This is a genomic window from Mycetocola zhujimingii, assembly GCF_003065425.1.
Lineage (GTDB): Bacteria > Actinomycetota > Actinomycetes > Actinomycetales > Microbacteriaceae > Mycetocola_A > Mycetocola_A zhujimingii.
Map to the genome: position 1 here is coordinate 2,340,570 of NZ_CP026949.1, position 56,780 is coordinate 2,397,349.

A 56,780-nucleotide genomic window follows, 5' to 3' on the forward strand; every position below is an offset into this window, starting at 1 on the left:
CCGCTCAGCACGACGAGGTCCGGGTTCCACACCCGGATCTGTTCGAGGAGGGCCACGCCCCATTCCTCGCGGCTGGCGAAGGAACTGAACGGAACGGTGAAGGTGGGGATCCCGAACTCTTCCGCGTGAGCGAGCCCATCTGCCTCGCGGTCTGCGCCAACGGCGACCACACGGGCGGGGAACTCAGCGTCGGCCGACGCCTCGAGAAGCGCGCGGAGATTGGATCCCGTACCCGAGATCAGCACGACGATATTCAGCACGGGCCAATCCTACAGTTGAGTCGCTTCCCGGCGGAGGAGTCGCTCAGCGCGAGGCGGTGCCTGTTCGTCTGGCGGGAACGTCGAGCTGCCCGGGATCGCTCTTGCCTGATGCCATACCGATGAGGGCGGCGATGGTGACCTCTGCAAACGCGAAAACACCGACCAGCCACGGGTTCGGGCCGACGGTCTCGAACCGGCCTGGTCCAATCGCTCCCCCGGAGAACCAGGCCAGCAGGCCGAGCCCCAGCCCGGCGACCACTCCGATTCCGACGGCCGCGATGGCAAGCCTCACGGCGAGAGGACCGCCGCGGAGGGCCCGAATGAGCTGCGGCCGAACGAGAGCGGCCGCGACGAAGCCGATGATGAAGGGAACGAGCAGCCCGAGGAAGCCGAATGGCAGATCGCCGTTCGGGACGGCACCGAAGATGGGGAAGGCGGGGATGGGCCCGACCAGCGTGTTCACCGGCGAGATCGAGCTCCCGGCACCGAGCGCGAACCCCGGGCCGATCAGCCATGACGCGACCCAGATGACGATGTTGCCCAGGAACGCCAGCTGCGCGATCGTAGCCATGATCCCGCCGGACACCCCAAGCTGGGCGCTCTGGTACAGGCTGGTGATGAGCCCGAAGTTACCGATGACGGCCACGGCGAGCAGGATCCCCGAGGCGGCGACGACACCGAGTACGGCAGCGAACCCGCCGCGGAAGGCGGCGGAGAGCACCGCAGCAGCCGTGTCGTCGAACCTGTCTGCGATGCCGGTGACCCAGGCCTTCACCCTTCCGTTGCCCATGGCATCCGCCCGGAACAGCACGCGTCTGGCGCCGATAGCGAGTCCGAGGGCGTAGATGGCGCCTGGTACCAGGAAGCTCTGCGGGAGCGACGGGTTCACCGTGGAATCGACGGCCGTGAGCGCGAGCGCTCCGGTGATCAGGACGAAGATGACGAGCGCCGAGCCCAGGGCGATCGGCCAGTACCTGCTCGCCGCAGCGCGTGAGCCCGTACGGGCACCCATGATCACGGTGAACGCGGCGACCGCGAGAGGGACGAAGCTCACGAGGAATGGTGCGGATGCCTCGGGGATGCCGATGGCTGCGACGAGCGCGCTCGGCAGGGTCACCGTGAGGTCGACGCCGTTGCCGAGCAACCAGATGTCGACGGACGCACGCCAGAAGACCAGCCAGTCGACGGAGAATCCGTAGTCGGTGGCCCAGAGCACGCTCAGCGGAACGAGGGTGACCCCGATTCCGATGGCGACGGTGATGAGTGCCTCGAGCGCGGCGAGCATGGCAAGTGTTGTGCGGTTCATTCGACTTGGAGTTTAGCCGCCGTCAGGCGGCGGTCCGTCCTGCCACGCCAGACACGACGAAGGGCGGCAGTTTCCTGCCGCCCTTCGTGTGTGCTGGTTGTGCTGGTTTACAGTCCGGCGATGATCTCGCGCATGAGGCGTGCAGCCTCTGACGGGGTCTTGCCGACCTTGACGCCGGCGGCTTCGAGAGCCTCCTGCTTGGCCGCAGCCGTTCCGGCCGAGCCGGAGACGATGGCGCCCGCGTGGCCCATGGTCTTGCCCTCGGGAGCGGTGAACCCGGCGACGTATCCGACAACGGGCTTCGTGACGTGCGCCTTGATGTAGTCAGCGGCGCGCTCTTCAGCGTCTCCACCGATCTCACCGATCATGACGATCGCCTTGGTCTCGGGGTCGGCTTCGAACGCAGCCAGTGCATCGATGTGGGTGGTGCCGATGATGGGGTCTCCACCGATGCCGATGGCCGTCGAGAAGCCGATCTCGCGCAGCTCATACATCATCTGGTAGGTCAGGGTTCCTGACTTCGAGACGAGGCCGATCGGTCCCTTTCCGGTGATGTTCGCCGGCGTGATGCCGACGAGCGCCTCTCCAGGCGTGATGATGCCTGGGCAGTTCGGGCCGATGATCCGGGTCGTGTTGCCCTTCTTCTGCGCGTACGCCCAGAACTCGGCGGAGTCCCCGACGGGGACGCCCTCGGTGATGATGACGAGCAGCGGGATCTCGGCGTCGATGGCTTCGATGACAGCGTCCTTGGTGAACGCCGGCGGCACGAAGGCGATCGACACGTCAGCGCCGGTCTTCTCCATGGCCTCAGCGACCGTGGCGAAGACGGGCAGTTCAACGTCGCCGTGAACGACGGTGGTGCCGGCCTTGCGGGCGTTGACGCCGCCGACGACGTTGGTGCCTGCCTTGAGCATCAGTGCGGTGTGCTTGGTGCCTTCGCCGCCGGTGATGCCCTGGACGATGACCTTGGAATCCTTATTGAGGAAAATTGACATTGTTTCGTTCGTCCTTTTACTTCGAAGCCAGCTCGGCGGCCTTGTCGGCGCCTTCGTCCATGGTTGCGGCGAGGGTGACCAGCGGGTGGTTGGCCTCGTTGAGGATGCGGCGGCCTTCCTCGACGTTGTTGCCGTCGAGGCGAACGACGAGGGGCTTGTTCGCGGCGGAGCCGAGTTCGGCGAGCGCGCCGACGATACCCTTCGCGACGGCGTCACACGCGGTGATGCCACCGAAGACGTTGACGAAGACGCTCTTGACCTGCGGGTCACCGAGGATGACGTCGAGGCCTGCGGCCATGACCTCAGCGGATGCTCCGCCTCCGATGTCGAGGAAGTTGGCCGGCTTCACGCCGCCGTGGTTCTCACCGGCGTATGCGACGACGTCGAGGGTCGACATGACGAGCCCTGCACCGTTTCCGATGACTCCGACTTCGCCGTCGAGCTTGACGTAGTTGAGGCCTGCAGCCTTGGCCTTCGCTTCGAGCGGGTCAGCGGCGTCCTTGTCCTCGAGCTTCGCGTGCGACGGGTGGCGGAAGTCGGCGTTCTCGTCGAGCGTGACCTTGCCGTCGAGGGCGATGATGTCGCCCTCTTCGGTGAGCACGAGCGGGTTGACCTCGACGAGCGTGGCATCCTCACTCTTGTAGACGTTGTAGAGCTTGACGAAGACGTCGGCGACCTTGTCGACGAGCTCGGCCGGGAAGTTCGCGGCAACCGCGATCTCGCGGGCCTTGGCGGTGTCGATTCCGTCGAGCGGGTTGATCTCGATGCGGGCAAGCGCTTCGGGCTTCTCGACGGCGAGAACCTCGATCTCCACTCCACCCTCGACGCTCGTGAGCGACAGGTAGGAACGGTTGGCGCGGTCGAGCAGCACCGAGAAGTAGAACTCCTGCGCGATACGGGCGCCGCCTGCGACCATGACGCGCTTGACGACGTGGCCCTTGATGTCGAGGCCGAGGATGGACTGAGCCGCCTCGAATGCCTCATCAGGAGTCTTGGCGACCTTGACGCCGCCGGCCTTGCCTCGCCCGCCGACCTTGACCTGGGCCTTCACGACGACGACGCCTCCGAGCTTCTCGGCTGCGGCGCGTACCTCCTCGGGCGTCTCTGCGACGATGCCCGGCAGGACCGGGACGTCGTATTTTTCGAACAGGTCTCGTGCCTGGTATTCGTAAAGATCCACGTGGATTTCCGTTCTGCTTGATGCATTTCTGATGTGCGCAGTTGCTGGCCGTCCCGCGTCAAGTATCTCGACGCCGAGAGAAATGCCGTTACCACTCTACTTCGTCTCATTCGAGCGTACCGGCTCACCGTTCTCGGTGGGCGGCGGGGAGTGTGGGCTACGGTGGGCGCGTGACGACACTTGAGGACATCGGCGGGGACGCGGTGCTGGTTGCGGGCGGCGGTCGCGCGATCCTGCTCCAGATCGCCAACCCCGGTGTCGGCCTCGGAGTTGCGGCCCACAGCGACTTCGCGTCACGCCCGCTCGACCGGCTGCACGCGACGCTGACCTTCGTCTATGCCCAGGTGAACGGAACAGATGCCGACAAGCGCCGGGTGACCAGTCGAGTCAATGCGGCGCACGGGCCGGTCTCGGCAGCGCCAACACCGGAATCGCCCGGCTACTCGGCGTTCGACCCGGCTCTCCAGCTCTGGGTGGCCGCGACGCTCTATGACACCGCGATCACCGTGTGGGAACTGGTGTACGGGCCGCTCGATGACGAGTCCGCCGAGCGAATCTACCGCGAATACGCGGTGCTCGGCACCGCGCTCCAAATGACGCCGGAGCTGTGGCCACCGACCCGGGCCGACTTCGACCGCTACTTCGCCGAGGAGACCGCGAAACTCGAGGTCACCCCTGAGGCTCTCGCTGTCAGCAGGGAGCTGCTCTCCGCGAGGTCCCTGCCACTCGTGCTCCGAGCCGCGATGCCACTCGCGCGGTTGATGACGGCCGGGCTCCTCGACGAGAGGCTGCGCGCTGACTACGGATTCCGGTGGTCACCGAAGCAGCAACGGCGGTTCGACCGCCTCATCCGCGTTACGCGTTTGGTCTGGCCGAAGCTGCCGCGCGGCATCCGGTTCGCCCTGTGCTCCTTCTACCTGCGGAGACTGCGCGCTTCGTCGCGGTAGGCCTCGATCGCTGGCCGGAGTATTCGAAGCCCGGCGGTGACCTCAGCCGGTCCTCCCCAACGCAACCGATGCGCCTGCCTGTCCACAGTCGTCATGGTCCGGTTCAGGGCGACGTCCGGCGACAACACACTTCTGGGTATGACCCCGACATCACTTTGTGGAACACGTGCCACGGAGACTCCAACCCCGACCGTCCCCACACCCGGCGGCCGTCGCCGACGTGCCAGCATCATGATGCTGGTCCTCACCGTCGTGGCCGCCGTGCTCGCTCCGCTCTTCTTCGCGGCACCCCCGGCATCCGCCGTGCCGGTCACCGGTCGGGCTTTCGGCTACTACTCGTCCGAGAACGGTGGATTCTGGCTCGGGTCGTGGCGCCTCGCCGACGGAACCCTCGCCTTTTGCGTCAACACCGAACGCGGAACTCCGAACGGGGCTGAGTTCTCCTATGCCGACGGTGCTGCGCTCGGCTGGTACAGCCCCGACGACGCCGCACGGCTCGCCTACATCTCCCGGAGCTGGGCGGGGTCAACCGACCCGACGACCGCCGCTGCCGGACAGATTGCAACCTGGACTCTCACCGGGCTGGGCAGCCACACCCAGGAGGAACTCGCCGCAAAGGCAGGCGCGGACGCGGCCTCCGTTCTGGAGCTCGCCCGCCGGATGCTCGATGAGGCGGAGATGTCCGCTTCCCGCTCGGTCGGTGCGGCCCTTGAACTCAGCCGAGACGGCGATCGTTCACGGGTGACGGCGGTGCTCACGGCCGACACCGTTGCGGCCGGCCCTGTTGTGGCGCCCGCTGGCGCCCACGAGGGGACGATGACGCTCAGCGGGGCGACCTTCGCCGACGGTTCAACGACTGCCTCAGTGCACAACGGTGTTCCGATTCGGGTGCGGGTGACTGCCGGCTCTGCAGTCGCCGATGTGGCGGCCTCGGTCCACTTCGACGGGCTTCCCTACGGGAACGCACTCACGATGGCGGTGTCGTCCGGTGCGGCGCAGAACCTTCTCACGGCCGGCTCAGCTTCGGCGAGCGCCACAGCGACCGTGTCCACTCCCCTGCCGAGTGACCTGCCGTTCCAGCCGGTGGTATCCACCCGGACGAGCGCGGCCGTCGCCGACGAAGGGGCCGGGATTTCCGACACCGTGATCATCGCGGTCGAGCCGACAGCGTCGACACTCGCCGAGTGGCCGGTGGTCGGCCCGCCTGGCGGACCGTTCACGACGGTTCCGTTGACCGTTCGGAGCAGGCTGCTCGGGCCATTCGCCGAGCAGATCGTGCCGGCTGAGCATCCTCCCGCCGATGCCCCGGTTGTCTGCGAGGTCACCCGCGTCATTACGACAGGGCCGGGCGAATACGTCACCCCCTCGTGCACGCTCGCCGGGCCTGGGCACTACGTCTGGGTCGAGAGCATTTCTCCGACCGACACGGCACCCGCGGAGGGCGGCGCACGAATTCTGCCCTGGACGTCACCGTTCGGCGTGGCAACAGAGATCACGACCGTGAATGCGCCGCCGGCTCCCCCTCCGCCCGCCGGCCAGCCCGACGTTGCGCCGGTCCCGACGCCAGAAGCACCCAGGCCGGAAGCACCGACGCTGCCCGAGACAGGAAGTGGCGACCTCTCGCGCCTGCACGCCGCCGTTCTCGCGCTCGCGCTCGTTGCAACGGGAGCTGCGTGCCTGAGGCCGCGGCGTCCCCGCCCGGCCGGCCGTCACTTGTCTGTCAGCGCTGGTGCGTGAGCGGCGCTGGTGCGTGACCAGCGATCAGCGGAGCAGTGCGTGGGGCGGGGTTTCGACGTCGCCGACGATCGCCTCTGCCGGGTCGCTCCCGAGGGCGACAATGCGGTTTGCGGAGTCGACGTGCACAACGTTCGGCACAAACTGTCGCGCCTCTTCGGTCGTCATCTGCCCGTACGCGATAAGGATGACCGTGTCCCCCGGGAACACGAGGTGTGCAGCGGCACCGTTGATACCGATCACGCCGCTGCCACGCTCGCCGGCAATCGTGTACGTCTCCAACCGCGCGCCGTTGGTCACATCGACGATCGAGACAAGCTCACCCGGCAGAATGTCTGCGGCGTCGAGCAGGTCGAGGTCGACGGTCACCGAGCCAACGTAGTGCAGGTCGGCCTGGGTGACTGTCGCGCGGTGAATTTTCGCGGTGAACATGGTGCGCAGCATGGCTATTACAACTTCTCAATCGGTGCGATTTTGATCAGGAGCTTCTTGAAGCCCGCCGATTCGAACTGAACGTGTGCGATCCGCTTGGCACCTTCGCCAGTGACGGTCTGAACGCGACCCTCGCCGAAATCGCTGTGACGGATGCGGTCGCCAGCGGCGAGTTCCAGCGAGCCGTTGTCACGAACCTGGTTCGTGATGCGGTTCGGCCAGTCGCGCTTCTCGGTGAGTGGCTTGGTCGCGAGGTCTGTGCCGTTCCACTTGGTCCGGTTGGCATTGAGCGCACGGGGCTGTGTTCCACCCCGCGAGTTCGCCATCCCTGGCGACTGGCGCCACTCGATGAGCTCACCGGGGATCTCCTGCAGATAACGGCTCGGCATGGCAACGGCGGTCTCGCCGTACTGGGCACGGGTCATGGCCAGCGAGAGGAACAACCGCTTCTTCGCGCGGGTGATTCCCACGTAGAACAACCGGCGTTCCTCAGCGGGGCCGCCGGGCTCCGACGCGCTCATCCGGTGCGGCAGCAGGTCTTCCTCAATGCCGGTGAGGAAGACAGCGTCGTACTCGAGTCCCTTCGCCGTGTGCAGCGTCATGAGCGAGACGGTGCCGCTCGAGTCGTCGAGGTCATCGGCCGCGGCGACGAGCGAGACCTCGGTGAGGAAGTCGACGAGTTCTCCATCGGGGTTGTTGCGCTCGAACTCCCTGGCGACGGCGATGAGTTCTTCGATGTTCTCGGCGCGCGCTTCGTCTTGCGGGTCGTGGCTCCTGCGCAGCGACTCGATCAGCCCGCTCTTGGTCACGAGCGTCGAGAGCACATCGGCGACCTTGCCCTCTGCGACCAGCGCGGCCCCCTCGTCGAGCAGTGCCGACAGCGACAGGATCGCGTTCGTCACCTTCGGTCCGAGCCCGAGAGCCGCTGCCTCACGCATCGCCTCGCGGAAGGTCAGGTTGTTGTCTTCGGCGAACCGGAACAGCTGTGTCTCCGTGGCCGGGCCGATTCCCCGCTTCGGGGTGTTGAGGATGCGGCGGAGGGCGAGGGTGTCTTGAGGGTTCGCGACGGAAACGAGGTAGCCCATGGCATCCTTGATTTCCGCCCGCTCGTAGAACTTCGTGCCACCCATGATCCGGTACGGCAGGGCCGAACGGATGAAGATTTCTTCGAGTGCACGGGTCTGCGCGTTGGTTCGGTAGAACACGGCGATCGAGCTGTACGGCATCCCCTCGCGGTGGAGCTTCTCGATTTCATCGGCGACGAACTGTGCCTCATCGTGACCCGAGTAGCCCGTGTAACCCACGATCTTCTCGCCGTCGCCGACCGCGGTCCACAGCTTCTTGTCTTTGCGGTCGAAGTTGTTGGCGATGACCGAGTTGGCCGCGGTGAGAATGTTCTGCGTCGACCGGTAGTTCTGCTCGAGCAGGATGACCTTCGCACCCGGGAAGTCGCGCTCGAACTCGACGATGTTCCGGATGTCGGCGCCACGGAACGCATAGATCGACTGGTCGGAGTCACCGACGACGGTGAGGGATGCCCCTGGTGACGTGGTGATGAGCGCGTTGTCGTCGAGTGCCGGCGGCCGCGTCAACTCGCGGATGAGCGAGTATTGCGCGTGGTTGGTGTCCTGGTACTCGTCGACGAGCACGTGCTTGAACCGGTTCTGGTAGGTCGCGGCGACATGGGGGAACGCCCGGAACAGGTACACGGTCTGGCCGATGAGGTCGTCGAAGTCAAAGGCATTCGCCGCGGTGAGCGCCCGGGTATACGCGCGGAAGATCTGAACGAACGCGGCCTCGTTGGGGTCCTCCATGTTGGCGTTTCGCGCGTAGCTGTCGACGTCGGCGAGTTCGTTCTTGAGCTTCGAGATCTTGGCCGAGACGTTCGCGGGCGTAAACCCGAGCACGTCTGCACCCTGTTCCTTGATGATCCGCTTGATGAGCACCCGGGAGTCGGACGAGTCGTAGATGGTGAAGTTTTTGGTGAAGCCGAAGTTCTCGGCCTCGCGGCGGAGAATACGCACGCACGCAGAGTGGAAGGTTGAGATCCACATGCCCTCCGCGACCCGCCCGACGAGAGCACCGACCCGCTCCCGCATTTCGGCGGCGGCCTTGTTCGTGAACGTAATCGCGAGGATCTGGCTCGGCCAGGCCTCACGGTTCTCGAGCAGGCTCGCGATGCGCCTGGTGAGCACGCTGGTCTTTCCTGAGCCGGCACCGGCAACGATGAGCAGCGCCTGCCCGCGGTAGAGCACGGCCTCGCGCTGCTGGGGGTTGAGGCCATCGAGCAGTCGGCTCTCACCGCTCTGCCCACTCGGATCGCTCGACGGGATACTGGCCGTGTGCCAGCCGTCGACAATCACGGGAGTCGCAGACTGTGGGTTCGGTTCCGGGGTGCTCGCCATATCACTGTCAAGCTTAGGCCGGGCGTCTGACAACCGGCTCCAGTTCTCTCAGCCGTCTGCGCGCGCCGGGTCCCTCCGTCGCGCATCCCGCGCGGCCACACCGAGGTCGGGGTGGTCGCAGAACACGCCGTCGATCCCCGTTGCAAGGATCGCGTCGAACTCGGCCTCCCAGTTTCCGAATGCCGACGGCTCGCCGTTCGTCCGGAACGCCCGCGACAGGAACTTGTTCTCCGGTCGAAGAGTCCAGGTGAACACGTCGAGCCCGCGCCGGTGCGCGCGCTCGACGAGGTCATTGGTGTGCCCCGCTGGTGCACCGGCGAAGAGCATCGCCTTGTCGACGCTGATCCCGTCGACGGCAAACCCGCCAGAGCCCGCGACGAGAGTATCAAGACCGTCGTCAGTGACGACATCCGCATATGTCGGTGCCTTCGTCCCGAACAGAGCGATCTCGTCGAAGGGACTGCCCTGTTTTTCGAGCAGGTAGATGTAACGGGCCGTGAGCCCGCGAGCGTGCATCCTGGCGAGCACCGACTTCTCAAAGGCCTCGACGATGAGGCCCGGGCCCTCCGCAAACGACGTACCGGAGAGAGCGGATGTCACCAGCTCGTCAAGAGGAAGACCCACGCTGTCGAAGTAGGTCGCGTGCTTGATCTCCGCGACGAGCCCCAGCGCCCGCCCCTGCGTCTCGGAGGCCTCATCGATAATCTCGAGCAGGTCCGAGAACCGAAGGATGCCTGCCGAACCGTCAAAACTCGCACTCGCCGGCCGGAGCGCCGGAATGCGCTCGCGGCTTCGCAGGGTCGACAGGTCCGCCCAGGTGAAGTCCTCGGTGAACCAGCCCGTCAGCTTGACCCCGTCGATCTCTTTGGTGACACGGCGGTCGGCAAACTCCTGCCGGGTTGCGACATCCGTCGTTCCGGAGATCTCATTTTCGTGCCGGAGCACGAGCACGCCGTCCTTGGTCGCGACGATGTCTGGCTCCACAGCATCCGCTCCCAGAGCGAAAGCGAGCTCGTAGGAGGACCGGGTGTGCTCGGGGCGATAACCGGGAGCACCGCGGTGACCGATGATGAGCGGGGGTGCCGGATCGGACGCTGTCATGCGTCGAGCCTAAGCGAGCGGCGAGCATCACTGCCCCAGCCTTGGAATACCCGCGTAAACCTCGGTGTTTCCCAGCAAAGACCACTAGATTAGACTGACGTTCCGCTTCGCGGGGCGACCACATTCCAGCCGTTACGACTGAGAAGGAAAAACTTTAGACATGGCAACGAACAACCCGGCGTTCAAGAACCCGGCATTCACGCGGTCAAACGCAATGGCTGTGCAGACGGCGAGCGCGTCCGAACTGCAGGACATGTACAACCGTCCGACCGCAGGCAGCGTCACCGCCGACCGGATGACGGTTGAAGACACGATCACTAAGAGCGCCATCGCGTTCGGCGTGCTCCTTGTCGGCGCTGTCCTCGGCTGGGCCGCTGGCATGCCCCTCCTGACCATCGGTGCGGCCATCGTCGGCTTCGTTCTCGCCCTGGTCAACACCTTCAAGAAGGAGCCGTCCGCTCCGCTGATCCTCGCCTATGCCGGCGTTCAGGGCATCTTCGTCGGTGGCATCTCCGGCATGTTCGACGCACGCTACTCGGGAATCGTCGCCCAGGCCGTCATCGCGACGCTCGTCGTCGTCGGTGTGACCCTCGCGCTGTTCGCGAGCGGCAAGATCCGCGCGTCGAAGAAGGCGACAAAGATCTTCCTCATCGCCATGGTCGGCTACCTCGTGTTCTCGCTCGTCAACGTCGGAATGCAGATGTTCGGCCTGACCGATAACGCCTTCGGCCTCCGCGGTGCGGATATCGCCGGCATCCCCCTCGGCCTCATCCTCGGTGTGCTGTGCGTGATCATGGGTGCATACTCCCTCGTTCTCGACTTCGACTTCATCCAGAGGGGCGTGCAGAACCGCGCACCGCGCAAGTACGGCTGGTCCGGCGCGTTCGGCATCATGGTCACGGTCATCTGGCTGTACATGGAGATCCTTCGCATGCTCGCCATCACCCGCGAGTAACAGCATCGATCGAGCCCCTGGGTCGCCGCCGGATCTGCGACCCAGGGGCTTTTCATGCCCGATTCCACAGTTTCACCGTCACTCTGCGAGGCATCAATGGCACGTCGCCCATCCACTCATCCCCCACGTCTCGACACACTGCGCGTCGTGGAGCGGGCGCCAGGCGATGCCGACTCGCTCGACACCGACGACGACCGCGAACTCGAGGAGTTCAGCGGCGTCGACCTCTCCGACCGCGACCTCTCCAGCATCACGCTCCGGGAGTGTTCGCTCGACGACGTCACCCTCACCGATGCGAACCTCCGCGGGTCCCGCCTGATCGAGTCGGTGCTCACCGGCATCAACGCCCCGATTCTGCGGTCCAGCCGGTCGACCTGGCGCGACGTCACCCTCAGCCGGTCACGGATCGGCTCAGGCGAACTGTTCGACGCGACCTGGCAGTCCGTCCGCGTCTCGGGCAGCAAGCTGGGCTACCTCAACCTGCGGGGCTCGTCGCTCACCGACGTCCTGTTCGAGGACTGCACCATCGACGAGCTCGACCTCGGCGGCGCGACCGCAACGCGGGTCGCGTTCACCGGCACCCGTGTACAGACCCTCGACCTCACCCGCTCGGCGCTCACACACGTCGACCTGCGCGGCCTCGAGTTCCAGGCCATCCACGGGCTCGAGGGGTTGAAGGGTGCGACGGTCAGCGAGTACCAGCTCAGCGAGCTCGCGCCGCTCTTTGCCACCCAGCTGGGCATCCTGGTCGAGGGATAGCCCAGCCGACGGCATCCGTCTGATGTACACGGATGCCGTCAGTGACTACGCGCTTCGCCGCCTCGCGCGATAAGCGGCAACGTGTGCCCGGTTTCCGCAGTTGCCGACGTCGCAGTAGCGACGCGAGCGGTTGCGCGACAGGTCGACGACGACCGCGCTGCAGTCGTCGGCAGCGCACTCGTGGAGCCGGGAGAGCTCCTGGGCGCGAACGAGGTCGACAACCGCCATCGCAGCCTCGACCTGCGCGCGTCTGGCTACGGCAGCCGATGACTCTGTCGCATGGATGTGCCAGTCCCAGTTGTCGTGCCGAACAAGCTGCGGAAGCGCGTTCGCCTCGCGAAGCAGCTCATTGACGAGCGCGACGACACCGTCTTCGTCGCGCGTCCAGAGCTCCCGCAACCGCCCGCGGAGAGCACGCATCTCGTCGAGTTCCCCGGCGTCTCCGGCGCGGTAGCCCGTGAACTCGAACCGATCGAGGAACTCAGCGAGTTGCTCAGCGGTCGCCAGCTCGTCGTCCCCACTGTGAGAAGCGCCGGGAAGCGTGTTGATCAGCGCGGCGGTGGTCACCAGGGAAACTTCGGTGTCATGTGCAAAAAGCATGTTGACTCCTGACGGGGCACGGGGTTAGTGTCATGACCATAGCCCAGATTACTCCTGACAGAAAGCAGAGCGGCTTCAGGGTCGCGCGAACCAGATGGCAACTACGCGAACCGAAGACCCGAGGGCGGATGCCGTTCGGCCCGCGCCACACCCTCAAGCGTCAGGGATCGTCATCGCGCTCGCGAGCGCGCTGATGTTCGCACTGAGCGGCCCGGTGGCCAAGTCGCTCATGGACTCGGGGTGGTCGCCAGGTGCGGCAGTTCTCGCCAGGGTCGGTGGCGCTGCGCTCGTGTTGCTCGTACCGACACTGATTCTCATGCGAGGCCGATGGAAGACGATCCGCCGGAGCGGGACAACCATCGCCATCTACGGCATCGTGGCGATCGCGGGGGCGCAGGTCGGGTTCTTCAACGCTGTCTCGTACCTGTCGGTTGGCGTTGCGCTCCTCATCGAGTACCTCGCTCCCGTTCTCCTCGTCCTGCTCGTCTGGGCCCAGACCAGGCGCCGTCCCGGTGTCCGCACCATCGCAGGCACCGTGATCGCCATCCTCGGCATGGTGCTCGTTCTCGACCTCACCGGCGCAGAGACCGTCCATCCGATCGGTGTCGCGTGGGCGCTTCTCGCGGCGGTGTCGCTCGCCGCCTACTTCGTGCTCGGCACCAGAATCAGCGCCGACCTGCCCCCACTCGTGCTCGCCGGCGGAGGACTCGTCGTTGGAACCGTGGTTGTCGCGATCTGTGGCGTCATCGGACTGCTGCCGTTCGCGTTCTCGACGGCGAACGTGACGTTGCTCGAGCACGAGGTGCCCTGGTACGTGCCCCTCATCTCGCTCGCGCTGATTTCGACGGCGGCCGCCTACCTGACCGGCATCATTGCGACCGCTCGCCTCGGCACCCGGATCGCCTCCTTCGTTGGCCTCAGCGAGGTCGTGTTCGCTGTGCTCGTGTCGTGGCTGCTGCTCGCCGAGCTGCCCAGCCTCCTGCAGCTCCTCGGCGGGCTCGGTATCCTCGCCGGTGTCGTACTGGTGCGCATGGACACGTACACCCCGCCGTCGGCGCCGCACCGCAAACGCCAAGTCGCGCCGACATAAGGAAATAGTGGCCACACAAGGACGCCCGCCCGCCCGCCGTCCTTCCCTCGGCGCTTTTTCCCTCCCTCGGCGCGTAACCGCTGCACAGGAGATCGCACGCCAATCAGGACAAACTCGCAAATACAGTCCTGATAACCGTGCGATCGCCTGCAAATCCCGCGACCCAAGCGCCGCGACCGACCCCTGAAGCCCAACCCAGGCGGAAAGCCGATCGTTTTCGGGGTGCCTTGTGCTGAGGAGAAAATGATCAGCTTTCCGCCGTCACCCAGCCCGCGCCACGGCTCCTAAGCCGCACTCAGACGGAAAGCCGATCGTTTTCGGGGTGCCGAGTTATGGCGATTTCAGGACCGGCTCGTCTCTGGGCTGGGCGACGCGCTTAAACGACCAGGACCGGCTCAGCGAGCCGGTCCTGGAATCGTCATTGTTTGAGCTGAGGAGAAAATGATCGGCTTTCCGACGCCCCGGCGGAAAACGCAAATGGCCGGCTCAACCGAGCCGGCCATTTGCGTATTGTCTGAGCTGAGGAGAAAATGATCGGCTTTCCGCCGTCACCCCTACTCCCACTCAATAGTTCCCGGTGGCTTAGACGTGACGTCGAGAACGACGCGGTTCACGCCATCCACCTCGTTCGTGATCCGGTTCGAGATCTTCGCGAGTACGTCGTACGGCAGTCGCGTCCAGTCCGCCGTCATGGCGTCTTCGGAGCTGACCGGGCGGAGGACGATCGGATGCCCGTACGTGCGTCCGTCTCCCTGCACGCCAACCGAGCGAACGTCGGCGAGAAGCACAACAGGGCACTGCCAAATCTCGTTGTCGAGACCGGCGGCCGACAGTTCGAACCGGGCGATCGCATCCGCCTTGCGCAGCAGGTCGAGTCGCTCGGCGGTCACTTCACCGACGATGCGGATGCCGAGGCCTGGGCCGGGGAACGGCTGGCGGCCGACGATGACCTCGGGAAGTCCGAGCTCGCGGCCGATCGCACGGACCTCGTCCTTGAACAGGGTACGAAGCGGTTCGACCAGTTCGAAGGTCAGGTCGTCGGGCAGTCCGCCGACGTTGTGGTGGCTCTTGATGTTCGCGGTACCGGTTCCGCCGCCGGACTCGACGACGTCCGGGTACAGGGTGCCCTGCACGAGGAATGCGATGGGATCGCCGTCGTCCTCGAGCGACTCGGCGATGAGGTCTGCCTGTGCCTTCTCGAAGGTGCGGATGAATTCGCGGCCGATGATCTTGCGCTTCGTCTCGGGGTCACTGACTCCGGCGAGGGCGTTGAGGAACTGCTCACGCGCGTCGATGGTGATGAGCCGAACGCCGGTCGCCGCGACGTAGTCCTCTTCGACCTGCTTGCGCTCGTCCTGGCGGAGAAGCCCGTGGTCGACGAAGACGCAGACGAGCTGGTCGCCGACGGCCTTGTGCACGAGGGCAGCGGCAACGGCGGAGTCGACTCCACCGGAGAGGCCGCAGATGACCTTGCCGGTGCCGATCTGGGCGCGAATGCGCTCGACCTGCTCGGCGATGACGTTGCCAGGGTTCCAGTCGGAGGGGATGCCTGCGGCACGGTGCAGGAAGTTCTCGAGTACGTTCTGGCCGTACGCCGAGTGCTTCACCTCGGGGTGCCACTGCACACCGTAGAGCTTGCGCTCGTCGTTGCCGAACGCAGCGACAGGGGTCGAGGCCGTCGACGCGAGGACGGTGAAGCCCTCCGGCGCCTTCGCGACCGAGTCGCCGTGGCTCATCCACACGGTCTGGTCGGCGGGCTGCCCGTCGAGCAGGACGCCACCGTCGGTCGAGAGCGACGCGTCGGTCGATCCGTACTCACGCAGGCCGGTGTTCGCCACCTCGCCGCCGAGCGCACGTGCCATGACCTGGAAGCCGTAGCAAATACCGAGCGTCGGCACGTCGAGGTCGAAGATACTCGAGTCGAGGGCGGGAGCGCCGTCTTCGTACACGCTCGAGGGCCCGCCGGATAGAACGATGCCGACGGGATTTTTCTCGGCCACCTCGGCTGCGGTGATCGAGTGAGGCACGATTTCGGAATAGACCCCGGCTTCGCGCACGCGACGTGCGATGAGTTGGGCGTACTGGGCGCCGAAGTCGACGACGAGAACGGGGCGGGCGTTGGTTGCCTGCTCGCTAATGAGATGCCTCCACAGGGTTGGAAATTGGTGCAGCAGATGAAACGGATGCCGTGCGCTCGGCACGTGAGGCCAGGTACGCGCGCACCTCGCGGGCGACGCGCACTTCAAGGAAGAACGACAGGAACGGGATCACACCACCCAGCGCGAGAAGCAGCAGGCGCGGGAACGACCAGCGCATGAGGCTCCAGAGCCGGAAGTTGCTGAACAGGTACAGCACGTAGAACCAGCCGTGCGCGATCAGGATACCGGTTGAGAGGTTGATGGCCTGCGCGGATCCGCTCGGCACGAACGCGAGGAATCCGTAGGCTCCGCCGAGTTCGAGCTCGAGGCCGAATGCGTACTTCATGAGCATCTCAGCGCAGAGCGCGAGCAGCATGACACCGGTGATGATCGATGCGATCTTGTAAAATTTCAGTGCGCCGGCGATTCGCGGTAAATCGCTCTCGCGAGGTTCAAGTGGCATATCTCTAGTCTACGTGCCCGATTCTGAGCGTTCGAGCTCAGCCTCTTCCTCGCGCCGCGTCCAGGCATCCTTCACAAGGTGGTACCAGACGAACACCGCGAAACCGGCGAAGACGATCCACTCTGCGGCGTAGAAAATGTTCAGCCAGTTGAGCGTAACGCCCTCTTCGACGGGCGGCGCGTCGATAACGGTGAGCCCCTCCGGCGCCTCGTCCGCGACGACGTACCCGTTGTAGACCGGCCTGTCCCCCATGTCACTCCAGATGTTGACGAACGCGGCCATCGACATCGTCGTGAGCTCGAACGGGTCGGCGTCGTCCTCCGGTAGTTCAGGGGCCTGCGACGCGTTCAGTCGTCCGGTGACGGTGACGACGGATGCCTCGGCGTCGGAGTTGAGGGCAGCGACGGTCTCGTCCGCAACATCCCCGTCGGGTGTCCAGCCGAGCGCGACGGCGATGGAGGCCTGTGGCTCGGAATCCGTCAGGAGGTGCCCGGTGACCCAGTACCCCGTCTCGCCGAGATTCACGCGATCGCTCACGACGAGGTAATCACCGGGGACCAGAACCCCGTTGACCTCGACGAGCTGTCCGACGACACTGTCGCGGAGAGGACCGCCGGTCTCAGCGACGTCGGCGATGGGCCTGACCCGCTCGGTGGGCTGGTCGACGGTTTCGGTTGAGGTCACCGCGCGTTCGAGCTGCCACTGACCGAGCCAGGCGAACGCTCCCGACACGAGCAGTGCGAGCAGGAGCATCGCGATCCAGCGCGGCTCGAGCATCGTGCGGAAGAGAGTTTTGCGGGGCTCGGCCGGGTCGGCCGGTGCCGGGGTGTTGCTAGTAATCGTCGTCTCGCTTCGTCTTTTCGGGTGGTGTGTCACGCTGGTTCATCGCCTGCTCGACGATTCGGTCGATGGCCCGCGCCGTCGCGGTCGATTCGGGTGCGTCGTCGCCCGCCGTCGCGGCGTCGACGAGGGCGATCTCTTCGGCGAGCATCGGGTCACGGGGCCGAACTGGTGTTTTTCGCTTGGTACGGAGCACGGCCGCGCCGATGCGCTCGGAGTTGGATGCGAGGAGCGGACCCATCACGCTGACGACGAGCACGTAGAGCCCGGCGAATGGTTGCAGCCTGGGGTCGAGCCCGGCCGTGAGCGCGAGAATGGCGAGGATGAGGGCGAACTCACCACGGTTCATCAGGATGGCTGCCGCATTGATTCCGGCCTGGGCGCTGAAGCCGTAGAGCCTCGCCATGAACTGACCGGCGACGACGTTGAGCACGAGCGTGAGGACGACGGCAATGATGACGGGTCCGATGACCTGCGGGAACTCGGTCGGGTCGAGGCCGAGGCCGAAGTTGAGGAAGAAGAACGCCCCGAAGACGTCACGCAGCGGCACCGCCACGTGCTCGATCTTGGCGCTGTATCGCGTTGCGCCGAGCACGAGACCGATGAGGAACGCGCCGATGGCATCGCTGACGCCGAGCACCTCTCCGAGTCCACCGAACAACACGGCGAGCCCAAAGAACAAAATGGTGAACAGCTCATCGTCCTTCGTGCGGAACAACCGCCCGACGAACGCTCCTCCCCAGCGCGCGATGCTGAACATCACGACGAGGAAGGTGAATGCAATGGCGAGTTTCCCGACGACGAGCCATGGCTCGTTTTCACCGCTCAGCACAACAGAGACAATCGCCAGGTAGATGGCGAGGAAGATGTCCTGCACCACGGTGACGCCGAGGATCATCGGCGTTTCGCGGTTCGCCAGGCGGTTGAGCTCGATGAGCAGTTTGGTGACGATCGCGCTCGACGACGTACCGATGATCCCGGCGATGATGAGGGCTTCCTTGGTTCCCCAGCCGAGCGCGAATCCGAAGGCGAGGCCCGCACCCATCAGCAGGACCAAATAGGAGCCACCCGAGATGAGCAGCTTCCCCGCGTTGCCGAAGAATTCGTCCTGATCGAACTCGAGCCCGAGGTTGAAGAGAAGCAGAATCAGGCCGAACACGGCGATGAGTTCGATGTACGCGCTCTCGAAGTTGAGCGGGAACCATCCGTTATTCGGGCTCGCGAGAAAGCCGACGATCATGTAGATCGGGATGGCGGGAAGCCCGATGGTCTTGCCGAGCCGTCCCAGAATGTACGCGGCAACCAGCAGAGTCCCGAGAACGACGAGATCGGTCCCCAGGTGGGAGGCTTCTCCTGCTGCGGTTGCGATCATCCGCGTCACACTCCCGGCGGACCGTCTTGAGAGCCGGAGAGACGCGATGCCCCCGTGCGGAAGAACGCGAACGCCTTCGCCACTTTTTCGGGGCTTCCTGCCACGACGAGTGTGTCTCCGGGGAATACCCGGAAGTCTTCACTCGGCGCCGGGTTCGCCGACTCTCCCCGGACGACGGCGACGACGGTCAGGCCCACGATTCCGCGGTCTGCCGGGTCGCCCAGCGGTTGTCCGGCGATGTGGTCGTCGTAGTCGACGGTGAACCAGTCGATGCTGAGGCCGGGGATGCGATCGAGGGCGCTCAGCGATTCGGTGATCTGGGTTCCGCCGAGCAGCTCGGCGAGAGTGTGCGCCTCGTCTTCGCGAAGCCTCAGCGACACCTTGCTCGCGTCGGATCCGTCTTCATCGTCCGCAAAGGTGATGAGGTCGCTGTGCCCGGAACGGTGTGCGATCACGCCGACCTTGCCGCCGTCAGCGGTGATGAAGGTGTGCAACACTCCCACACCGGGAAGCTTCACCCGACGAACGTCAACCATGGCCGGACTCCTAGGGTATGTGGGAAGTCCTCCCAGTCTATCCGAGCGTTACCGGCACTTCGGGGGCAGCAACCCGACCGCCGCCCGTACCGTACCCGGGCGGCGGCGCACTGACCTGCGGGATGAGCTACGGGGCGACGATCTCGGGAGCTTCGAGCCGGATCCGGTCGGCTGATTCGTCGTCGGGCTGATCCTGCGACGCCCGCTCCGCAGCCACCCGCTCGAGGTAGACGGCAACCTCGTGGTCCGTGCGCTCCTGGTCCCAGTCGAGCACCTCGGCCATCAGTTGAGCGGCGACGGGGGCCGCAGACACACCGCGGTCCCAGGACTCGATCGAGATCCGGGTGCGGCGAGCGAGGACGTCGTCCAGGTGGAGCGCGCCCTCGTGCGATGCGGCGTAGACAACCTCGGCACCGATGTAGTCGTCAGCTCCCGGCAGTGGATCGGCGAGCTCGGGCCTCGTCCTGATCAAATCGAGCAACTCGTCGGTGAGCACACCGTACCGGTTGAGCAGGTGCTCGATCCGCGCGGTGTGGACACCGAACGCCCGCGCGATCTTGGCGCGCTTGTTCCACGCCGCCTGATAGCCCTCCGCGCCGAGAAGCGCGATGTTGTCCGTTGTGGATGCCGGGACCTTTCCGTCGAGCGCGTCAGCGGCTGCGTCGATCGCGTCCTTCGCCATGACCCGGTATGTCGTCCACTTGCCACCGGCGATCACGACGAGACCTGGCACCGAGTGGGCGACGAGGTGCTCGCGGGAGAGCTTCGATGTCTGGTCACTCTCGCCGGCGAGCAACGGCCTGAGGCCCGCGTACACACCCTCGACATCGTCACGAGTCAGGGGAACGGCAAGGATTTTGTTCACGTGCTCGAGCAGGTAATCGATGTCAGCTGCGGTGGCGGCCGGGTGCGCCTTGTCGAGGTTCCAGTCCGTGTCTGTCGTGCCGATGATCCAGTGCCTGCCCCACGGGATGACGAACAGAACGCTCTTCTCCGTGCGGAGCAGGAGGCCCATGGTCGACTGGAACCTGTCACGCGGAACGAGAAGGTGGATGCCCTTCGACGCGCGGACCTTGAACTGGCCACGCTCACCGACCATGGCCTGGGTGTCGTCGGTCCACACACCGGTGGCATTGACCACCTGTTTTGCACGAACATCGAAGCGCTCACCGGTCTGAAGGTCGTGCGCCTTCACCCCGACGACCCGCTGACCCACCTTGAGGAAACCCTCGACCCTGACCCGGCTGGCCGCGTGCGCACCGTACGAAGACGCGGTGCGAACGACCGACATGTTGTAGCGGGCGTCGTCGACCTGCGCGTCGTAGTAGGTGATCCCGCCGACGAACGCGTTGTTGCGCAGCGAAGGAATCGCTCGCTGCACCTGGCGCTTGAGGAGGTGCCGGTGGTGCGGCACGCCGGGAGGGCGGCCACCCGTGTAGCTGAACACGTCGTACAGGAGCATGCCGGCGCCGATGTACAGGCGCTCGAACAGCGGGCGGTTGAGTGGGTACAGGAACCGTACGGGCTTCACGAGGTGCGGTGCGATCCGCTGCAGCAGGAGCCCGCGCTCGATGAGCGCCTCGCGGACCAGACGGAAGTCGAGTTGCTCCAGGTAACGGATGCCTCCGTGGACAAGCTTCGATGACCTGCTTGACGTTCCGCTCGACCAGTCGCGTGCCTCCAGGATGCCGGTGGACAGGCCGCGCGTGACAGCATCGAGTGCGCTTCCTGCCCCGACGATACCGCCCCCGACGACGAGCACATCGAGTTCCTTCGATTTCAGCGCTTCAATAGCCGCGGCACGCTCGACCGGGCCGAGCTTCGTCGAGTGACTCACTGTGTTGGAATTGGCCATGACTGCCTCTCCTGGCAACCGAGCCTGCCACGGTCGCCGGACCCTCATTGGTGATGGCACCGACAGGCTACGCCACCCCTCTTTCACTCGACGCTAACGCACGCCCTTAACCCTGACAACAGGCTCAAGCAGGGAATGGCCTGTGGGCCGAGGTCTCTGCAGCCGCTCTGTGCGCTCTGGCCCTTAACAATCACGCCCGCGTGTGCTGGACTCACCTGAATGCGCCGCACCTGAACACTCCGCACGAGACCGCACTGGCCTGAGAACGAACGAGCGTGAAGAACCGAGGGATCATGGCAACGATCGCAGCGAACATCGTCGACACGCTCGTGGCGAGCGGGATAAAGCGGGTGTACGGCATCCCGGGAGACTCGGTCAACGGATTTACCGAAGCTCTCCGCGCTGACGGCTCGATCGACTGGGTGCTTGTCCGGCACGAAGAAGCCGCAGCGCTCGCCGCGTCCGCTGAGGCAGGGCTCACCGGGCAGCTGGCGGTGTGCGCCGCCAGTGCCGGCCCAGGGAACCTGCACCTCATCAACGGGCTCTTCGACGCACAACGATCGCGGGTTCCCGTGCTCGCTCTTGCCACCCACCTCCCGAGCGCCGAGATCGGCAGCTCGTACTTCCAGGAGACCCACCCGGAGGAGCTCTTCCGTGAGTGCAGCGTGTACTGCGAGCTCGTGAGTTCAGCGGCACAGATGCCCCGCATCCTCGAGATCGCGATGCGGACGGCGATCGAGAGGAGGGGTGTTGCCGTTGTCGTCATTCCCGGTGACATCCTCCAGCAGAAGGCTGAAGCGCCGAGAACCGTGTCGATCCGGCCGACCCACAGCACGGTTCTCCCTGACGCAGTCGGACTCGCTGAGGCTGTCCGACTGCTGGATGCCGCGCCAAGCGTCACCATTCTGGCCGGCGCGGGAGTGGCCGGCGCCCACGCGGAGGTCGTTGCGCTCGCCCGCGCGCTCGGAGCACCGATCGTGCATGCCCTGAGGGGCAAGGAACACATTGAGTACGACAACCCCTTCGATGTCGGCATGACCGGCCTCCTCGGGTTCAGTTCGGGATACCGCGCCATGGAGAGCTGCGACGCCCTGCTCATGCTCGGCACCGACTTTCCGTACCAGCAGTTCTACCCCGAGAAAGCCGTGAAAATTCAGGTCGACGTGCGGGGCGAGCAGCTCGGCCGAAGAACGACGCTGGATCTCGGGCTCGTCGGCACGGTTCGCGAGACGGCTCGCGCCCTGGAGAGCCTTGTCCAGCACAAGACGAACCGCGACCACCTCGAATCATCCCTCAAGCACTACCGGAAGGCGCGAAAGGGCCTCGACGACCTCGCGACAAACGACAGCAATCGCGCACCGATTCATCCGCAGTACCTCGCTCGGCTCGTCGACGAGACGGCGAGCGACGACGCTGTGTTCATCCCGGATGTCGGTTCACCGGTGGTCTGGGCATGCCGCTACCTCACCATGAACGGCAGGCGCCGCCTGATCGGGTCGTTCACCCACGGCACCATGGCCAACTCGGTATCGCAGTCGATCGGAGCGCAGGCATCCCACCCCGGTCGTCAGGTGATCGCGCTCGCCGGAGACGGCGGCCTCACGATGCTGCTTGGAGAACTCGTGAGCCTCGCGCAGAACCGGTTACCCGTCAAGATCGTCGTCTTCAACAACTCGTCGCTGAACTTCGTCGAACTCGAAATGAAAGCGGCAGGGCTCGTGAACTATGGCACAGGACTCGTGAACCCCAACTTTGCCGACGTCGCGAACGCGATGGGCATCCACGGCCAGCGCGTCGAGAGGCCGAATGACCTGGCCGCCGCGCTCAGTGCCGCGTTCGAGCACGACGGGCCGGCACTGATCGACGTGGTGACCGCGAGGCAGGAGCTCTCACTGCCGCCGTCGATCACCGCCGAGCAGGCGAAGGGCTTCACGCTCTACGCCATCCGCACTGTGCTGTCCGGACGCGGTGAGGAACTCATCGACCTCGCGAACACCAACGTGGTCCGCAGGATCCGCGGCTGATAACCCACTCAATGCGCGCGGTACGAAGCCTCAGTTCGTGCGATACGGGGCGAGAACGACCTCGACCCGCTGGAACTCCTTGAGGTCCGAGTACCCGGTCGTCGCCATCGACCGGCGAAGCGCTCCGACGAGGTTGGCCTTACCGTCAGCGACGGATGCCGGTCCGTAGAGGACCTCCTCGAGGGTGCCGATCTGGCCGACTTCGACGCGGCGACCGCGAGGCAGCTGGGAGTGGTACGCCTCTGTGCCCCAGTGGTATCCGCCACCGGGTGCATCGGTTGCCCGAGCGAGGGTTGTACCGAGCATGACGGCATCCGCACCACACGCGACGGCCTTGACGATGTCGCCTGCTGTACCGAGACCGCCGTCGGCGATGACGTGCACGTATCGGCCACCGGATTCGTCCATGTAGTCACGGCGGGCGCCGGCGATGTCGGCGACCGCTGTGGCCATGGGAGCGTGGATGCCGAGGGTCGCGCGGGTGGTCGATGCGGCTCCCCCGCCGAATCCGACGAGGACACCGGCTGCACCGGTGCGCATGAGGTGAAGCGCGGCCGTGTAGGTCGCAGCGCCACCGACGATCACGGGAACATCGAGTTCGTAGATGAACTCCTTGAGGTTGAGCGGTTCCTGGTTGCGGGAGACGTGCTCGGCAGACACGGTCGTGCCGCGGATGACGAACAGGTCGACGCCGGCAGCGACCACCGTCTGGTAGAGCTCCTGGGTGCGCTGGGGCGACAGTGCGCCGGCAACGGTCACACCCGCTGCGCGGATCTCTGCGAGCCGTGCTGTGACGAGCTCGGGCTTGATCGGCTCGGAGTAGATCTCCTGCATCCGGGCCGTGGCCTTGTCGTCGCTGAGTTCACGGATTTCAGCGAGCAGCGGGTCCGGGTTCTCGTACCGGGTCCACAGACCCTCGAGGTCGAGCACACCGAGTCCGCCGAGCTTGCCCATCATGATCGCGATTGCCGGCGAGACGACAGAGTCCATCGGTGCGGCGAGGAACGGAATGTCGAAGGAGTATGCGTCAATCGACCAGCCGACGGAGACATCTTCGGGGTCTCTCGTCCGACGCGACGGTACCACCGCGATGTCGTCGAAGGCATATGCGCGGCGTGCGCGCTTGGAAGCGCCGATCTCAGTTTCCATACTCACGTCCCCAAGCCTACCGTTCATGACTTCGAGGTCGCTCGCGGCAGCCGGGCTGGCAACTGCGGTGGGAGTCTTTGGGCCGACAGAGTATTTTCTCCTCAGCTCAGACAATGAGGGCAAGCGGGAGGGCGCCGGGTTACGCGGATCATCGGGAGTGTCTTCTTGCCCTCCCGCTTGCCCTCATAACTCGGCACCCCGAAAACACTCTGTCGACCCCCGCCGGGTTACACCGCCAGGCTCCCCGACTGTCGCTCGCTTTTAACGCAAAAACCCGCACGAGCTGTTCGCTCGTGCGGGTTTACGGAGGGTTGGTCTAGCGGCTGTAGTTCGGAGCCTCGACCACGATCTGCACGTCGTGCGGGTGCGACTCCTTGAGTCCGGCCGGGGTGATACGAACGAACTTGCCCTTCGCCTTGAGCTCTTCGATGGTGCGAGCACCGACGTAGAACATCGACTGGCGCAGCCCGCCGATGAGCTGGTAGGCGACGGACGAGAGCGGCCCGCGATACGGAACCTGACCCTCGATGCCCTCGGGAATCAGCTTGTCGTCGCTCGGAACGTCGGACTGGAAGTACCGGTCCTTGGAGTACGAGGTCTTCTCGCCACGGGTCTGGAGCGCGCCGAGCGAACCCATTCCGCGGTACATCTTGAACTGCTTGCCGTTGACGAACACGAGCTCGCCGGGGCTCTCGTCGCAACCGGCGAGAAGCGAGCCGAGCATGACCGTGTCTGCACCGGCGACGAGTGCCTTGGCGATGTCGCCCGAGTACTGCAGGCCTCCATCGGCGATGACCGGCACGTCGTATTCGCGAGCTGCGAGGGATGCCTGGTACACCGCGGTGATCTGGGGAACGCCGACACCGGCGACGACGCGAGTGGTGCAAATCGAGCCGGGTCCGACACCGACCTTCACCGCGTCGGCTCCTGCTTCGGCGATCGCCTTGGCGCCGTCGCGTGTCGCGACGTTTCCACCGATGACGTCGACGCCGTCGAATGCCTTGTCTGACTTCAGCTTGCGGATGATATCGAGAACGCCGGCGGAGTCGCCGTTGGCGGTGTCGACGACGAGAACATCGACACCGGCGTCGAGCAGTGCGCCGGCGCGCTGCCAGGCGTCACCGAAGAAACCGATGGCGGCACCAACGCGGAGCCGGCCGGAGTCGTCCTTCGTCGCGAGCGGATACTTCTCCCGCTTGTCGAAGTCCTTCACAGTGATGAGGCCCTTGAGCTTGCCTGCGGCGTCGACGAGTGGCAGCTTTTCGATACGGTGCTCGGCAAGGATCGAAATGGCATCTTCGGGGCTGACGCCGACGGGCGCGGTGATGAGGGGCATCTTCGACATGACGGCGCTGACCGGTGTCGTTGCCTTCTCCTGCGCGCCGACGAACCGCATGTCGCGGTTGGTGATGATTCCGACGAGCACTCCGTCGGTGTCGATCACGGGGAGGCCTGACACCCGGAAGTTACGGCACAGGGCGTCGACCTCGGCGACGGTCGCCGTCGGAGTCGTTGTGACCGGGTTCGTGATCATGCCGGACTCACTGCGCTTGACGAGGTCGACCTGCGCGGCCTGGTCGCCGATCGACAGGTTGCGGTGCAGGATTCCGATCCCGCCCTGCCTCGCCATCGCGACGGCCATCCTGGACTCGGTGACCGTGTCCATCGCGCTCGAGAGCAACGGCGTTGCAACAGTGATGCGTTTGGTCAGTCGAGAAAACGTCTCGGCCTCACTTGGAATGACGTCGGTGTGTCCGGGGAGAAGAAGGACATCATCATAGGTGAGACCGACGAAGCCAAATGGGTCTGAGTTTTCCATTGCATCCCTTCACAGAAGCGCTGTTTTCCCGGTGTCACGAGCTGACGGATGCCGCGCACAAGCGCACATCCCACCGGTACTTAATGCTAACCGCTGGAACGTAACGATTATGCCCGGCACTTCCGACATTGATGTGAGGAATACCCATGTACGAAACATGTAGGTCATAATCGGGTCGTATCGTCAAACGGAGCCGTTTGGCGAAGAACTACAGAGATCTGGCGGTCTCTTCACTCGAGGGACCTGGCGGTCCCGTTCTGGAGGTGCAGTGAGTCTCACTCATTCAGCCCACGCCCCGCGCCACAAGCGCACCCTGTTACTGTTCCTCGGATTTCTTTTTGCGACGCTCGCGTTTCAATCGTTTTCTGCGGCGCCGGCGCAGGCCGATGAGGTCGGAACGGAGTATGACTTTTACTTCGCGGGCAACGTCAAGTACGACAGCGAACCGCTCGAGGGTGTGACAATCACCGTCGAAGGCAATGGCTATGACGCAGAGGTTGACACCGCCGCGGACGGCAAGTGGAAGATCGGGGTGCCGGAGAAAGGCACGTACACGGTGACCCTGGTCGAGGAGACACTCCCGGAGGGCGTGATCGTCGCCGAAGGCTCCGCCGCCGTCGAAGCCGAGATCGCGCTCACAAACTCCAAGATCGTGAACTACTTCCTCGGCGAGGGAGTCCGCGTCACAGTGAGCTTCTGGGACCAGCTGGCCGAACGAATCGTCAACGGTCTCAACTTCGGGCTCCTGCTCGCGCTCGCTGCGGTCGGGGCGTCCCTGGTCTTCGGCACGACCGGACTGTCGAACTTCGCCCACGGTGAAATGGTGACGTTCGGGGCGGTAATGGCCTACGTCTTCGCGAACGTCCTGCAATGGCCCCTCTGGGGCGCGCTCGCAGCGGCTGTTCTGATGAGCGCACTCTTCGGGTTCACCCTCGATGCCGGCCTCTGGAGACCCCTGAGGCGAAAGGGCATCGGCATCGTGCAGGTGATGATCGTCTCCATCGGTCTTTCGCTGCTCATTCGATACGTCTTCCTCTACTTCATCGGCGGAAGCACCTACCAGCTGCCCGGTTCCGGTGAGGAGCGGATCACGCTGTTCGGCAGCGTCGCGCTCTCCGTCACCGACATGGTCAGCATGGCCGTCTCGGCGGTCGTCCTTCTCGCCGTGGCCTGGTGGCTGCTGCGGACCCGGACAGGCAAGGCAACCCGGGCGATCTCGGACAACCCCTCCCTCGCCGCGGCGAGCGGTATCGATGTCGACAGGGTGATCAGGATCGTCTGGATCCTCGCGGCAGCCCTCGCCGGCCTCGCGGGTATCCTCTGGGCCTACTTCCGCCCCGGCATCAAGTGGGACATGGGTACGCAGATCCTGCTGCTCGTCTTCGGCGCGATCGTCCTCGGCGGGCTCGGTACAGCGTTCGGCGCACTCATCGGTGCCATCATCGTCGGCCTCCTCGTCGAAGTCTCGACGCTGTGGATTCCGTCTGACATCAAGTACGTCGGTGCACTGGTCGTGCTCATCGCCGTCCTGCTCGTGAAACCCCAGGGACTTCTGGGCCGCAAAGAGAGAATTGGATAGGAGGACGCCATGGACTGGGGATCAATTCTTTCAAACACCGCCTCCTGGCTGATTAGCCCTGAGACGATCGCGTACGCGCTTGCCGCACTGGGCCTCGCCGTCCACTTCGGATACGGCGGACTGCTCAACTTCGGTATGGCGGCGTTCATGGCGCTTGGGGCATACGGGTATGCCATTTCCATCCTGACCTTCGGGCTGCCGTGGTGGGCCGGAATCATCGTCGGTTGTCTGGCATCCGTCGTCTTCGCGCTCATCCTCGGTATTCCTACGCTGAGGCTGCGCGCCGACTACCTGGCGATCACGACGATCGCTGCAGCGGAGATCGTTCGACTGCTGTTCACAACCCAGGTCTTCGACGATGTCACCAACTCGGCAGACGGGCTCGGCAACTACCACGCGGGTTTCCGTGCCGCGAACCCCTTCCCGGAGGGGACATACGGCTTCGGACCGTGGACCTACAACGAGAACGGCTGGTGGGTCCGTGTCTTCGGCATCTGCCTTCTGGCCGTTGCCGTGCTCCTCGTCTGGCTGCTCATGCGCAGCCCGTGGGGTCGCGTGCTCAAGGGCATCCGTGAAGACGAGGACGCCGTGCGCGCGCTCGGCAAGAACGTCTTCGCTTACAAGATGCAGGCGCTCATTGTCGGTGGTGTCTTCGGCGCACTCGGCGGGGTGGTGTTCGCACTCCCCTCTGCCGTCGTGCCAAGTGTCTATGTGACAAGCCTGACCTTCTTCATCTGGACCATCCTCCTGCTCGGCGGTGCCGCCACGGTCTTCGGCCCATTGCTCGGTGCCGTGATCTTCTGGGTGATCATGGGCTTCCTCTCCAATGTCCTTCCCGAGCTCGCGTCGAGCGGCATCCTGCCGTTCATGTCGACGACTCAGGCAGCGACGGTCCGCTACATCCTCGTCGGACTCGCCCTGATGCTGATCGTCATTTATCGACCACAGGGCATCCTCGGAAACAAGAAGGAGCTGACCTTTGTCAAGTAGCGACGCAGCATCCGTCAAACCGGTGAAATCCACCGGACTTCACATCGGCGACGCCGTTCCCGGCGTCGCGAAGGTCGACCCGATCATCATCGCCGACAACGTGACCAGGCAGTTCGGCGGGCTCAAGGCCGTCGACGTCGAACACCTCGAAATTCCCCGGAATGCCATCACGGCGCTGATCGGACCCAACGGGGCAGGAAAGACGACACTGTTCAACCTGCTCACCGGGTTCGACAAGCCGGACAGCGGGACGTGGGTGTTCGATGGAACCCAGCTCAACGGCGTCCCAGCGTTCAAGGTCGCGCGAATGGGCCAGGTCCGCACGTTCCAGCTCACCAAAGCCCTCGGCCTGCTCACCGTGCTCGAGAACATGAAACTCGGCTCACAGAAGCAAAAGGGCGAGGGCATCTTCTCAAGCCTGATCAAGCCGCTGTGGCAGAAGCAGGAGGAGGAGATCGAGGAGCGAGCGCTCGACATCCTCGCGCGGTTCAAACTCGACACCAAGAAGGACGATTTCGCCGCGAGTCTGTCCGGCGGGCAGCGAAAGCTCCTCGAGATGGCGCGCGCGCTCATGAGCGAGCCGAAGCTCGTCATGCTCGATGAGCCGATGGCCGGCGTGAACCCCGCGCTGACCCAGTCGCTGCTCGAGCACATCCTCGACCTCAAGGTCCAGGGAATGAGCGTGCTGTTCGTCGAACACGACATGCAGATGGTTCGGCACATCGCCGACTGGGTCGTCGTGATGGCTGAGGGCAGGGTCGTCGCTGAAGGACCGCCAGACCTCGTCATGCAGAACCCCGCCGTGATCGACGCATACCTCGGTTCTCACCAGGACGTCGACCTCGGTGTTGTCACCGGGCGGATCGCCGGTGAGATCACACCTGAGGTCGAAGAACTGCTCGAGGAGATCGACGCAGAAACCGGCGTCGAGCACAACATCGAACATCCGCGGGCCGCTGGGCCGACGAGAGACGAGGACACCAAGTGACAGCAACAATCGCTCCGGAGGTCGTCGTCAGCGTGGAAAACGTGACGGCGGGATACCTGCCAGGCGTCAACATTCTCAACAGCGCCAACCTCACGGCATCCAAGGGTGAACTCATCGGCATCATTGGCCCGAACGGCGCCGGAAAGTCGACCCTTCTCAAGGCCATCTTCGGCCAGGTCAAGGTCCGTGAGGGGTCCATCCGGCTCAACGGCGACGACATCACCGGGCTCAAGGCCGACAAGCTCGTTGCCCGCGGTGTCGGCTTCGTGCCGCAGACGAACAACGTGTTTCAGAGTCTCACCATCGAAGAGAACCTGCAGATGGGCCTGTTCCAGAAGCCCAAAATCTACGCAGAGCGACTCGAGTTCGTCACCGGGATTTTCGGTGAGCTCGGCAAGCGGCTCAAGCAGCGGGCGGGTTCACTGTCCGGTGGTGAGCGCCAGATGGTCGCGATGTCGCGGGCGTTGATGATGGACCCTGCCGTGCTTCTTCTCGACGAGCCGAGCGCAGGCCTCTCCCCCGTCCGGCAGGACGATGCGTTCATCCGCGTTTCCGACATCAACAAGGCCGGGGTGACCACCATCATGGTCGAGCAGAATGCGCGCCGCTGCCTGCAGATCTGTGACCGTGGTTACGTTCTCGACCAGGGAACCGATGCATACACCGGGACCGGCCGCGAACTGCTGAACGATGACAAGGTGATCGGGCTGTACCTCGGCACGCTCGGCCAGGACGACTGACCCGCACCACCCCGTACGACCGAAACGCCCCGCAGTCCTGCGGGGCGTTTCGTCGTTCCGGGTGCTGGGACGGGGGCGTGCTGGGCAGCGTCGAGGTCGAGGTAGCTGCACTTCCCCGCGGTGGTCGACGTTAACGAACTGCAGGGCCACGGTTTCCCGTGGCCCTGCAGTTTCTGTTTCGGTTACGAACTACTCGGAGATGCGCTCGTAGGTGTTGTCTTCGAGGTACTGGAAGACGCCGATGGTCGCCTCGGTCGGGTCACCGTTCTCGTCGAACGTGACCGGCCCGGAGTTTCCGTCGTAGTCGATCGTCTCGCCCTCGTTGAGCAGCTCGGCACACTCGGTGAACGACGAACACTTGGTACCTTCACCGGAACCACCAGAGACCTCCTGGAGTTCCGCTGCGATGTCCTCGCCATCGGTGGAGCCTGCCGCCATTGCGGCCAGCGCCAGAAGGACGACGGCGTCGTAGGATTCAGCTGCGTAGCTGTAGTCCTTCAGCTCCTCGTTGCCCTCGCCCTGCCAGAACTCCTGCAGGCGATCGGTGAAGTCACCGAGGGACTCGGTGTCGAGACCCGGCAGCGTGCCCTTGGCACCGGTGAGGGTGCCGGCAGGGAAGTCGGCGGAGTAGTCGGCGAGGTTACCGTCGACGAAGTACAGCTTGTCAGACGGGAACCCGGCGAGCGCCGGAACGATCGTCTTGGTCTCCTCGAACGCGATCAGGGCGATTGCGTCGGGGTTGGCAGCCTTGAGTGCGCTGACCTGAGCATCGAACGAGGTGTCGCCCGTGTTGTACGACTGCTGTTCGACGACTTCGCCACCCGCGTTCTCGAACGCCTCTGTCGTGAATTCGGCGAGGCCGGTTCCGTACGAGTCGTTGAGGTAGAGAATGCCGAGGGTTTCGTTGCCGTCTTCAGCGATCAGGTTTCCGAGAACCTCACCCTGCAGCACGTCGCTCGGGGCAGTTCGCCAGAACAGCCCGTTGTCGTCCCACGTTGTGAAGTCCGCAGAGGTGTTGGCCGGCGAGAACTGAATCACGCCTTCGCCCGTCACCTGGTCGATGAAGAGCTTGGTCACACCACTGGCAGCTGCGCCAATGATCGCCGAGACACCCTCCTGAAGAAGTCGCGGCACCTCTGTCGCGTACGCCTTGTTGTCGGTGTCGCCGGAGTCACCGTAGACGACGTCGATCTCGATCCCGAGGTCGGCGTCGTTGATTTCCTTGGCCGCGAGTCCGACTCCTGCTTCTTCGGGCGGGCCGAGGAACGCGAGGTTGCCTGTCTGCGGCAGCTGCGTTCCGATCTTGAGTGTCAGGTCGCCTGCTGGCTGGTCTGAGTCACCGTCGCCGCCACCTGGGCTGCTGCAACCGGTGAGGACCAGCGCGCTGGCTCCGAGGATTGCGAGAGAACCCAGTGTGATCGTGCGCGTGCGTGAGCGGGAGGCCGTAGCCCGGGTGAAGACGCCCATGTTGCTCCTATGCTGTGTCGTGTATCCAACCGACAGCGCTAAATACTGTCGTGGTGCCAACATATTCGAGCAATCGTCACCGAACAATACGTGGGCGTTACATACGTGTAACGGCGACGCAATCGTTACCGTTTTCGGGCATTACAGCTGCTGCGGCGCCCCGGATGCAGCTTTGTTGCGTCGGCGGAGCGATCCGCGCGCACTGATGACCGTGTCCGTCGTCAGCACAACCAGAGCGATCCAGACCAGGATGAAGCCGATCCACCGCTCCACCGGCATGGCCTCGTGGAGGATGAAGACCCCGACGAGGAACTGGATGACCGGGGCGAAGAACTGGATGAAGCCCATGTAGATGAGCGGAAGCCGACGTGACGCGGCGGCGAAGAAGAGCAGCGGCACCGCTGTGATCACGCCGGTACCCACGAGCAGCACCGTGTGGAAGACACTGACCTGCCCAATGGTCAGTCCCGCGGTGGCTCCGACGACAATGAGTTGGACAATGGCGAGCGGCGTGAGCCACGCGGTCTCAAGGGTGAGCCCGGAGACGGCGTCGACGGTCCCCCCAACCCTCTTTTTGATGTAGCCGTAGAGACCGAACGAGAAGGCGAGAATCAGGGCAATCCACGGAACCCCGTGCGCGCCGATGGCAAGCACGAGCACAGCGGCAATACTGATGCCGACCGAGACCCACTGCACGATGCGAAGTTTCTCGCGGAGGAAGAACACGCCGAGAAACACAGTGACTATGGGATTGATGAAGTAGCCAAGCGCCGTTTCGACAACCTGCCCGTTGAGCACTCCGTAAATATACGTCTGCCAGTTGACGAAGATGAGCACTCCCGCGAGACCGAGGGTGAATGACACCCGGGGGTTCCGCGCGAGCAGGAGGAATGGCGCCCAGCCCCGCGTTACCGTCAGAAGGAGCACGCAGAACACCAGCGAGAAGATCACGCGGGCCGCGACAAGCTCAAACGGTCCTGTCGGCGCGAGCAGGAGGAAGTAGAGCGGAAGAACGCCCCAGAGCGTGTATGCGCTGACGGCGAAAATGAGGCCGGGGCGGCTCAGTGGGGCATCGGGAGAGGCCGGTACACCGGTCGTCGCCGCCGCAGGGCCTGCACCGTCTGTCGAACCTGCACTGCCTGCCGGGCCTGCACTATTGGCCGGAACCGGCTCTGGGGTCGTCTGCACCCATCGATGCTACTCCGCACCTGCGGGGCAACCGCCCGTTAAGACGAAGAAGCCCGGACGGTGAGTCACCGTCCGGGCTTCAGTTCGTTTGAGTTATCGAACCACAACCGCGAGCACGTCGCGAGCCGAGAGGACCAGGTAGTCCTGGCCGTCGAACTTGACCTCGGTTCCGCCGTACTTGGAGTAGATCACCTTGTCGCCGACGGCGACGTCGAGCGGTACCCGGTTGCCGTTGTCGTCGATGCGGCCGGGGCCGACAGCCTCGACGACGCCTTCCTGCGGCTTCTCCTTGGCGGTGTCAGGGATGACGAGACCTGAAGCAGTGGTCTGCTCTGCCTCGACCTGCTTGATGACGATGCGATCCTCGAGCGGCTTGATGCTGACCGACACGGTTGACCTCTTTCTAAACTAAGACTTGAGTTAGCACCCTCACATCGAGAGTGCTAATGCCAGTGTAGGGATCCATTGGCACTCTCGCAACGTGAGTGCCAACGCAGTGCGGGCGCACAGCATCCGGCTTGATAAGTTTGCACGATGGAAAGAGCCGAACTCGTTGAACTACTGACGCCGGATGGGCTCACCCTCATCGACCAGGTCGGGGGGTCGGATGCCGACACCGACCCGGTTGGGACCGTGTCACGCCTGCGGGCTGAAGGCCACTCCCCCGCGCTCGTCTCCGCCGTGCTGACCCAGGTCAGGCTCAGGCGGAAAGCGGTCGGGAAGTTCGGCGAGTTCGCGTCGCGGATGCTCTTCACCGAAGCCGGCCTCGAACAGGCCACCCGATTGCGCGTCGCGGCACTCCACGCCGGCCGATTCAGCTCGGCAGGACTCACCCGGGTCGCCGACCTGGGCTGCGGAATCGGGGGCGACGCCATGGCGATGGCCGCGATGGACCTCGAGGTCACCGCCGTCGATGCCGACGAAGTGACCGCGACAGTCGCCAGCTACAACCTCGCCCCGTTCCCCACCGCCGACGTGAGGCACTCGAACGCCGAAGACATCGACACGAGCGAATTCGACGGGCTCTATTTCGACCCGGCCAGACGCACCGCCGGTCACTCGAACACCACTCGGCTGACCCGGCCGGAGGATTACAGCCCGTCACTCGACCTGGTTTTCGGCCGCGCCGCAACGCAGCCCGTCGGCGTCAAGCTCGGCCCGGGGTTCGACAGGTCACTCATTCCCGAGAACTGCGAAGCCCAGTGGGTCAGCGTCGATGGGCAGGTCGTCGAGCTCGGCCTGTGGTTCGGCCCCCTCGCGCGCGTCGGGGTGCGCAGGTCAGCGCTCGTGCTTGACGGGGCGGGAACCCACGAACTGACCGCACCCGCGGACAGCGAGGATGTCGCCGTGCGGGAACCTGGCGAATTTCTCTACGAACCCGACGGCGCGGTTATCCGGGCCAGGCTTATCGGTGACGTTGCACGCGAAATCGGTGCGGGGATGCTGAGCCCAGGCATTGCCTATCTCACGGGTGACGCCGAGGTTGCCACCCCATTCGCGGCGGCCTTCCGTGTGATCGAGAGGTTCCCGCTCGATGAGCGAACACTGAAGCGGGAGCTCGCCAAGCGCGATATCGGAACACTCGAGGTGAAAAAGCGAGGCGCAGATATCGATCCGGCGGTCTTCCGCAAGCGGATGGCGCTGCGCGGCAGCAAGAGCGCGACGATTGTGCTCACCCGCGTGAACGGAAAGCACGCCGCGCTCCTCTGCGAACGGATCCCCCGGAACTAACCCGCGCGAGAGTTGCTTCAGAAAAGTTGACGAAGACCCGCCCGCCCCGCAACCCCTCGACACTGTGCGGCGTCCCGTGGTTCGCTGGGATCACACAATCGATCTCACACAGAAGGAGCGCTCATGACAACTGTCAACGCCGATATCGACGTTCACGTCCCGGTGTCAACCGCATACAACCAGTGGACTCAGTTTGAATCTTTTCCGCAGTTCCTGAGCGGCGTCGACGATGTGACGCAGACGAGCGACACCCACACCCACTGGAAGGTGTCGATTGCCGGCATCAAACGCGAGTTCGACGCTGAGATCACCGAGCAGATCCCTGACACCCGCATCGCGTGGACCAGCACAGACGGCGAAGACCACGCCGGTGTTGTTTCGTTCCACCGTCTGAGCGCGGATGAGACACGAATCTCACTGCGGCTCGACTGGTCACCGCAGGGCATCATCGAGAAGGCCGGGGCGCTGCTCCAGGTCGACGACATCCAGATCGGTCACGACCTGAAGAAGTTCAAGAAGCTCATCGAGTCGAACGGATTCGAAACCGGAGCCTGGCGCGGCGAGGTCGACCGCTCCCCGGACGCAACCGGTCGCTGATCACCAGCATCCGTCAGCGGTTGACCGCGACGGACCAACGCCGCAGGCCGGCTGGGCTATCCCTGAGAAACGGGAGCGTCCCAGCCGGTCTGCGGCGTTTTGCATGTGCCGCGGAACACATACTGCGACGGCAGCTTGCGTTCGTGGCTCGTCCAGTCGATAGCGGGTCGACGCTGCTCCGTCGGCACGTAACCGAGGCGGTAGACCGCCATGAGTTCGAGCGAATCGGGCACCTCGAGCAGGTTCTCGATCCTGGCCCACATTCCCGGGACTTCCATCGGGAACGAGACGAACTGGATTCCCATGCCGAGTTCGACGGTGGTCAGCCAGACGTTTTCCATTGCAGCGCCCATGCTGAACACCGAGTAGAACGAGCTCAGCTCGCCGGGGCGGTACTCGGAGCGATCAAGCATCACACCGATGAGCAACGGTGAACCCGCGACAAGTTTGCGGTTCTCTTCGCCGAGCTTCTGCGGAACACGCATCGCGTTCATGAGCTTCTGGCCACGTTTGGTGAACACCTGGGTGGTGAACGGACGCAACGCAGCGGGTAGCTTGTCGAACAGCATCCCGTCACGCCGTTCGGCCATCTCGCTCGCGCTGAAGCGGAAGTACGGCTTGTAGCGCTCGAAGAACGTGCCGTTCGACATGGCCTCGGTCATGCTGTCGCCACTGATGGTGGCGATGGTTTCGATGGTGTTCGGGTCGTCGACAATCACGAACCGCCACGGCTGGCTGTTCAACTGCGACGGTGCCCGACCGGCCACCTCCATCAGCAGGCGCTGGTGTTCCTCACTGACCCTGTCCGGCAGGAACGGGCCGTTCGTTGTCTTCCGCCGGCGAACCACATCGAGAAACTCCACGCCTACCTCCAGGCCTTGATCAAACTCAGAATGAAAAACGGTGCCGCAGAAAGCGCGGTCTGCACGTGCCTGGGCGTCCGGGCGCTGGCTCGCGGTATCACCGTCAGTGGGATCGCCGCTGGCAGGAGAAACAGTCCGGCCCGATTGCGGCTCCACAGCAGGGAACTGGCCGCAACCACGCTCGTTGTCACGGTCGTGATGTAGAGAGCGTGGTGGATCCAGCGAAAGTTGCCCGTGTGCACGAGGCCAGTCGCGACGCCGGCGCCGAGCGCACAGTTCGCGGCGTAGCTGGACGCGGCGACGGTGAAGAGCACCGGCGGAACCTGTCGGGGCATGGAACTATGCCGCTGTCATGGCCGCGATGGTGATCACGCTGTACGCGAGCCAGCCGAGGGAAAGAAGAAGCCCGACCACGCCCGTCACTATGGCGGCGAGGGAGCGACCGGGGGTATCGACTTCCTTCTTGCGCGCGATGATGCCGAGGACGATCGCGGCGATCGACAGCGGAAGGGTCCAGCCGAAAATGATGCCGCCGAGAACGCCGATGATTCCGAGGATGAGACCGATGAGGCCCGTCCTGGGTTTGGGCGGAGCTGCGGGCTTCGGGGCCGAAGGGTACTGCGGCTGGCCGGAGTAACCGGGCGCACCCGCGTACCCCTGCTGACCGGGATACGGCGCCGTTGGCGCTGGGTATCCCTGCGGTGCCGGCGCCTGGCCCTGGGGCGGAACGAATGGGGGCGCGTACCCCGCGGGGGCGAACGCCTGCTGCGACGCACCGGGCTGAGGCGGCCACGGAGCCTGTTGCTGGCCGGGGTACTGGGCCTGACCGGGGTACTGGGCCTGGCCGGCGTTCTGGGCCTGACCGGGATACTGGGCCTGGCCGGGATACTGGGCGGATGCCGGGTACTGCTGCTGCTGCTGCTGCTGCTGCTGCTGCTGCTGCTGCTGCTGCTGCTGCTGCTGCTGCTGCTGCTGGCCAGGATACTGCTGAGGCTGAGGTTGCTGCTGCTGCTGCTGCTGGCCAGGATACTGCTGAGGCTGAGGTTGCTGCTGCTGCTGCTGCTGCTGCTGCTGCTGGCCAGGATACTGCTGAGGCTGAGGTTGCTGGCCCGGATACGGAGCGCCGTACGGCGCCGGAGCACCCGTATTCTCCGGCGCCGCAACGGGCTGCACCTGCGGGAACGGGTTGACCGGCGGCGGCCCCGCGGAGCGGAACGGCGTGGCTGGCTGGGACTGCGGCTGCGGCGGGGACTGCGGCGGGCTGTCCTGCTGCTGGCTCGGCTGGGGCTGGGTCCCACGCGCCTCCGACGCCCGCGGGCGCTCCTCCGGAGCAGCGGTAGCGAGCGGGAAGGGCGAGGACGGCACACCGGGCCCGGGCGTTTCAGGCTCGACCGGCATCGGTGGCCCTGGCTCAGCGGGTGCCGGCACCGTCGGTTCGACCGGCGTTGGCACAGCGGGTTCCGCCGGGTGGGGAGCGACCGGCTCCGCGGGGGTCGGCGCAGCCGGTTCGGTGGGCGACGGCGACGGCTCGCTCGGGGACGGAGTCGGTTGATCAGGAATCGAGGGCACGTTCGGTTCCGGAGTGGTCGGCGGCATCGGGGGTGCCGGGGGAACTCCGTCGGGGCCGTGAGGATCTGACATGGGCGTCTCCTTCGTCGCGCGGTGCTAGTGCACCTGGATATCCGTCACAGGAAGTGTTGAATCTGCCGAGAAGTCGAGTGTAGAGGGTGCGTGGCCCGCCATGATGAGCTGCGCGCCGAGTTCGGCGATCATCGCGCCGTTGTCTGTGCACAGGGACAGCGGTGGGATGCGCAAGGCCACTCCCGCCGCGGCCGACCGTTCCGCGGCGAGCGCCCGAACGCGGGCGTTCGCGACCACTCCGCCACCGAGCAGCAACCGCGGCACGCCGTGATCGGCGCAGGCAGCGAGCGCCTTGGTGATGAGCACGTCCGCGACTGCTTCCCGGAAGCCGGCGGCGACATCCGCTGTCGGGACATCGAGTCCGGCGTCCTGCTTCTGCTCCACCCAGCGCGCAACAGCGGTTTTGAGGCCGGAGAACGAGAAGTCGTACCGGTGCTTCTCCATGTCTTTCGGCCGGCTCAGTCCGCGGGGGAACCTGATGGCGTTCGGGTCTCCGTCTGCGGCGACCCTGTCGATCTGGGGTCCGCCCGGGTACGGGAGCCCGAGAATACGAGCAACCTTGTCGAAAGCTTCTCCCGCCGCATCGTCGATCGTCTCGCCGAGCAGTTCGACATCGCTCACGAGATCGCGCACGAGGAGGAGGGAGGTGTGCCCGCCGGATACCAGCAGGGCTATCGTCGGGTACTCGAACGGAGTTCCGGAATCGTCGAGGATGTCTGCGCCGACGTGCCCGACGAGGTGGTTGACCGCGTAGAGAGGTTTGTTGAGCGCGACCGCGAGCGCCTTGGCCGCGCCAACGCCGACCATGAGGGCACCCGACAGCCCTGGACCGCTCGTCACGGCGATGGCGTCGAGATCATCGAGGGAGATAGCGGCCTCGGCGACGGCGTGGCGGATGGCGGGGACGAGTTCCTCCAGGTGTGCCCGTGCGGCCACCTCAGGTACGACGCCCCCGTACCTCGCGTGTTCGTCCATCGACGACGCTATGGTGTTGCTGAGCAGCCTGGTCCCCCGAACGATGCCGATTCCGGTCTCGTCGCAGGAGGTCTCGATGCCCAGAACGAGCGGGTTGGTACGGTTCATCATCTCCTCGCTCACTGCGCGCCCACCGCCAGCCCTGGAACACGGGGCTGAAGGACGAGCTTCATCACAATGGCGTCGACATTATCCGGCTGGTAGTAGCCGGGCCGCACGGCGATCGCCTCAAAACCGAGGTCGAGGTACAGCGCCTGGGCACCCGGGTTGTCTTCCCGCACCTCGAGGAACACCTGCCGAGCGCCACGCTTTCGCGCCTCACTGAGCAGGGCGCGAACGAGGATCCGACCGAGTCCCATCCGCCGGACCTCTGCGGCAACGGCGATGGTCTGGATATCAGCGTCGTCGGCGCCCGGCGGGACCATGAGTCCCGCGTAGCCCTCGACGATCTCGGGAGCACCAACCGGTGTCGCCACGATGTAGTAGGTGTTCGCGCTCGCGAGTTCCGAGCGGAGAAGTTCGGCAGACCATGCATCGGATCCGAAGGTGGACTGCTCGATGGCCAGGATATGCGCGAGGTCCGCCACTGTGGCGCGCCGAATCTGCCAGGTCACGCCGTCACCCGCTTTCCGCCGAGCGACGGTTTCGCATCCGGCGACCGCAGGTAAAGGGCCTCGTCCGCGGCGAACGAGCCGCCCGTCGAGTAGAGCAGTTCCGCGAGCATCCCCAGGGACCCCGCAGAAACCGTCGTCGCGTCGATCCGCGTGAAATCGCTGTGGCCGAGTTCGTCGGGTTTGGCCAGCCCTGGGCCGTCAATGCGGACGGGCGCTCCGTGCTCATCGACGCCAGAGTACGCCGACCAGTACAGCTCCCGTCGCCTCGCGTCGGTGACGACGAGAAGCCCCCCTGTATTGCCAGAGCGGTACCAGTCGAACGCGATGGCGTCGTGGCTGACGAGAGGAACGAGCGGCTTCTCCGCCGCGAGCGCGAACACTCGCGCTGCCGCAATCCCGATGCGCAGCCCGGTGAATGGACCCGGGCCCATCCCGCAGACGACACCGGAGAGAGCGGATGCGTCGACACCGGCCTCCTGCATGACCTCACGGAGCAGAGAGCCCACCACTTCGGCGTGGCTCATCGTGTCGCCGGTGGTCCGCTCGGCGAGAACACCGCGGTCGCGATCGACCACAGCGACGCTGGTTCCCGTGGATGAATCTATGGCGAGGAGCACGGATCAAGCCTACGCGGTCACCGGCGGCTCAGAGATCGTGATGCGGACCCGGCGAGGCTCGTCGGTCTCGTCCACGTCGGTCTCATCCATGTAAGCCGACGCACCTTCGCCGCCAGCGGCATCCGCCTGTATTCCGTTCGAGGAATGCGGCTGCTGGCCCGCGCCCGTCGGTCGCTCAATCTCCACGTCGAGCCAGCGCGATGCGATGCCGTCGAGCATGCCGCGCCCCCACTCGACGATGACGACGCTGCCCGCGAAGTCGATGTCGAGGTCGTCGAGTTCAACGGGGCTTGACAGCCGATAGGCGTCCACGTGAACGAGCGGCGGACCATCAGAGAGACTTGGGTGGGTCCGGGCGAGCACGAACGTTGGGCTCGTCACTGGTCCTCGAACGCCGAGTCCCTCACCGATCCCCCGGGTGAGTGTCGTCTTTCCGGCGCCGAGCGGGCCGGTCAGCACGAGAAGGTCCCCCGCCTGGAGAGACCGGCCGAGGCTGACGCCCAGCTCGTGCATGTCGTCGGCCGTCGCGACGACGGAATCGAATGGCAGCTCGATCATGAACCGGCACCGTAGACACGGCGCACCCTGGCTCCGATGCGCGTGACGATTTCGTAGTTGATCGTCCCCGCCGCCGTCGCCCAGTCCGTCGCGCTCGGTGCGCCGGTGGCTGGATCGCCGAAGATCACGACGGCGTCTCCCGGCGACACTGCGGCGTCGCCAACGGCGACGACGAACTGATCCATGGCGATCCGGCCCGCGACCTGGTGCACTCCCCCGCCGATCAGAACACGACCGACGTTCGACGCCTGGCGAGGGATGCCGTCGCCGTAGCCGAACGGGACAAGGGCGAGGGTCGTCTCGGCCGGCGCACGATAGGTGTAGCTGTACGAGACGCCCTTTCCGGCCGGTACCCGCCTGACCCCAATAACGCTCGCTCGAAGGGTCATCGCCGGGATGAGTCCGAGTTCACTCGAATCGACGTCATCGAATGGTGAGAGCCCGTACAGCCCGAGACCAATGCGCACCGTGTTGAATCGCGTCTCCGGCAAGCGGATCGCCGCGGCGGTCGCTGCGAGGTGCACGAGCTCAGGACGGAGACCGTGCTGAGCGGCCAGCCGGACGCCTTCGCTGAACTCCACGACCGCCTGTCGGTCATCATCATCCGAGGCATTGGAGAGGTGCGAGAAGATGCCGCGCACGTGAATCCGTCCGCTGCGCTCGAGTTCGGCGGCGCGGGAGAACACGCGGTCCCAGTCGGAGGCATCGAGTCCGTTGCGCGACAGGCCGGTGTCCAGCTTGAGATGGATCCGGATCGGCGCGTCGCCGGCGGCATCCGCCACACTCTCCAGCTGATCACTGGAGGAGACCCCGAGATCGATGCCGCGTTGCCCTGCGGGCGTGAAGTCGGTGCCTGGGCCGTGCAGCCAGCACAGGACAGGGGCGGTGATGCCTGCGTCCCTGAGTTCGAGTGCCTCGACGAGGTCCGCAGTTCCCAGCCAGTCTGCGCCGCCGGCGAGGGCCGCGCGTGCGGCCTGCACCGCCCCGTGCCCGTAGCCGTCCGCCTTGACCACGGCGATGATGTGGTCGGTTCCGACGACACCGGCCAGGTGGCGGATGTTGTGGGTCATGGCATCCGTGTTGATCACTGCTTCACGGAACCCGATCATGACTTCTCTTCTTTCTGTGAGGCCTCAACCTCGGTACTCGAGTGCGATCGGTCCGGTTCGCTTCGCTCGGCGATGACGAACGCGATGGCGGCTCCCGCATCGTGACTCATCGAGAGGTGAAGCCGATCAATACCGCGGGCTTCGATCACCTTCGCGGTCTCACCGGAGATCTCGAAACCCGGGTCGCCTTCATCACTGTTGGATACGACGATGTCGAGCCAGTGCACCCCGTCGGAACTGCCGAGCGCTTTGATCAGCGCTTCCTTCGCGGCGAACCGGCCGGCGAGTGAACGGAGCGGTCGCGACCGTTCGCTCTCAGCGAACAGGCGCTCCCGCAGCCGAGGCGTACGGTCGACAGCACGTTCGAAGCGGGCAAGGTCGACCAGGTCGACCCCGATACCGACGATCACGCTGCTCCCTTCGCTTGCCAGCCGTCGTGCACCCGCGCGGGGCGCACCGGTGGTTACTCGACGGTCACCGACTTGGCGAGGTTGCGCGGCTGGTCGACGTCGAGCCCCTTCGCGATCGCCAGTTCCATCGCAAAGATCTGCAGGGGGATGACGGCGAGCAACGGCTCGAAGAGCGGCGCGGCCAGCGGGATCCGGATGACCGTGTCGGCAAAGGGAAGAACCGCTGCGTCGCCCTCTTCTGCGATCGCGATGATCCTGGCCCCACGAGCGCGGATCTCCTGGATGTTGGACACGACCTTGGAATGCAGCATGGCGGAACCGCGCGGGCTCGGCACAACGACGAACACCGGCTGGCCGGGTTCGATCAGGGCGATGGGGCCGTGCTTGAGCTCACCGGCGGCGAAGCCCTCGGCGTGGATGTACGCAAGCTCCTTGAGCTTGAGCGCACCCTCAAGGGCGATCGGGAATCCGACGTGGCGGCCGAGGAACAGCACAGCCCGCGAGTCGCTCATCCAGTGCGCCAGCTGTTCGACGACATCGCTCTCGTCGAGGATCGTCGCGATCTTCGCCGGAACGGCGAGGAGTTCGGCCGACTGCTCGGCGAGAACGTCTGCCGGCTGAGCGCCACGGACGCGGGCGAGGTGAAGCGCAAAGAGGTAGAGCGCGGTGATCTGGGCGACGAAGGCCTTTGTCGACGCGACGGCGACCTCGGGACCCGCGTGCGTGTAGACGACGGCGTCGGACTCACGAGGGATCGTCGCGCCCTGCGTGTTGCAGATCGAAAGCGTCTTCGCGCCCTTCTCGCTGGCGTACTTCACGGCCATCAAGGTGTCCATGGTTTCACCGGACTGGCTGATCGAGACCACCAGCGTCTGCGGGGTGATGACCGGCTCGCGGTAGCGGAACTCGTGGCTGAGCTCGACGTCGACGGGGATTCCGGCCCACTTCTCGAGCGCGTACTTGGCGGTCTGGCCCGCGTAAGCGGCGGTTCCGCACGCGATGACGACGATGCGGTTGATGTCGACGAAGAGTTCATCGAGACCGTTGAGTTCGGGGATGACAACCTGGCCATCTGCATCGATGCGGCCGCGCAGGGTGTTGGCGACGGCATCCGGCTCTTCGGAGATCTCCTTGGCCATGAAGCTCGGCCAGCCGCCCTTGTCGGCTGCGCTCGCGTCCCACTGGATCTCGAACGGCTCGACTTCGACGGGCGAACCGAAGAAGTCGGTGACCTCGACCTTGTTCGGTGTGATGGAGACGATCTGGTCCTGGCCGATCGCGAGGGCGTTCCTGGTGTATTCGACGAACGCGGCGACATCCGAGGCGAGGAAGTTCTCTCCGTCGCCAAGCCCGATCACGAGCGGCGAGTTGCGTCGCGCGCCGACGACGACGCCCGGCTCGTTCTCGTGCACAGCGAGGAGCGTGAACGCCCCGTCGAGCCGTGCAACGACGTTCTGGAATGCCTCGCGGAGGTCCTGCGTCTTGCGGTACTCACGGCCGAGCAGCACAGCGGCGACCTCGGAGTCCGTGTCGCTCTCGAACGTGAAGCCTTCGTCGAGCAGTTCCTGCTTGAGCGGGGAGAAGTTTTCGATGATGCCGTTGTGGATCAGCGCGAGCTTGCCGTCGTCACCGAGGTGCGGGTGCGCGTTCTGGTCGGTCGGTGCTCCGTGCGTCGCCCAGCGGGTGTGGCCGATGCCTGTACGGCTGACCTCGATCGCTCCCGACTTGAGGTCATCCGCGAGAACAGCGAGCTTGCCGGCCCGCTTCCGGGTGCGGAGAACACCGTTTTCGTCGATGACGGCAACGCCTGCGGAGTCGTAACCGCGATACTCGAGCCGACTCAGTCCTCCGACAAGTACATCGATGCTGTTATTTCCGCCTACGTATCCCACGATTCCACACATGGGCTCAAGAATAGCGGCAATAGACTGGGAGCCTTATGTCTGACCACGGAGACGGCCATCACAATGGCACCCAGAACACGCCATTCGTTGAAATCGACAGGTCGGACTGGGCACGACTCGCCCCGAACACACCGTCGCCGCTGACCGACGCCGAGGTCGTGCAGCTTCGAGGCCTCGGCGATCGACTCGATATGACCGAGGTGGCGGAGGTTTACCTGCCGATCAGTCGGCTGCTCAGCCTCTATGTTGCTGCAGCCAAGCGCCTGCACGATTCGACCATGTCGTTCCTCGGCGAGACCACTGATCGAACCCCGTTCGTGATCGGGGTTGCGGGGTCTGTCGCGGTCGGCAAGTCCACGGTCGCCCGGCTCCTGCGGGAGCTCATGGCACGCTGGCCTGACACACCGCGCGTCGAGCTCATCACGACCGACGGGTTTCTCTACCCGAACGCCGAACTCGAGCGTCGCGGCATCATGGGCCGTAAAGGGTTCCCCGAGGCATACGACCGCCGGGCGCTCCTGCGATTCGTCAGCGCGGTCAAGAGCGGGGCACCGGAGGTACGAGCGCCGTTCTACTCCCACCTCAAGTACGACATCGTGCCTGACGCGCAGGTTGTGGTTCGACGCCCGGATGTTCTCATCGTTGAGGGGCTCAACGTCCTTCAACCTGCGGGGAACGGGCACCGACTGACGGTTGCCGACCTCTTCGACTTCAGCATCTTCGTCGACGCTCGCACGAGCGATATCGCCACCTGGTACGAGGAACGCTTCATGGCACTGCAGCGCGGCGCCTTCACGAACCCCAACTCCTACTTCAACGTGTACGCAGACCTCACCGAGGAGGAAGCGCGCGAAAGGGCACGCTACTTCTGGCGTGAGGTCAACGAACCGAACCTCATCGACAACATCCGCCCGACCAAGGCGCGCGCCAAGCTCGTCCTCCGGAAGGCGTCAGATCACAAGGTGAGCTCGGTTCTCCTCCGCAAGGTGTGAGAGCACTCCGCCTGCGACGCTGGAAAACGGGCTGGCCGCACGCGGCCAGTACTCTCGCGCCCGCGCATCGGCGAGCGTGAGAGAACGTCCTTAGACCGCGAGCCGCACCCGGACCACGTCGGCGATCTGATGTGCCAGGCGGTCAGCCGTCGTCTGGTCAGCAGCCTCGACCATCACGCGAACCAGCTGTTCTGTTCCGCTTGGACGCAGCAGCACACGACCGGTGTCACCCAGTTCTGATTCAGCGGCGCGGACGACGTCAGCGAGCACCTCATCCTTGTGGATGCCTTCGCGATCCACGTCCCGCACATTCACCAGGATCTGCGGGTACACGGTCATCACACTCGCGAGTTCGGCCGCGGTCTTGCCGGTTCGGGCCATCTCGCTTGCGAGGTGAAGTCCAGTGAGGATGCCGTCGCCGGTCGTTGCGAATTCACTCATGATGACGTGTCCGGACTGTTCGCCACCGAGTGCGAATTTGCCGCCATCCATGGCCTCGAGGACGTAGCGGTCACCGACCTTGGTGTGCACCATCGAGATACCGTGCTGCTCCATGGCCATGCGCAGGCCAAGGTTGCTCATCACTGTGGCAACGAGCGTGTTGTCGGTGAGACGGCCGCGTTCCTTCATGGAAACGGCCAGAATCGCCATGATCTGGTCACCGTCGATGACCTTGCCGTTCGCGTCGACGGCGAGGCAGCGATCAGCATCACCGTCGTGGGCGATGCCGATGTCGGCACCGTGCTTGAGGACAGCTTCGGCCAGCAGGTCGAGGTGGGTCGAGCCGACGCCATCGTTGATGTTCATGCCATCAGGGTCGTTTCCGATGACGGTGACGCGGGCACCCGCGTCGCTGAACACCTCGGGCGAGACGCCGGCGGCAGCGCCGTGCGCGCAGTCAAGGACCACGTGGATCCCATCGAGCCTGTGGGGCAGGCTGCCGAGCAGGTGCAGGACGTAACGGTCTTCCGCGTCGGCGAACCGGCGGATGCGACCGACGTCGGCGCCGGTGGGAGCCCAGTTGGGTTCGTCGAGGTGCTCTTCGATGCGCGTCTCGACGGCGTCGGGAAGCTTGGTGCCTCCGCGAGCGAAGATTTTGATTCCGTTGTCTGGCGCCGGGTTGTGGCTCGCCGAGATCATGACGCCGAAGTCGGCATCGATGTCAGCGATCAGGAACGCGGCGGCTGGGGTCGGAATAACCCCGGCGTCGAGGACGTCGACACCGCTCGAGGCCAGTCCTGCGGCAACGGCCGCCGACAGGAACTCTCCGGAGATGCGGGGGTCGCGTGCGAGCACGGCGACGGGCCTTTTACCTTCAGCACGACGGGCCTCAGCACTTCGGCCCTGCCCAAGCACCACAGCGGTGGCTTGGGCAAGGCCGAGAGCGAGGTCTGCCGTCAGGTCCTTGTTCGCGAGGCCGCGAACACCATCAGTACCAAACAGACGAGGCATAAAAAGCAGTCCGGATCCGGAGCGCGATTAGCGCTTCGAGAACTGAGGTGCCTTACGGGCCTTCTTGAGACCGGCCTTCTTGCGCTCCTTGACGCGAGCGTCACGGGAGAGGAATCCGGCCTTCTTCAGGATTGCGCGGTTGTTCTCTTCGTCGATCTGGTTGAGCGCACGAGCGATACCGAGGCGAAGCGCTCCGGCCTGGCCCGAGGGGCCTCCGCCGGAGATGCGAGCGATAACGTCGTATCCGCCAGCCAGGTCGAGGATGGTGAACGGGTCGTTGATGAGCTGCTGGTGCAGCTTGTTCGGGAAGTACTCGGCAAGCTCACGGCCGTTGACCGTGATGGTGCCGGTTCCCGGGATGAGCCGAACGCGGGCAATAGCCTGCTTACGACGTCCGACGGCTGCTCCGGGCACGCTCAGTGCGGGACGGGCTGCCTTGGGAGCTGCCTCGACCGGCGTTTCGGTGGAGAAGCTCTCCGGGGTCTCTGCGATGGAATCTGCGATCTTCGCCACTGTAGGAATCCTTATTTCTATTCCGGGCGCTTACTGGGCGACCTGGTCGAGGGTGAGCGTCTTGGGCTGCTGCGCAGCGTGGGGGTGCTCGTTACCGGTGTATACCTTCAGCTTGCGCAGCTGCGCAGCACCGAGGGAGTTCTTGGGGAGCATGCCGCGAACAGCCTTCTCCACCGCGCGGGTCGGGTTCTTCTCGAGCAGCTCGGCGTAGGTGACAGCCTTGATGCCGCCCGGGTAACCCGAGTGGCGGTAAGCCTTCTTCTGCAGGAGCTTCTGGCCGGTAAGAGCGACCTTCTCGGCGTTGATGATGATGACGAAGTCACCGGTGTCCATGTGGTTCACAAAGGTAGCCTTGTGCTTTCCACGGAGGAGGATGGCGACCTGGCTGGCCAGACGGCCAAGCACGATGTCGGTGGCGTCAATGATGAACCAGTCACGCTGGATCTCAGAGACCTTGGGGGAATAAGTGCGCGTCACAGTAGTGCTGCTTTCTTGTCGTAAGTTGGTTGGTCGTGAATCCCGCTCCGTTGGGAGTTCTGACAAGAACGCCGCAGGTGGAGGGCTCAACTTCGGGTGCCGCACTGCAGGGAGTATGGACACCAAGGAGCAACCTTACCCGGCCTCATCATCGTCGTCAAACTCGGCAAAGGGGTCGCGGCCGTCGCCGAGGCTCCGTCGCTGGCGCGTCAGCGCGGCGCGCTGCCCCAGGAGGGCGTCGCTGGGATATCCCACCTCAGCGAGGGTGAGGCCGCGAGCGGGCATCACAGCGAACTCATTCGACCTCGTCACCTCGCTCCGCAGCCGCTCAGCGTCAGCAACCTCCAGCTTCCCCTCACCAACAGCAACGCAGACACCGACGAGCGCGCGAACCATGCTGTGGCAGAAGGCATCCGCGCGCACATCAGCCACGAGCACTCCCTCAGCGTCCCTGATCCAGCCGAAACGCTGAAGCGTGCGGATCGTGGTCCTGCCTTCGCGGGGCCGGCAGTACGTTGCGAAGTCGTGCAGGCCGACGAGCGATTGGGCTGCCGCGTTCATCCGGTCGACATCGAGCGGCGACGGATGCCATACCGTCTGGGCGCGCTCCAGCGGATTGCGGAAGGAGATGCTGTCGGCGATCCGGTACTCGTACCGGCGCCAGATCGCGGAGAAGCGGGCGTCAAAACCCGGTGCGGCCGGGCGAGCATTCGTGATGAGGACATCGGGGTACTGGCCAAGGACACCGTTGACCTTGCGCCGCAGCGCGCTTCCCGTTGGGTGCAAGCCGTCCCTGGCTGGTCCCCCCCGCCGAACGCGAGCCGCGCGTTCCTCGTCGAGATCGAGGTGTGCCACCTGTCCCGTCGCGTGCACACCGGTGTCGGTGCGTCCGGCAACCGCGACCAGAATCTTGTCGCCCTGCTTGCCCAGGATGGTGGTGATGGCATCCTCGAGCACGCCCTGAACAGTGCGGAGCCCCGGCTGCTTGGCCCAGCCCGCAAAGTGGGTACCGTCATAGGCGATATCGAGCCGGAATCTGGTGCTGGTCGGGGCGGGGTCCACCTGGGAAGTTTACCGGGGAACGCCGCACAGCTCCCGACATCACCCGCCCCGGACGACACCACTCGGCGCGACGGGTGCTCTCGCCCGCACTGAGTGAGGTCGCCTCCATGCGAGAGCATCACTTCCGGTCGAGAACATCCCGCGCAACTGACGCGCTCGACCGCAACTGATGTTCTCGCTCGCGCCGCACGCCCGCTGGCGCCCTGTCCCACGCGCCCGCTCCCCCCGGCACCCGCACCCCGCCGGACGAAACCACTCGGCATAACGGGTGCTCCCGTCCGCACCGAGTGAACTCCGGCGAGAGCATCACTTCCGGTCGAGAACATCCCGCGCAACTGATGCGCTCGACTGGAAGTGATGTTCTCGCCCGCGCGGCACTCGCGCCAACAACACCCGCTCCTGGTGTTCTCGAGCAGATTCCACTCTCCGGGTACCACGAGCCCCAGAGCGCCCGCCAACGACAAAGCCCCCGCCATCCATACGGATAACGGGGGCTTCGAACGAAACGAGTGCTACTTGGTGTCGTCGGCCTTCTCAGCCTCGACGACCTCAGCTTCGGTTTCAACAACCTCGGCCTCCGGAGCTGCCTCGGTTGCGGGCTCTTCAGCCTCAACCTCGGGAGCGGTCTCTTCGGCGACAACGGGCGTCTCAGCCTGTGCTGCAGCCGGCTTCGACTTCTTCACCTTGGGGGTGACGGGCTCGAGAACGAGCTCGATCTGAACCATCGAGGCGTTGTCGCCCTTACGGAAGCCGAGCTTCGTGATGCGGGTGTATCCACCCTCACGCTCTGCAACAAGCGGAGCGATCTCGGTGAAGAGCTCGTGAACGACCGAGGTGTCACCGATCGTGCGCATGACGCGACGACGGGAGTGCAGGTCGCCCCGCTTTGCGAACGTGATGAGGCGCTCGGCGACCGGGCGGAGGCGCTTGGCCTTCGTCTCGGTGGTCTTGATGCTCTTGTGGGTGAACAGGGCAGCGGCCAGGTTGGCGAGCATCAAACGCTCGTGCGCTGGTCCGCCTCCGAGGCGGGGGCCTTTAGTGGGCGTAGGCATGTTGTATCTCCAGTATCAAAAAATGAAAGGGCGTCCGGGGACGAGCCTTAGTTGCTTGTCTCGTCGTCGTAGCCCGAGTAGAAGTGGGCGCCGTCGAACCCGGGAACCGAGTCCTTGAGCGAAAGGCCCATTTCCACGAGCTTGTCGCGAACCTCATCGACCGACTTCTGTCCGAAGTTGCGGATGTTCATCAGCTGGGTCTCGCTCAGAGCGACAAGCTCGGAGACCGTGTTGATGCCCTCGCGCTTGAGGCAGTTGTACGAACGAACCGAGAGGTCGAGGTCTTCGATCGGAATCGAAAGCTCACCGGGCAGTACGGCGTCAACCGGTGCCGGGCCGATCTCGATGCCCTCTGCCGCGTTGTTGAGCTCGCGAGCGAGACCGAACAGTTCGACGAGAGTCTTACCGGCTGATGCGATAGCGTCGCGCGGCGTGATGGCCGGCTTCGTCTCGACATCGACGACCAGGCGGTCGAAGTCGGTGCGCTCACCGGCGCGAGTTGCCTCGACACGGTAGGTGACCTTGAGGACGGGCGAGTAGATCGAGTCGATCGGGATCTGGCCGGCTTCAGAGAACTCGTTGCGGTTCTGCGTTGCTGACACGTAGCCACGGCCACGCTCGATGGTGAGTTCGAGCTCGAACTTCGCCTTGTCATTGAGGGTTGCGATGACGAGGTCCGGGTTGTGGACCTCGACGCCGGCGGGAGCCGAAATGTCTGCGGCAGTGACCTGGCCTGCACCGGTCTTACGGAGGTAAGCGGTGATCGGCTCGTCGTGCTCGCTCGAAACGACGAGACCCTTGATGTTCAGGATGATCTCGGTCGCGTCTTCCTTGACACCGGGGATGGTGCTGAACTCGTGCAGCACGCCGTCGATGCGGATGCTGGTTACTGCAGCGCCGGGGATGGAAGACAGAAGGGTACGGCGAAGTGAATTGCCGAGGGTGTATCCGAAGCCAGGCTCCAGGGGCTCAATCACGAACCGGCTGCGGAACTCTGAAATGTTCTCTTCGGTGAGCGTTGGGCGCTGTGCAATAAGCACTATGTGTTCCTTTCGGCTAAGTGTCCGCTATATGACACTTGCAATGACGAGGTATGAAGTTGTATCCGAGCCAACGATTGAGCAGCGCCAGAACTGGCGCCGCTCAATCGTCGAGAATCGAAGTGCTTAAACGCGGCGGCGCTTCGGCGGGCGGCAACCGTTGTGCGCCTGCGGGGTGACGTCGTTGATCGATCCGACCTCGAGGCCAGCGGCCTGAAGCGAACGGATCGCGGTCTCGCGGCCTGAGCCGGGTCCCTTGACGAAGACGTCAACCTTCTTCATGCCGTGTTCCTGTGCCTGGCGGGCAGCAGACTCTGCAGCGAGCTGAGCGGCGAACGGGGTCGACTTACGTGAACCCTTGAAGCCGACTCCACCAGAGGATGCCCAGCTGATGACAGCACCAGTCGGGTCGGTGATCGAGACGATCGTGTTGTTGAAGGTCGACTTGATGTGGGCCTGGCCCACAGCAATGTTCTTCTTCTCTTTCTTACGCGGCTTGCGGGCAGCGGTTTTGGGTGCAGCCATGAATATCTCCTAAATCTTTCGGCAAAGAGCTCGAAGGCCGAGGCCTAGCGAGCCTTCTTCTTGCCGGCAACTGTGCGCTTCGGGCCCTTACGGGTACGAGCGTTGGTCTTGGTGCGCTGTCCACGAACGGGCAGGCCACGACGGTGACGAATTCCCTCGTAGCTGCCAATCTCAACCTTGCGGCGGATGTCGGCCTGAACTTCACGGCGGAGGTCACCCTCTACCTTGTAGTTGCCTTCGATGTAGTCACGCAGCAGGACCAACTGGTCGTCGCTGAGATCCTTCACACGGATGTCTCCGCTGATGCCGGTGTCGACGAGGGTCTTCAGAGCCCTCGTGCGTCCAACACCGTAAATGTACGTCAGTGCGATTTCCACGCGCTTATCGCGGGGAATGTCTACGCCGGCGAGACGTGCCATGGTGGCTTCTCCTAGGAGTTAGTGGAGGTGTGGAGCAGTTCCTGTGCCCGGGCCTCCGACCCGAGGTGTCCCTCGAACGAGTTCTGGAACTGCCGATATTGTGCAGCTTGCGCTGCGTTTGGTGTACTGCTGTTCTTCGTCAGACGAAGAATTTAGCCCTGGCGCTGCTTGTGGCGCGGGTTCTCGCAGATGACCATGACGCGTCCATTGCGACGGATGACCTTGCACTTTTCGCAGATCTTCTTAACGCTGGGCTTGACCTTCATGAGTTTCTCTCTCTCGCTGTCGTCGTACCGCTCCCTCGGGTCCGAACACAGTTGTGCCGAACCAGCCTGAGCGGCCGTTACTTACAGTGCGTGTTACTTGTAGCGGTAAACGATCCGGCCGCGGGTCAGATCGTAGGGGCTGAGCTCCACGATCACGCGGTCCTCGGGGAGGATGCGGATGTAGTGCTGACGCATCTTGCCGCTAATCGTGGCAAGAACGCGGTGACCGTTGGTCAGCTCAACACGAAACATCGCATTGGGCAAAGCTTCAACGATCGAGCCTTCGATCTCAATGACACCGTCTTTTTTGGCCATAGCCTCACTGTCGCTAAAAATAGTTGCACTGGTCGTGCGGTGGATTTCGATGCTGCTGAGTCCTTGTGGATGACACGCCAGAAACGTGCGCAAAGCACCAACAGACAATCTTATGGTATTTATTGCCTTTTCGCCAACTGGCGACGCTGCTACTTCTGGTGCTCCCGCACGACCGCGACGAGGCCGGCATAGAGCGGATGCTCCGGTGCAAGTCCCGAGACACGCTCGACGAATTCTTCGGCGCTGAGCTCTGCGAGCAGGCCCTGCATTTCGGTGCTCTGCTCGTCGTCAGCGACCTCGAACCCGAGTGCTTTGCCGATCGCGTCCAGCAGAGCCGTGTGGCTCAATCCACGCTCGGCGAGTTCCGCTGCCGGGCTGATGAATCGCTCGTTGCGGCTCAGCTTGCGCAGGGGCTGCCTGCCGACGCGCTGCACGGTGTCTGGCAGGTGCGGGTTGGCAAAGCGAGTGAGGATCTTCTCCCGGTATTCGCGCTGTACCTCAGCGTCGATCCCGTGCTTGACCACGAGAAGCGCGCTGGTTTCCTCAAGGACGTGGCGGACGGCATCCGCAACGTCGCTGTTGGCCAGCACATCGGAGATCTTGTCGATGCCAGCGGCGAAACCGTAGTACGCCGCTGTGGCGTGCCCGGTGTTGACGGTGAAGAGCTTGCGCTCGATGTACGGTCCGAGAGCATCGACGAACGTCGCACCGGGGATCTCGGGCAGCGCATCGCCGAAGGGGCCCGACTCGATGACCCACTCGTAAAACGCCTCGACGGTGACGTCGATGCCCGCTGCGGGGTCCTGGCCTGGCACGATCCGGTCGACGGCAGTATTCGCGAAGACCGCACGCGGCGCGAGCGCCTCCCACTGCTCGGGGGCAACGCTCGACTGGATCTCGGTTCTGAGCAGGTCAGTCGCGTTGATGGCGTTCTCGCAGGCCATCACGGCGAGCGGAGGAAGACCCGAGTCCCGAAGGGCAAGGGCACGGGCGATCACCGGAGCGACGAACTTCAGGATGTTCGGTCCGACCGCCGTCGTGACGACGTCGGCCGTCTGAATCTCCGCGATGAGCTCGTTCTCGTTCGTTGCGCTGTTGACGGCACGGTAGCCGGTGACGGTGCGATCAGAGCCACCGTCACCGACTTCGTGCACCTCGTAGCTCGGCGCCGCGTTCAACGCGTCGATGAGCTCAGCGTTCACGTCGGCGAAGACAACTTCATAGCCGGCGTCGTGGAGCAACAGACCGACGAATCCTCGTCCGATGTTGCCCGCGCCGAAGTGAACTGCTTTCATTCTGCGTTGACCTCCTCGAGCAGGGCGAACAGTTCGTTCGCGTCTGCCGCATTGATGAGCTTCGAAACCTCGTCCTCGTCCGAGAACACGATGGCGATCTTCGAGAGGATCTCGAGGTGCTCGTTGTTGAGCCCGGCGATGCCGACGGCGAAACGCACCTCATCCCCATCCCAGTCGATCGGGTTCGTGTACCGGACGATCGACAGCGCCGAACGCACGATGGCGTCCTTGGCGTCGTTCGTTCCGTGGGGAATCGCGAGGAAGTTACCCATGTAGGTCGAGACGGATGCCTCGCGCTCCAGCATCGCGTCGACGTACTCCGGCTTGACCGCGCCGGCGGCGACCAGGAGCGCACCGGCCTCGCGGATCGCTTCTTCCTTCGTCGTCGCCGAGCCCTCGGCGACGATGTTTCCCGGTGTCAGGATGGATTCGGTCATTCGGCGGCTCCCTGGCTGTTGTTGCGCTTGACGAGTTCGACGACGTCATCGTATTTCGGGCTGTTCATGAAGTTGTCGACCGAGATGTGCTGCGAGTTCGGCGACTTCTCCCGTGCCCGGTCCGTGAGGTCCTGGTGGGTGATGACGAGATCGGCGTCACCCTTGAGGTTCGCAATGGACTGGTTGGTCACAGTGACGTCGGTAACGCCGGCCTTCTTGATCTTGTTGCGGAGAACCGAAGCGCCCATGGCGCTCGAGCCCATACCGGCGTCGCACGCGAAGACGATGTTCTTCACGAGCGTCGTCGTTCCGGTTCCTGTTGCCGAACCGGTGTCCGTGGTTCCCTCGGTGACGAGGCCGCCGAGGACCGAGCTCTGCTTGCCCTTGTTGGCCTGGGTTGCAGCAACGGCCGCACCCATGTCACCGGCGTTGCCGGACGCGAGGTCGCGCTTGCGCGATGCCCTCAGGATGATCGCTGCCACGACGAACGACACAGCTGCCGCGATCAGGACCGAGAGGATGACACCGACGAAGCTGTTGCGCTCGGTCACGGCGAGAATGGCGAAGATGCTGCCGGGAGACGCCACGCTGACGAGACCGGATCCGAAAATCGCGTTGGTTGCGACACCGCTGGCTCCACCCGCGATGACGGCGAGGAGAAGCATCGGCTTCGAGAGAACGTACGGGAAGTAGATCTCGTGGATGCCACCGAAGAACTGGATGATGATCGCACCGGGTGCGGTCGCCTTCGCAGCGCCAAGGCCGAAGATGCTGAACGCCAGGAGCAGTCCGAGTCCTGGACCGGGGTTTGCCTCGAGCAGGAAGAGGATGCTCTTTCCGGTTTCCTCAGACTGCTGGAGTGCCAGCGGAGTCAGAACGCCGTGGTTGATGGCGTTGTTGAGGAACAGAACCTTTGCCGGCTCGATGAGGATGCTCGCGAGCGGCAGGAGTCCGGCGTCGATGAGCCAGTTCACAGCTGCACCCAGTGCGGTTGTGATCGCCTGAATGATCGGGGCGAGCCCGAAGTAGGCGATGATCGCGAGGATCGCGCCGAGGATACCGGCCGAGAAGTTGTTCACCAGCATCTCAAAGCCGGCCTTGATCTTGCCTTCCCAGATGCTGTCGACCTTCTTCATGAGCCACGCGGCAAGCGGGCCGGCGATCATGGCGCCGAGGAACATCGGTGAACCGCTGAAGACCGGGTCTCCCATGGTCGCCGTAATGATTCCCATGGTCGCGATCGTCGCGACGACGCCGCCTCGCTGGTCGTAGATCATCCGACCGCCGGTGTTGGCGATCAGGAGCGGAAGCAGGAAGTAGAGGATCGGAGCAACCATGCTGGCGATCTGCTCGTTGGGCGTCCAGCCGTCCGGGATGAACAGGGCGGTGATCAGCCCCCACGCGATGAACGCCGGGATGTTTGGCATGACCATGCCGGAGAGGAAGGTGCCGAATCGCTGAACGCGAACCCGTGCACCCCCTGCCTTCTTGGTCGGTGTCGACGACGTCGTCGTTGTCATGATTGTTCCTCTTTCAGGGTGAGTGCAGCGGCGGCAACCGCTGCACGGGCTTCGGCCGCGCCATCGGCGGCCAGGGCGATCTCGGCGAGCTTTCGGGCCTCGTCGATGGTGTATTTCAGGAGGGACGCTCGTACGTCGACGAGCGCCGGGGTGGACATGGACAGTGTGGTCGCCCCGAGCCCAACGAGCACGACGGCGAGGAGCGGGTCAGCCGCCGCCTCACCGCAGATTCCGACGGGCTTGCCTGTCGAGGCGCCGGCAGCGCCGACCTCTCCGACGAGACGAAGCACGGCGGGGTGCCACGGGTCCTGGAGCGCTGCTACCGAGCCGAGCATCCGGTCAGCGGCAAGCGTGTACTGGGTCAGGTCGTTGGTGCCGATCGACGCAAAGTCGCTGGCGGCGAGGACCTGGGGGGCGAGGAGCGCGAGCGACGGCACTTCGACCATCACACCGGCCGTCTTGATGCCGTATTCGCGGGCGATAGCGACGAAGTACTTCGTCTCTTCGACCGTCGACACCATGGGTGCCATGACCCACAGGTCGGCTTCGGTTGCCTTATCGGCTTCGGCGAGCGCGGTGAGCTGCTCGCGCAGGATGTCCTCGCTGGCCCGAAGGGCGCGCAATCCGCGGAGGCCGAGTGCCGGGTTCTCCTCGTGCACATCGTTGAGGAAGGGCAACGGCTTGTCCGCTCCGGCGTCAAGCACGCGGACGACGACCTTCTTGCCGGGGAACGCCTGCAGCAGTCGCGTGTAGTGCTCACGCTGCTGGGCGACCGTTGGCGCGGAACCACCGGCATCGAGGAAGAGGAACTCGGTGCGGAACAGTCCGACACCCTCAGCCCCCGCATCCGCTGCGGCTTGCGCGCCTTCGGATGAACCGAGGTTGGCGAGGAGCGGGATCAGAGTCCCGTCCTTCAGCGCACCCGGCGTCACCGGTGCGACCGCTGCAGCTTCGCGCTCGGCGATGCGGCTTTCGGCTGCGGCGACCTCGTCGTCGCTCGGTGACGCTGTCACAGTGCCCGCAGCGGCGTCGACGATGACCGTTGTCCCGTCGGCGAGCGTCGAGACATCCGCGGTACCGACAACGGCGACGATTGACTTCTCGCGGGCGAGGATCGCCGTGTGTGACGTCGGTCCGCCATCGCTGGTGACGAGGCCGAGGACCTTGTCGAGGTCGAGAAGCGCGGTGTCAGCCGGCGCGAGGTCGCGAGCTACGAGCACGAACGGGTGGTCGGGGTTCGGCACGCCGGGAGCGGGCACGCCGGAGAGGTCGGCGATCACGCGCTGGGAGACATCGTCCAGGTCGGCGGCGCGCTCCCCCAGGTAACCGCCCATGGCGGCAAGCTGGTCGCGGAAGCTTGCAAACGCCTCGAAGACGGCGCGCTCGGCGGTGATCCCCCGAGCAAGGCTCTCGTCGATGATGTCGGACAGTGTCGGGTCCTCCGCCATCATCGCCTGTGCTTCGAGCACGTCGCGAGCGGTGCC

56 protein-coding genes (2 of these 56 cut by a window edge) are annotated in these 56,780 nt (G+C 64.7%); 13 read left to right on the plus strand and 43 right to left on the minus strand.

The features are described from left to right. The 4 genes from purN to sucC all read right to left on the minus strand — a co-directional run. Positions 1-260, minus strand: partial view of a phosphoribosylglycinamide formyltransferase gene (purN, locus tag C3E77_RS11185; protein ID WP_108391703.1) — the 5' portion only. 322 nt of this gene lie to the left of the window's left edge; 260 of the gene's 582 nt are visible here — the first part of the coding sequence; it begins with the start codon at positions 258-260; its stop codon lies off the left edge, out of view. Between the two features lie 43 nt (positions 261-303). Next, entirely contained in the window at positions 304-1,566 is a 1,263-nt protein-coding gene (locus C3E77_RS11190; protein WP_162924986.1) for a cell division protein PerM, read from the minus strand. A gap of 107 nt (positions 1,567-1,673) precedes the next feature. Beyond that, positions 1,674-2,561 (minus strand): succinate--CoA ligase subunit alpha, encoded by an 888-nt coding sequence (gene sucD, locus C3E77_RS11195; RefSeq protein WP_108391705.1) that lies wholly within the window; start codon positions 2,559-2,561, stop codon positions 1,674-1,676. Between the two features lie 16 nt (positions 2,562-2,577). Next, positions 2,578-3,741, minus strand: a complete 1,164-nt coding sequence (gene sucC, locus C3E77_RS11200) for an ADP-forming succinate--CoA ligase subunit beta (RefSeq protein ID WP_108391706.1) — start codon at positions 3,739-3,741, stop codon at positions 2,578-2,580. A 170-nt stretch (positions 3,742-3,911) separates the two neighbouring features. On the opposite strand from sucC, the gene C3E77_RS11205 reads away from it, so the two are divergent. Both C3E77_RS11205 and C3E77_RS11210 read left to right on the plus strand, forming a co-directional pair. Then, positions 3,912-4,688 carry an oxygenase MpaB family protein gene (locus C3E77_RS11205; RefSeq protein ID WP_162924987.1) on the plus strand — a complete coding sequence of 259 codons (777 nt, stop codon included), beginning with the start codon at positions 3,912-3,914 and terminating at the stop codon, positions 4,686-4,688. A gap of 138 nt (positions 4,689-4,826) precedes the next feature. Further along, positions 4,827-6,425, plus strand: coding sequence for a hypothetical protein (locus tag C3E77_RS11210; RefSeq protein ID WP_162924988.1), 1,599 nt, complete (start codon positions 4,827-4,829; stop codon positions 6,423-6,425). Positions 6,426-6,449: 24 nt separating this feature from the next. On the opposite strand, the gene panD is transcribed toward C3E77_RS11210, so the two are convergent. From panD to C3E77_RS11225, 3 genes are read right to left on the minus strand one after another with little or no spacing between them, the layout of a single operon-like run. Then, positions 6,450-6,866, minus strand: a complete 417-nt coding sequence (gene panD / locus C3E77_RS11215) for an aspartate 1-decarboxylase (protein WP_108391709.1) — start codon at positions 6,864-6,866, stop codon at positions 6,450-6,452. 5 nt (positions 6,867-6,871) lie between these two features. Continuing rightward, positions 6,872-9,259: an ATP-dependent helicase gene (locus C3E77_RS11220; protein WP_108391710.1), complete on the minus strand. Its 2,388-nt coding sequence runs from the start codon at positions 9,257-9,259 to the stop codon at positions 6,872-6,874. A 48-nt stretch (positions 9,260-9,307) separates the two neighbouring features. After that, positions 9,308-10,360: a glycerophosphodiester phosphodiesterase family protein gene (locus C3E77_RS11225; protein WP_108391711.1), complete on the minus strand. Its 1,053-nt coding sequence runs from the start codon at positions 10,358-10,360 to the stop codon at positions 9,308-9,310. Positions 10,361-10,520: 160 nt separating this feature from the next. Here C3E77_RS11225 and C3E77_RS11230 point away from each other — a divergent pair, with 160 nt between their 5' ends. Together C3E77_RS11230 and C3E77_RS11235 are read left to right on the plus strand one after the other, a co-directional pair. Beyond that, the gene (locus C3E77_RS11230; RefSeq protein ID WP_108391712.1) at positions 10,521-11,315 is read left to right on the plus strand and encodes a Bax inhibitor-1/YccA family protein; all 795 of its coding nucleotides are present in this window, start codon (positions 10,521-10,523) and stop codon (positions 11,313-11,315) included. 54 nt (positions 11,316-11,369) lie between these two features. Then, entirely contained in the window at positions 11,370-12,074 is a 705-nt protein-coding gene (locus tag C3E77_RS11235) for a pentapeptide repeat-containing protein (RefSeq protein ID WP_108391713.1), read from the plus strand. 45 nt (positions 12,075-12,119) lie between these two features. On the opposite strand, the gene C3E77_RS11240 is transcribed toward C3E77_RS11235, so the two are convergent. After that, positions 12,120-12,674, minus strand: a complete 555-nt coding sequence (locus C3E77_RS11240; protein ID WP_108391714.1) for a CGNR zinc finger domain-containing protein — start codon at positions 12,672-12,674, stop codon at positions 12,120-12,122. A gap of 94 nt (positions 12,675-12,768) precedes the next feature. On the opposite strand from C3E77_RS11240, the gene C3E77_RS11245 reads away from it, so the two are divergent. Further along, positions 12,769-13,764, plus strand: a complete 996-nt coding sequence (locus C3E77_RS11245; protein WP_108391715.1) for an EamA family transporter — start codon at positions 12,769-12,771, stop codon at positions 13,762-13,764. A gap of 554 nt (positions 13,765-14,318) precedes the next feature. On the opposite strand, the gene guaA is transcribed toward C3E77_RS11245, so the two are convergent. The 6 genes from guaA to C3E77_RS11275 form a co-directional block, all read right to left on the minus strand. Then, positions 14,319-15,902: a glutamine-hydrolyzing GMP synthase gene (guaA, locus tag C3E77_RS11250; RefSeq protein WP_108393296.1), complete on the minus strand. Its 1,584-nt coding sequence runs from the start codon at positions 15,900-15,902 to the stop codon at positions 14,319-14,321. Next, a complete protein-coding gene (locus C3E77_RS11255; RefSeq protein WP_108391716.1) occupies positions 15,898-16,365 on the minus strand; it encodes a DUF3817 domain-containing protein in 468 nt (155 codons plus the stop codon). Before C3E77_RS11255 ends, guaA begins: the two co-directional genes overlap by 5 nt. A 9-nt stretch (positions 16,366-16,374) precedes the next feature. Further along, positions 16,375-17,241, minus strand: coding sequence for an SURF1 family protein (locus tag C3E77_RS11260; protein ID WP_162924990.1), 867 nt, complete (start codon positions 17,239-17,241; stop codon positions 16,375-16,377). Continuing rightward, the gene (locus C3E77_RS11265; RefSeq protein WP_108391718.1) at positions 17,198-18,577 is read right to left on the minus strand and encodes a cation:proton antiporter; all 1,380 of its coding nucleotides are present in this window, start codon (positions 18,575-18,577) and stop codon (positions 17,198-17,200) included. Before C3E77_RS11265 ends, C3E77_RS11260 begins: the two co-directional genes overlap by 44 nt. 5 nt (positions 18,578-18,582) lie before the next feature. Beyond that, a complete protein-coding gene (locus C3E77_RS11270) occupies positions 18,583-19,113 on the minus strand; it encodes a cation:proton antiporter regulatory subunit (RefSeq protein WP_108391719.1) in 531 nt (176 codons plus the stop codon). A gap of 127 nt (positions 19,114-19,240) precedes the next feature. Further along, positions 19,241-20,968: a glycerol-3-phosphate dehydrogenase/oxidase gene (locus tag C3E77_RS11275; protein WP_198412140.1), complete on the minus strand. Its 1,728-nt coding sequence runs from the start codon at positions 20,966-20,968 to the stop codon at positions 19,241-19,243. Between the two features lie 293 nt (positions 20,969-21,261). Between C3E77_RS11275 and poxB the strand changes: the two genes are divergently transcribed. Then, positions 21,262-22,992 carry a ubiquinone-dependent pyruvate dehydrogenase gene (gene poxB / locus C3E77_RS11280; RefSeq protein ID WP_108391720.1) on the plus strand — a complete coding sequence of 577 codons (1,731 nt, stop codon included), beginning with the start codon at positions 21,262-21,264 and terminating at the stop codon, positions 22,990-22,992. A 30-nt stretch (positions 22,993-23,022) separates the two neighbouring features. On the opposite strand, the gene C3E77_RS11285 is transcribed toward poxB, so the two are convergent. Then, entirely contained in the window at positions 23,023-24,141 is a 1,119-nt protein-coding gene (locus C3E77_RS11285) for a GuaB3 family IMP dehydrogenase-related protein (RefSeq protein ID WP_108391721.1), read from the minus strand. Between the two features lie 316 nt (positions 24,142-24,457). Next, positions 24,458-25,960 (minus strand): IMP dehydrogenase, encoded by a 1,503-nt coding sequence (guaB, locus tag C3E77_RS11290; protein WP_108391722.1) that lies wholly within the window; start codon positions 25,958-25,960, stop codon positions 24,458-24,460. Between the two features lie 268 nt (positions 25,961-26,228). Between guaB and C3E77_RS11295 the strand changes: the two genes are divergently transcribed. Genes C3E77_RS11295 through C3E77_RS11310 form a run of 4 tightly spaced genes read left to right on the plus strand, consistent with a single transcriptional unit; the run spans position 26,229 to position 30,257 of the window. After that, positions 26,229-27,539, plus strand: a complete 1,311-nt coding sequence (locus C3E77_RS11295; protein ID WP_416046392.1) for a branched-chain amino acid ABC transporter permease — start codon at positions 26,229-26,231, stop codon at positions 27,537-27,539. Positions 27,540-27,548: 9 nt separating this feature from the next. Continuing rightward, positions 27,549-28,529, plus strand: coding sequence for a branched-chain amino acid ABC transporter permease (locus tag C3E77_RS11300; RefSeq protein ID WP_108391723.1), 981 nt, complete (start codon positions 27,549-27,551; stop codon positions 28,527-28,529). Then, positions 28,519-29,517, plus strand: a complete 999-nt coding sequence (locus C3E77_RS11305) for an ABC transporter ATP-binding protein (protein ID WP_108391724.1) — start codon at positions 28,519-28,521, stop codon at positions 29,515-29,517. The genes C3E77_RS11300 and C3E77_RS11305 overlap by 11 nt, the downstream gene beginning before the upstream one ends. After that, positions 29,514-30,257 (plus strand): ABC transporter ATP-binding protein, encoded by a 744-nt coding sequence (locus tag C3E77_RS11310; protein WP_108391725.1) that lies wholly within the window; start codon positions 29,514-29,516, stop codon positions 30,255-30,257. Before C3E77_RS11305 ends, C3E77_RS11310 begins: the two co-directional genes overlap by 4 nt. Positions 30,258-30,446: 189 nt before the next feature. On the opposite strand, the gene C3E77_RS11315 is transcribed toward C3E77_RS11310, so the two are convergent. From C3E77_RS11315 to groES, 3 genes are all read right to left on the minus strand, one after another. Then, a complete protein-coding gene (locus C3E77_RS11315; RefSeq protein WP_108391726.1) occupies positions 30,447-31,724 on the minus strand; it encodes an ABC transporter substrate-binding protein in 1,278 nt (425 codons plus the stop codon). A gap of 141 nt (positions 31,725-31,865) precedes the next feature. Further along, the gene (gene rarD / locus C3E77_RS11320) at positions 31,866-32,789 is read right to left on the minus strand and encodes an EamA family transporter RarD (protein ID WP_232528971.1); all 924 of its coding nucleotides are present in this window, start codon (positions 32,787-32,789) and stop codon (positions 31,866-31,868) included. A 216-nt stretch (positions 32,790-33,005) separates the two neighbouring features. Continuing rightward, positions 33,006-33,302 carry a co-chaperone GroES gene (gene groES / locus C3E77_RS11325; protein ID WP_108391728.1) on the minus strand — a complete coding sequence of 99 codons (297 nt, stop codon included), beginning with the start codon at positions 33,300-33,302 and terminating at the stop codon, positions 33,006-33,008. Between the two features lie 144 nt (positions 33,303-33,446). Between groES and C3E77_RS11330 the strand changes: the two genes are divergently transcribed. Continuing rightward, on the plus strand, positions 33,447-34,643 hold the full coding sequence (locus tag C3E77_RS11330) for a class I SAM-dependent methyltransferase (protein ID WP_108391729.1): 1,197 nt from the start codon (positions 33,447-33,449) through the stop codon (positions 34,641-34,643). A 123-nt stretch (positions 34,644-34,766) separates the two neighbouring features. Continuing rightward, positions 34,767-35,240, plus strand: coding sequence for an SRPBCC family protein (locus C3E77_RS11335; RefSeq protein WP_108391730.1), 474 nt, complete (start codon positions 34,767-34,769; stop codon positions 35,238-35,240). A gap of 56 nt (positions 35,241-35,296) precedes the next feature. Here the strand turns inward: C3E77_RS11335 and C3E77_RS11340 are convergent, their stop codons facing one another. Genes C3E77_RS11340 through glmS form a run of 10 tightly spaced genes read right to left on the minus strand, consistent with a single transcriptional unit; the run spans position 35,297 to position 43,931 of the window. Next, entirely contained in the window at positions 35,297-36,103 is an 807-nt protein-coding gene (locus C3E77_RS11340) for a nitroreductase family protein (RefSeq protein WP_108391731.1), read from the minus strand. 2 nt (positions 36,104-36,105) lie between these two features. Continuing rightward, a complete protein-coding gene (locus C3E77_RS11345) occupies positions 36,106-36,438 on the minus strand; it encodes a hypothetical protein (protein ID WP_108391732.1) in 333 nt (110 codons plus the stop codon). A gap of 4 nt (positions 36,439-36,442) precedes the next feature. After that, positions 36,443-37,744 (minus strand): DUF4190 domain-containing protein, encoded by a 1,302-nt coding sequence (locus C3E77_RS15535; protein ID WP_198412141.1) that lies wholly within the window; start codon positions 37,742-37,744, stop codon positions 36,443-36,445. 24 nt (positions 37,745-37,768) lie between these two features. Further along, positions 37,769-38,827, minus strand: a complete 1,059-nt coding sequence (tsaD, locus tag C3E77_RS11360) for a tRNA (adenosine(37)-N6)-threonylcarbamoyltransferase complex transferase subunit TsaD (RefSeq protein WP_108391734.1) — start codon at positions 38,825-38,827, stop codon at positions 37,769-37,771. An 11-nt stretch (positions 38,828-38,838) separates the two neighbouring features. Next, the gene (rimI, locus tag C3E77_RS11365) at positions 38,839-39,333 is read right to left on the minus strand and encodes a ribosomal protein S18-alanine N-acetyltransferase (protein ID WP_108391735.1); all 495 of its coding nucleotides are present in this window, start codon (positions 39,331-39,333) and stop codon (positions 38,839-38,841) included. After that, the gene (gene tsaB, locus C3E77_RS11370) at positions 39,330-39,950 is read right to left on the minus strand and encodes a tRNA (adenosine(37)-N6)-threonylcarbamoyltransferase complex dimerization subunit type 1 TsaB (RefSeq protein WP_108391736.1); all 621 of its coding nucleotides are present in this window, start codon (positions 39,948-39,950) and stop codon (positions 39,330-39,332) included. The genes rimI and tsaB overlap by 4 nt, the downstream gene beginning before the upstream one ends. Before the next feature lie 9 nt (positions 39,951-39,959). Next, positions 39,960-40,508, minus strand: coding sequence for a tRNA (adenosine(37)-N6)-threonylcarbamoyltransferase complex ATPase subunit type 1 TsaE (gene tsaE / locus C3E77_RS11375; RefSeq protein ID WP_108391737.1), 549 nt, complete (start codon positions 40,506-40,508; stop codon positions 39,960-39,962). Further along, a complete protein-coding gene (gene alr / locus C3E77_RS11380; RefSeq protein ID WP_108391738.1) occupies positions 40,505-41,617 on the minus strand; it encodes an alanine racemase in 1,113 nt (370 codons plus the stop codon). The genes tsaE and alr overlap by 4 nt, the downstream gene beginning before the upstream one ends. Beyond that, positions 41,614-42,027: a holo-ACP synthase gene (locus C3E77_RS11385; RefSeq protein ID WP_108391739.1), complete on the minus strand. Its 414-nt coding sequence runs from the start codon at positions 42,025-42,027 to the stop codon at positions 41,614-41,616. The genes alr and C3E77_RS11385 overlap by 4 nt, the downstream gene beginning before the upstream one ends. Positions 42,028-42,080: 53 nt before the next feature. Next, positions 42,081-43,931: a glutamine--fructose-6-phosphate transaminase (isomerizing) gene (glmS, locus tag C3E77_RS11390; protein WP_108391740.1), complete on the minus strand. Its 1,851-nt coding sequence runs from the start codon at positions 43,929-43,931 to the stop codon at positions 42,081-42,083. A 35-nt stretch (positions 43,932-43,966) separates the two neighbouring features. On the opposite strand from glmS, the gene coaA reads away from it, so the two are divergent. Further along, entirely contained in the window at positions 43,967-44,923 is a 957-nt protein-coding gene (coaA, locus tag C3E77_RS11395) for a type I pantothenate kinase (protein WP_108391741.1), read from the plus strand. Between the two features lie 90 nt (positions 44,924-45,013). Here the strand turns inward: coaA and glmM are convergent, their stop codons facing one another. The 14 genes from glmM to ptsP form a co-directional block, all read right to left on the minus strand. Then, positions 45,014-46,375: a phosphoglucosamine mutase gene (gene glmM, locus C3E77_RS11400; RefSeq protein WP_108391742.1), complete on the minus strand. Its 1,362-nt coding sequence runs from the start codon at positions 46,373-46,375 to the stop codon at positions 45,014-45,016. A gap of 27 nt (positions 46,376-46,402) precedes the next feature. Next, entirely contained in the window at positions 46,403-46,888 is a 486-nt protein-coding gene (gene rpsI, locus C3E77_RS11405) for a 30S ribosomal protein S9 (RefSeq protein WP_108391743.1), read from the minus strand. Between the two features lie 30 nt (positions 46,889-46,918). After that, positions 46,919-47,365: a 50S ribosomal protein L13 gene (rplM, locus tag C3E77_RS11410; protein WP_108391744.1), complete on the minus strand. Its 447-nt coding sequence runs from the start codon at positions 47,363-47,365 to the stop codon at positions 46,919-46,921. Between the two features lie 135 nt (positions 47,366-47,500). Next, complete coding sequence (gene truA, locus C3E77_RS11415; protein ID WP_108391745.1) at positions 47,501-48,427, minus strand: tRNA pseudouridine(38-40) synthase TruA; 927 nt, start codon at positions 48,425-48,427, stop codon at positions 47,501-47,503. Positions 48,428-48,939: 512 nt separating this feature from the next. After that, on the minus strand, positions 48,940-49,479 hold the full coding sequence (rplQ, locus tag C3E77_RS11420; protein ID WP_108391746.1) for a 50S ribosomal protein L17: 540 nt from the start codon (positions 49,477-49,479) through the stop codon (positions 48,940-48,942). Between the two features lie 47 nt (positions 49,480-49,526). After that, positions 49,527-50,519 (minus strand): DNA-directed RNA polymerase subunit alpha, encoded by a 993-nt coding sequence (locus tag C3E77_RS11425; protein ID WP_108391747.1) that lies wholly within the window; start codon positions 50,517-50,519, stop codon positions 49,527-49,529. A 126-nt stretch (positions 50,520-50,645) separates the two neighbouring features. Next, positions 50,646-51,044: a 30S ribosomal protein S11 gene (rpsK, locus tag C3E77_RS11430; RefSeq protein ID WP_108391748.1), complete on the minus strand. Its 399-nt coding sequence runs from the start codon at positions 51,042-51,044 to the stop codon at positions 50,646-50,648. A gap of 44 nt (positions 51,045-51,088) precedes the next feature. Beyond that, positions 51,089-51,463 (minus strand): 30S ribosomal protein S13, encoded by a 375-nt coding sequence (gene rpsM, locus C3E77_RS11435; RefSeq protein ID WP_108391749.1) that lies wholly within the window; start codon positions 51,461-51,463, stop codon positions 51,089-51,091. Between the two features lie 152 nt (positions 51,464-51,615). Further along, a complete protein-coding gene (gene rpmJ, locus C3E77_RS11440) occupies positions 51,616-51,729 on the minus strand; it encodes a 50S ribosomal protein L36 (protein WP_108391750.1) in 114 nt (37 codons plus the stop codon). A 93-nt stretch (positions 51,730-51,822) separates the two neighbouring features. Next, positions 51,823-52,044 carry a translation initiation factor IF-1 gene (infA, locus tag C3E77_RS11445; RefSeq protein WP_108391751.1) on the minus strand — a complete coding sequence of 74 codons (222 nt, stop codon included), beginning with the start codon at positions 52,042-52,044 and terminating at the stop codon, positions 51,823-51,825. A gap of 149 nt (positions 52,045-52,193) precedes the next feature. Further along, positions 52,194-53,339 (minus strand): mannitol-1-phosphate 5-dehydrogenase, encoded by a 1,146-nt coding sequence (locus C3E77_RS11450; protein ID WP_108391752.1) that lies wholly within the window; start codon positions 53,337-53,339, stop codon positions 52,194-52,196. Beyond that, a complete protein-coding gene (locus tag C3E77_RS11455) occupies positions 53,336-53,776 on the minus strand; it encodes a PTS mannitol transporter subunit IIA (protein WP_108391753.1) in 441 nt (146 codons plus the stop codon). The genes C3E77_RS11450 and C3E77_RS11455 overlap by 4 nt, the downstream gene beginning before the upstream one ends. Continuing rightward, a complete protein-coding gene (locus tag C3E77_RS11460) occupies positions 53,773-55,296 on the minus strand; it encodes a PTS mannitol transporter subunit IIBC (protein WP_108391754.1) in 1,524 nt (507 codons plus the stop codon). The genes C3E77_RS11455 and C3E77_RS11460 overlap by 4 nt, the downstream gene beginning before the upstream one ends. Then, positions 55,293-56,780, minus strand: partial view of a phosphoenolpyruvate--protein phosphotransferase gene (gene ptsP, locus C3E77_RS11465; RefSeq protein WP_108391755.1) — the 3' portion only. The gene runs 207 nt beyond the window's last position; 1,488 of the gene's 1,695 nt are visible here — the last part of the coding sequence; the start codon falls outside the window, past its right edge — the gene reads right to left on this strand; it ends in the stop codon at positions 55,293-55,295. Before ptsP ends, C3E77_RS11460 begins: the two co-directional genes overlap by 4 nt.

Coding starts and splice junctions, on each gene's coding strand:
- C3E77_RS11190 (WP_162924986.1), bottom strand. CDS start 1,566: ATGAACCGCACAACACTTGCCATGCTCGCCGCGCTCGAGGCACTCATC.
- sucD (WP_108391705.1), bottom strand. CDS start 2,561: ATGTCAATTTTCCTCAATAAGGATTCCAAGGTCATCGTCCAGGGCATC.
- C3E77_RS11210 (WP_162924988.1), top strand. CDS start 4,827: ATGACCCCGACATCACTTTGTGGAACACGTGCCACGGAGACTCCAACC.
- panD (WP_108391709.1), bottom strand. CDS start 6,866: ATGCTGCGCACCATGTTCACCGCGAAAATTCACCGCGCGACAGTCACC.
- C3E77_RS11220 (WP_108391710.1), bottom strand. CDS start 9,259: ATGGCGAGCACCCCGGAACCGAACCCACAGTCTGCGACTCCCGTGATT.
- C3E77_RS11225 (WP_108391711.1), bottom strand. CDS start 10,360: ATGACAGCGTCCGATCCGGCACCCCCGCTCATCATCGGTCACCGCGGT.
- C3E77_RS11230 (WP_108391712.1), top strand. CDS start 10,521: ATGGCAACGAACAACCCGGCGTTCAAGAACCCGGCATTCACGCGGTCA.
- C3E77_RS11235 (WP_108391713.1), top strand. CDS start 11,370: ATGCCCGATTCCACAGTTTCACCGTCACTCTGCGAGGCATCAATGGCA.
- C3E77_RS11240 (WP_108391714.1), bottom strand. CDS start 12,674: ATGCTTTTTGCACATGACACCGAAGTTTCCCTGGTGACCACCGCCGCG.
- C3E77_RS11245 (WP_108391715.1), top strand. CDS start 12,769: ATGGCAACTACGCGAACCGAAGACCCGAGGGCGGATGCCGTTCGGCCC.
- C3E77_RS11255 (WP_108391716.1), bottom strand. CDS start 16,365: ATGCCACTTGAACCTCGCGAGAGCGATTTACCGCGAATCGCCGGCGCA.
- C3E77_RS11265 (WP_108391718.1), bottom strand. CDS start 18,577: ATGATCGCAACCGCAGCAGGAGAAGCCTCCCACCTGGGGACCGATCTC.
- C3E77_RS11270 (WP_108391719.1), bottom strand. CDS start 19,113: ATGGTTGACGTTCGTCGGGTGAAGCTTCCCGGTGTGGGAGTGTTGCAC.
- C3E77_RS11275 (WP_198412140.1), bottom strand. CDS start 20,968: ATGGCCAATTCCAACACAGTGAGTCACTCGACGAAGCTCGGCCCGGTC.
- poxB (WP_108391720.1), top strand. CDS start 21,262: ATGGCAACGATCGCAGCGAACATCGTCGACACGCTCGTGGCGAGCGGG.
- C3E77_RS11285 (WP_108391721.1), bottom strand. CDS start 24,141: ATGGAAACTGAGATCGGCGCTTCCAAGCGCGCACGCCGCGCATATGCC.
- guaB (WP_108391722.1), bottom strand. CDS start 25,960: ATGGAAAACTCAGACCCATTTGGCTTCGTCGGTCTCACCTATGATGAT.
- C3E77_RS11300 (WP_108391723.1), top strand. CDS start 27,549: ATGGACTGGGGATCAATTCTTTCAAACACCGCCTCCTGGCTGATTAGC.
- C3E77_RS11315 (WP_108391726.1), bottom strand. CDS start 31,724: ATGGGCGTCTTCACCCGGGCTACGGCCTCCCGCTCACGCACGCGCACG.
- C3E77_RS11330 (WP_108391729.1), top strand. CDS start 33,447: ATGGAAAGAGCCGAACTCGTTGAACTACTGACGCCGGATGGGCTCACC.
- C3E77_RS11335 (WP_108391730.1), top strand. CDS start 34,767: ATGACAACTGTCAACGCCGATATCGACGTTCACGTCCCGGTGTCAACC.
- C3E77_RS11345 (WP_108391732.1), bottom strand. CDS start 36,438: ATGCCCCGACAGGTTCCGCCGGTGCTCTTCACCGTCGCCGCGTCCAGC.
- C3E77_RS15535 (WP_198412141.1), bottom strand. CDS start 37,744: ATGTCAGATCCTCACGGCCCCGACGGAGTTCCCCCGGCACCCCCGATG.
- tsaD (WP_108391734.1), bottom strand. CDS start 38,827: ATGAACCGTACCAACCCGCTCGTTCTGGGCATCGAGACCTCCTGCGAC.
- tsaE (WP_108391737.1), bottom strand. CDS start 40,508: ATGATCGAGCTGCCATTCGATTCCGTCGTCGCGACGGCCGACGACATG.
- alr (WP_108391738.1), bottom strand. CDS start 41,617: ATGATCGGGTTCCGTGAAGCAGTGATCAACACGGATGCCATGACCCAC.
- glmS (WP_108391740.1), bottom strand. CDS start 43,931: ATGTGTGGAATCGTGGGATACGTAGGCGGAAATAACAGCATCGATGTA.
- coaA (WP_108391741.1), top strand. CDS start 43,967: ATGTCTGACCACGGAGACGGCCATCACAATGGCACCCAGAACACGCCA.
- glmM (WP_108391742.1), bottom strand. CDS start 46,375: ATGCCTCGTCTGTTTGGTACTGATGGTGTTCGCGGCCTCGCGAACAAG.
- rplQ (WP_108391746.1), bottom strand. CDS start 49,479: ATGCCTACGCCCACTAAAGGCCCCCGCCTCGGAGGCGGACCAGCGCAC.
- rpsK (WP_108391748.1), bottom strand. CDS start 51,044: ATGGCTGCACCCAAAACCGCTGCCCGCAAGCCGCGTAAGAAAGAGAAG.
- rpsM (WP_108391749.1), bottom strand. CDS start 51,463: ATGGCACGTCTCGCCGGCGTAGACATTCCCCGCGATAAGCGCGTGGAA.
- rpmJ (WP_108391750.1), bottom strand. CDS start 51,729: ATGAAGGTCAAGCCCAGCGTTAAGAAGATCTGCGAAAAGTGCAAGGTC.
- infA (WP_108391751.1), bottom strand. CDS start 52,044: ATGGCCAAAAAAGACGGTGTCATTGAGATCGAAGGCTCGATCGTTGAA.
- C3E77_RS11450 (WP_108391752.1), bottom strand. CDS start 53,339: ATGAAAGCAGTTCACTTCGGCGCGGGCAACATCGGACGAGGATTCGTC.
- C3E77_RS11455 (WP_108391753.1), bottom strand. CDS start 53,776: ATGACCGAATCCATCCTGACACCGGGAAACATCGTCGCCGAGGGCTCG.
- C3E77_RS11460 (WP_108391754.1), bottom strand. CDS start 55,296: ATGACAACGACGACGTCGTCGACACCGACCAAGAAGGCAGGGGGTGCA.